Origin of the sequence: Bradyrhizobium sp. CSA112, from assembly GCF_029051645.1 — a bacterium.
In the GTDB taxonomy this organism is placed as follows: Bacteria; Pseudomonadota; Alphaproteobacteria; order Rhizobiales; family Xanthobacteraceae; genus Bradyrhizobium.
Map to the genome: position 1 here is coordinate 1 of NZ_JAACFS010000007.1, position 57,342 is coordinate 57,342.

The following is a 57,342-nucleotide window of genomic DNA, read 5'->3' on the forward strand; positions in this document are numbered from 1 at the left end:
CAGTATTTTTCCTGCTCAGGTGTTAGCTGCAACGCAGCCTTTACCAGGTCAATGCGCAAGTCCATCAGTGAATTCCGGTCCGCTACATTTAACCGTTCCGGAGTTGCGGTAGAAGGCGTTTGCGCGTGGGCAATCGGCGATGCAGTAAGGAAGAGTGCAGTTACTCCGACCACTACTATTTTCATCATCTGCGATCTCCTAGGTAAAGTTATCCCCCAGGCACACCGCAAAAATGGTCACGCACGGCAGGTCGGGTTGATTCAAATCAAAGGAACCTGAGAAGAATGCATGGCGGATCGTACAACGGTACGGCAGAAACCGGGCGCCCCGGCGCTGATCACTCGACGGCTTGAGATAGATCAAGGTCTTTAGGATGGTCGGGCCGGATCGTCACCAATCTCAGGGCCAATAAGTTTCGGCAGCTGCGGGCTGGGAGTGCTGTTTGTTTGGTTTCTATCCATGACACGGGTGGATCAGTTCGTGGCCGCTCAACTGCTCGCCGAGCCGCCCGCTTCGTTATCGTCGCCAAATGGCGCAAATGGCTGTGGTAGGCTAATTAAGGATAGGCATATGGGGCGTTATGTCGACGAAATCCTGCAGCCGGGTGAAAGGGTGCTGTATTCGACCAACGAGCACTGGATGTTCTTTCTGCCGGCGATCGCGGCGTGGATCGTGGCGGTCGCATTTCTGGTGCTGTGGCGCTTAGTCACTGCCGATGCCCTGATGTTGATTTGCTTGGCATTGGCGGCGGTCGCTGGGCTTGCGGCCTTGTACTGGACGGCGACGGCTTGGTTCCACCGCTGGACCACCGAGACCGACGTCACCAACATGCGGGTCGTTCATAAGACCGGTTTCATCAAGCGGCGGACCTTTGAGATGAGCCTCGACAAAGTCGAGAGCGTCGATGTCAACCAGAGCATTTTTGGCCGCGTTATGAACTACGGCGACCTGACCATTCAGGGTGTTGGCGAGGGCACGCAAACCATTTCCACTATTGCCTCGCCACTCGCGTTTCGCAACGCCATCACGACAAGGCCGGTCGGCACGTAAATCACGGTACGATGTGCAGGCGTTGCCCTCTCACAAAAAAGCACGTCGAATTTTTCCCCTACGGGGTGGCAGTAACGTCTACCTGCTTCTTGATCCTTGGGCGGCAACTACTTGGCCAACTCAGCGTCGCCTGACGTGCAGCGCCATCTCGGTACGGGTCAGCCAAAACGATACGATTTTGCGCTGGCACTCCCGCTCCAGTCGCCGGCTCGTCCGCACGCCATTGAGGTACCTGTAGACGTAAATTCAACAACGTCGCCAGATGATAGGTCGGCCTTCCTGTCGCCTCAGGCTCAACACCGTCAAAACCGAGCCCGGCCAGATCAAGCTCATCGACAAAAACATCGATCGCCCGGACCGGATTATGCTAGGACAAATAGTCTTCCAGCCGCTGGAAACAAACTGCTCTGACTGCGGTCATCACCAACGACAAAGCGCGTCATCGAACCCTCCGGCCGAATCCTGGAGAATCATGTCATTGAGGCTGTTTTCACACAGTCTTGGTCAAAAGCGTCGCTTCATCTAACCGCTGACCGCTTCTGATCTTCCTGCAACTGCGGACATCACACGTCGGGACCACCACTTCCGAAAAGTGCCAAAAGCGGGCTACCCAACCTCATAGTTCACTCTAGCTTCTGCAAAGCAACGCCCGGGGACATCAATGGGCGGCTTACAATCGGTTTTGAACTTCAGATTTGGCGCGATTTGTGCTGGCACCTTTATGGGTGCTTTGTCATTAAAGTGAGGCTTTGCTTGCTTGAGTGGCAGCCTGTCACTTTTGATCGAGCGGTTGGCTATCTGCTGAGTAAATATCGCAGTGGTCTCTGTACCGGACTGGAAACGTGCCGCTGCGTCCGAAGGAATGACCTGGTGCACCGCCATTGCACTGGTAATGCCCACGAGATAGCTGAATGAATGCGACGTGAGTGGCTTGATAAGCATGATGCTGCCAGTTCTCACTGCCAAGCAGTGCTGTGAGGTTTCAGCGCATGCGAAAACGCGGGGAATGCATGCGCCACAAAGATGAGAGCGCTCAAGCCCGTCACGACCTCGATCATCGTACCGCTCGCTTTTGCGCGCCCACCCGAGGGATGATTTATCCCGGCACCGAGTTTATGATAGGTGAGTTGTCGTTAATATTGATCTGATGGGCATTGTCCCAATGGACTCCGCGCGGTCGCAAGGACCTGACCTGCCTGTACTTGGCGAAGGCGCAGTTTTTTCGATGCGTCGTTACGACAGGCCTAGCGGAATGGGTTAGACGTCGCCAGTTGCAGAATGATACTAGAGCGACAGAACGGGCAGATTTCGATCGCGCCAGTTCACCTCACGGCTTGGCGTTTCGCGTGATGCTGCCTGCTTCTCCCGACTATGCCCACACACGGGACCGATGTCGGCTAATGGGTCATTCCCGTCGTTTCGACCCCTGCGCTGACTACTTCCGGTTTCCATCCAACACCGGACATATCGTTGCACTTGAGTTCGTTCACGCCGAGACCGGCCTGCGCCGTCGCTTGCCTGCTGCTTGATCGATCACAGCCGGTAGGCTTCGTCCTCAAGGGATCATCGGCGGTTGGCGGCGGGATCAGCCTCGCGCCCTCTTGGCGGAAGTGGTCGAGGCCCCGGCCCATCGCCTGCCGCGTTGCGTGTGCTGATCGAAGGCGTAGTCCGGTATCTCCGGGGCGAAGTCCTCAAGCAAAGATCGAAGCCCGATGGCGGCAGCGAAGTGGATCCCGGCTTTGGATTTCGGTGACCTGCACATCGGCCTGATGCAGTTGCCGATCATCAGCCGGTACTTGCGGGCCTGATCGTGCAATGAACCGCCGTTAGCTTATGTTAGCGCCAGCCGTAGGGTCACTTGGCGGCCCGGAAAGGAACCGTCATCGGTATGTGCTCATTTCGGCTATCGATCCTTCACGTTCGCCGATGAGGTGCGCTTAGAAGGGACAGCAAGGCGATGCACCTACGGCATGCCGTGTCATTTCGATCTTTTTGCGCGCGGACCTTTTTCGGTGCGCTGAGTGTCGCATTATTGCTGGCAACGCTGTGTCAAAGTCAGGCGGCTGATCCAGAGCCAAAGCGCGTTCTGATGCTGCAATCATTCGGCCTCCGCTTCAAGCCATGGACCGATTTCGCAGAGTTTCTTCGGCCTGAAATGACCAAGCAATCGAAAGTCCCGATAGACTTTCAGGACCACTCGCTGTTGACCGCTCGATTGGACGACGACAGGGCGCATGCGCCGTTTGTCGATTACCTACAAGCATTGTACGGGGCAAAGCCTCCCGACCTCGTTGTCGCTCTCGGTGCGCCAGCCGCCGAGTTCGTGCAACGATATCGCAATCGTCTTTTCCCCCAGACACCGATGCTCTTTACTTCCGTCGAGGCCCGTCGTGTCCAGTACGACAAGCTAACCGGGTACGATACGGTGGCCGCTGCGGCCCATAATTTTCCCGCCGCTATCGAAACTATCCTGCAAGTGCTGCCCGACACAAAATTGATAGCGGTGGTAAATGGGGCTTCACCCAATGAAGCGTTTTGGCAAACGGTATTCGAACGAGAACTCGCGCCATTCAGCGGGCGTATTGAACTGCGCTGGTACAATAAGCTGTCATTTGAAGACATTCTGAAGGACGCGGCACATCTTCCACCCCACAGCGCCATCTTCTGGCATCTAATGAGCGTTGATGCCGCAGGTGTGACGCAGGAAGGCACTACCGCGTTGCACAGGCTCTCCACTGCCGCTAACGCCCCAATTTTTTCTTATCTTGACGGATTTTTCGATGGCTCGATTGTCGGCGGCTCTATGCATTCGGTTGAGAAGGGGATGGCCATCGCAGCCGCAGCGGCAATTCGCATTTTGAACGGTGAAAAGGCTGGTGACGTCAAGGTTCCACCCTCTAGATTTGAACCGCCAAGGTTCGACTGGCGCCAAATGCAGCGCTTTGATATCAGCGATAGCAACTTGCCTCCCGGCAGCACCGTCTACTTCCGAGAGCCAACGGTGTGGGAGCGGTATTCGTGGCAGATCGCATCCATCGTCGCGGTTCTTCTGATACAGGCGGGACTTATCGTGGTCCTGCTGCAGGAACACCGTCGGCGTCAACTTGCCGAAGTGCTCTCGCGGCAGCGCATGGCAGAGCTTGCTCACGTGAACCGCTTCTCGACGGCTGGCGAACTGACCGCCTCAATTGCCCACGAAATCAACCAGCCGCTCGGCTCTATTCTAACAAACGCCGAAACCGCACAGGCAATTCTAAGATCTCCTAGCCCTAACATTGCGGAACTGGACGAGATAGTAACTGATATTGTGCAGGATGATCGACGTGCCACCGAAGTCATCCGCAGGATGCGCAGTCTGCTGAAAAAGGCCCCCTTCGAGCAGAAGCAATTCGACCTCAATGAAGTTGTGCAAGAGACGATAAGATTTTTTGCTTCTCTTGCCGTTGGGCGGAAGTTCGAGCTGGTTAGTGTGATCACGCCGGAAACGCTTCCGATACTCGGCGACCGCATCCAACTTCAACAAGTCATTCTGAACCTTGTCATGAACGGGATCGAAGCGATGCGGGACACGCCGAGTGAAGATCGGATCATCAGCATCCGGACTTCCCGCGTCGAGAACTTTGCCCAGCTATCCGTGTCTGATCGCGGCTCGGGCATTCCCGACGAGAAACTAAAAGAGGTCTTCGAACCGTTTTTCACCAGCAAGGCGGAAGGCATGGGCATGGGGCTGTCCATCGCGCGCACCATTATCGAGGCGCACAACGGGGTCATATCGGCCAAAAATCGGGATCACGGCGGCGCGACGTTCCGGATCAGGGTTCCTCTATGTACCGACGGCGCTGGACCGTCATAGGAAGCTTGGCACCCTGACGTGTGCTTCGTCGTCATGCCGCCCAAATGGAATACAGGACGCTGGCGATCACAATCACACTCAAGATGACAGTGGCGATCCCGGCCACTTCGATGGTGAAAGCCCGTTTGGGATCAAATGGCATGCGTCATTCTTGGCGGCTGTCGAGCGACGGCAGCATTGATCTACGTCAAGAAAATCGGGTGGCGCTACCTTCACTGGCGCGGTTGTCAAATCTTCCCCATCATGATCGAGCGGCGTCCCTCCGGCTTCATCGAACCGTGTCAGCCGTCGAAGGTGGCGCGGCCTCCGTCCGGGCCATCGTGGGTTCACGAGATCAAGCACGACGGCTACCGGCTGATGGTGCGCCGGGATGGTGCGCGCCATCCGGATCGGTTCTCGCGATGAAGCGGGTGATGGAGCAGTCCCGTTCACGTAGATGAACGTGAGGTTTGATCCAGGTCAAGGGCGCGCAGCTCCCGCGCGCGAAGCTTCGGGCAGACCCGCGGTTCGGCGCGATGCGCAGGTGTCCGCGGCTTCCTCTCCAGAACAAGGAGTACGCCTAATGTTGCGTCGAATTCTCATCGCTTCGGCAGCCGCGGCCATGCTGCTAGTCACCTTCACTCCCGATGACGCCGATGCTCGCGGTCGCGGAGGTGGCGGCTATCGGGGCGGTGGCGGAGGCTACGACGGCGGCGCTGTAGCAGTTCGAGGGGCTCGGGGCGGCGCTGTCGCAGTGCGCGGCGGGCGCTACGGCTATCGTGGTGGGGCCTATCGCGGCTACGGTGTCGGTGCGGCAGCGGTGGGCGCCGCTGCGGTCGGCGCCGCTGCGGCCGGGGCCTACCGCGGCAGCTGCTACGACGCCTACGGCAACTACGTCTGCGCCGGCGGGTACCGTCCGTACTGAGCGGCGCGACGCGGTTGGCCTATGGTGCTCGAAGCCGATGACGAAGTCATTTGCATAAGCGAACCATTTATAATGCCGGATCGGGCGGCACACCTTGCGCCAGCGAGGCGCGCCGCCCTGACACGTCGACACGGGTTGAGGTGATGAGGACGCCGGTGTCGGCGCGGTTTCGTGATATTAGGTGGCGCTGGAGATGGTCGCCCAAGGTCCAGCGCCCGTGATTGCCGGAGAGGTCGTCTTGGCAGGCAGCAGCCCCGACAGCACGATCGTGTTCAGCGCCAAGCTCCCCGAATGCCCAGGCATGATGGGGGCTTGTTCCCGGCGACGGGTTCGCGCCCGGAACGGTTCGGAGCCCAATGCCGAGCACCTGCCGCTGGTTCAACGCCGCTTTGTCGTCGGCGACCTCATCGAGCCCGGCGTTGACCTTCGCTAATAGCTGCTCCTTTAAGAGCCAGCAGAAAAACCTCGGGTCCGCGATTTCCGCAATTGCAAGCGCGGGCGCTCGCGCGGCGTCATTCTGATCTCCTATCCGTGAGGCTCGGACATTGCCTTACCGCGGTATTCTCAATCCGGACGACCGCAACCAATCGAAAGCCAGGCTTTGCGTTACCGTCTCCTCTGGATCTTGCCCGCAATGACACGCACATATCGCCTGCCCGATTTACCCGGCGCGTTTTCGCACTTACGTGACGCTAATCAGCAAAGTTGCTGACCCCGAAGTCTTTTGATCGGGAGCCATCGTCGGCGGATTCAAAACCTTCCGCTAGCAAGCCACGTTTGAGCAATTCTCGTACTGCCGATGCACGGCTCGGCATACGCTTCTTGAACCGCCAGTTATCGACCAGCTTTAGGAACGACGTGGTCCCTCACGTCGCCACGTGCAACACGCGTCAGCGTCTCTGATAATTTTCGTTCCTCACCCCAAAAAGACTTTTGCAACAAGATCTGCCAACTGCAGACTCATCACCGCAGCAATATAGCGCTGGTTGTTTGCAAACAGACTTTCGTCGACATCGTATATCTGTTTCGCGGCACAATGCGTCGTGTGATCGGTCTTGTCGCGCATGAACGGATTGATATCTCGGAGCGCACTTTGACTCTTTCAGACGTTTAGTAGTGGACAATGAGCATTCTCATTGAGGGTGAGGTGCGAGCTGTTTGTGACGGCTGACGCGCGACAGATCAGCGGCGCTGACGCCGACACCTCGTACCGGCGGTCTGTCAGGGAACGGACCGGGGCGGGTCGGATGTCGGCGTGCGTGCAAGTTTGCGCGCCGCCGCCCATGCGGAAAGCGGCGTGATCACGGCAAAGAGCAGCCAAACTGGAGCGACGATGAAAATTGCAACGGCTCCTTGGCCGCAGTTTGACCAGTCACACCCCCACCAAAACATGGCCGGGAAAAGGAGGACAAGTACGGAAACGGCCGCGCAACAGACTAGCCAGGCTCCGCACGGCCTTTTGGCGAACCACGGCGCCAGCGGAAAGAGGAACGGTGCGAAGAAGAGGAGGTACATGACGCCTCCGAATACATCGAGCGGGGTCATCGGCGTGCTCCTAATGTGACGCGAAAATGGGCTGCGGCAGCCGGCACGACCCACGCCACACCCTTCTGCGTTAGCAGGATACCCTGGCCGGGCAGCCACTCGTACCCCCAGCGCTCGCCGCGCGCATGGGGGGCCTTCTGCGGCCCGCTACCATGGGGCGCGCGACGATACCAGTCACACTTACTGGTGCCGACCCCGCCCTGCTTCGGCAGGGTCGATGTCCGCCGGCAGCGGCGCAAGGCCTTCGTCTCTCTCCTGGAACCAGGCGCTCAACTGTCAACGCCCCCCATCTTTCGCCCAAACTCAGAGCTGAGCTTTTGGAAGCGATGATCAAGGCGGGACTGCCCGAATAGAATCTCCCCCGATGTCCGCCCAAGAAGAGTGGTGGCCGGCGGCCGCTGTCCAGCGCGTTCGATTTTCGCTTCTGGCACCTTTGAGACATGTCCGCCTATACTGAGAATGGCCGTTCACCGGGGTCGACCCGAAGTCGCTGTGGTCGGTCAAACCGAGGCGGATGATCCGTAGCAGACATCCTGCGCACGCGAACGAATGTCAGCCAAGCGTTAGGGATGAGGCGTTCACACTAGTACTCACTTCCCTTGGCCTCTCAAGGCTTCCAGAAGTTCTTCGGCCAAGAAGGGCTTGATCAGGAGAGAGACATCTTGGGCAGAAATTGAGAGTGTTGTTTGCGATCTGGTATCCCCGGTCATCACGACGGCCGGTACGTTCCGACGGAGTGCCACACGCAGGTGCCGAATGGTCTCTACACCATCCGGCGAGCCACGAAGGTTATAGTCACACAGCAGCACATCCGGGCGCAGGTCGTGCTCTCTGACCAGAGTCAAGGCTTCCCCCGCCGTTGCAACAATGGTGGCGTCAATCCCTTTCGTCTTAAACAGCCTCCCGAGCGCTGAGCGCACGGACGCCTCGTCCTCGATCGCGAGCACGCTGCCGAGGAAGAAGGCATCATTATGCACTGGCGGGGTTGCTTCCGGCACGTTGATACCGGATCGACCGCGCGGAACTTCAATGAAAAACCGTGTACCCTTTCCCGGGATTGAGCGTACCCCGACGCTGTGATCCAGGATTTTTCCGAGCCGCTTCACAATCGCAAGACCCAACCCAAAGCCGCCCCGCTCCGCGCCGCCGGTCCCCTGATAGTACTCATGGAAAATGTGCGGGAGCTGGTCTTCGGCAATACCGATGCCATTGTCCCAGACTTCAATGCGAACATTGTCGCCGGCTCGCCGGCATCCAAGCAGAATTCGTCCCCTGTCAGTGTATCGGACCGCATTCGACAACAGGTTGCGGATCATCTCCGCGAGCATGCGCCTATCGCTGCGGATGATGAGCTCGGAACGGACGATGCACAGTCGCATCCCTCCTTCCTGCACAAGCGCGACGAAGTCTCCAGCGAGCGGCTCAAATATATCGTTCAGCGAAAACTCGCTCACGGATGGATGGAGGTTACCGGATTCCAGCCTGTTCACATCGAGCAGGCTGGATAGGATGCTGGTCATGGTGTCCAGCGAATGCCCGATTCCAGCGACAAGATTGCGGGCCTCACCGCCTGGATGGTGTGGCTCAAGCGCTGCCTGCAGGAGTTTCAGCGTCTGCAACGGTTGTCGCAAGTCATGGCTTGCGGCGGCCAGAAAGCCCGATTTGGCGCGATCGGCCGTTTCTGCTGATCTCCACGCGAGCGACAGCTCCTCGTCAAAACGCCTGCGTGCAGTAACATCCGTCGTGAGTCCGCTGATGTGCGTAGGCGTTGCGCCTAAACCGAACTGGACGATCGCAATCTGTTCCAGCCAGACTTCACCACGATCCGGCCGCAGGTAGCGGAATGCGATCGAAATCGAGGGCTGCTCCGGACGGGCATCTTCGAGGCAGGAGGCCACCCGCGGCTGGTCTTCAGGATGTATATGTTTCAGCCATTCGGTCCCGCTGAGAACCCGTTGCGCGTCGAGAGCGAGGATCTCAGTTGCATTCTGGCTCAACCGTATTTCATCGGCAGATACGTCCCAATCGAAAGCCATAACGCTGCCGGCCCGCAGCGCCTGCTGAAATCGAGCCTCCCTCTGCAGAATAGCTGTTTCATGAAGCCTCCGCTCGCTAAACAGGGCTGCGAGGACCAGCGAGCCCAATGAGATCGCAAGGATGGTAGCTTGGGCTCCCAGCACACGCTCTTCGATCGATAGGCGCAAGTCTCCAAAAATGCCGATTCCGAAGATTGTCGTCCAGACGATCGTGATCGCACAGACAAATGAGGCAATCGCGGTGAACGCTGGACGATGGCGAGATGCGGTCCACAGTAGAAGTGGACAGAGCGCGGCAATCGCGAGTTCCGCGGTCCAGGGCGCATTGGGCAAGAAAACCAGCAACGCGCATACGAAGGACACCACGGCAAGCGCTAAGACGCCCTCGGCGATCTCGCTGCTCGGCGGGAAGTCGCGCGCCAATGACATCAGCCCAATCGCGAGGGGCGCCACCGCAAAGATCCCGATCGCGTCAGACGAGAGCCAGTGAAGCCAGATCACCAGCGGGGATGCTGCCGACCCGTGAAACAGTACGAAGCCTGCCGTACCCACGATGCCGGAGAGGCTCGTTCCAACAACGGTCGCGGCAAACAGTGCCAATACCCTTCGCAGTTCGTTCAACTCGAACGGGGAGCCACAAAAGCGGTGGATCAGGCCTGCGACGATGACGGCCTCACCCGCGTTCGCGACAGCAGAGAATACCGAGTTCCCAATGTTGCGATCGCCCAGCAAATTGGCTGCGAGCGTTGCAGCTAGCACCCCGACGACGACGGGCAACCGGGCCGCAGAACCAAATGCGATCAAAATCCCCGAAGCTACTCCTGCGGCGGGCCAGAATACGGCAACACCATCGACCGGCTCCAGCAATGCAAGGCTCAGCCGCGCGGTGCCAAAATAGGCCACTGCCACTACGAGGGTCAAAACGAGGCCTGCCTCGCCTGCGAACGGCTGGCGAGCCGAAATGACGGTCTGTTTTGCCACAGTGCCCAATGGCCCCTCCACTCGTCTGGGCCGAAACCCTGACTTGCAAAGCCTTGCGCTGTCGCCGCGATATCGCCGATGCGGAGGCTCTAGCGACTATAAGCCCGCATTTCCGCTCAACTGTTGCAGTGCATTGGTCTCCTGGTAACACCTTTGAGACATGCCGTCGGTCCACGATTATGTCTGCTTGTGGGGCTAGACCGAAACTGAGTTGCACGCGGTCAAGGCGACGCGATGACCCAAACCGAAATTGAAGTCTTACCAACAGGGTTGGAGGTCATGGCCGCCCCAGATGAAAATCCGCTTTACCGACACCCTGCACCAAGATGAGCCGACACTTTTTCCGTCCAGCGGTGTCACACAATGCGGGACACCCGGCAAAACGTCATATCTGTCACCGACGTTCACGTACACGGCATTACCCGGATTGTGAGTTTCGATAACGGCCGTGCCTTCAAGGATAAAGAAAATATCGCTTATATGAGTATGCCAGTGCCAGGCGACACATTCGTCACCCACGAGGCTCATAGCCGAAACCCGCACGTCCGAACCAACTGCTACATGTTCCAAGCCATAAGTGCGCTCGCTAGGCGGCCGAAGATTATTCTTGGGGTCCATTGCCGTTCTCCCTGTCGCTGTGGTTTAGCTCATTTACCGGCCCACGGTTATCAGATGCATAAACTCGGTAGCGTCAACCGTGATGCGCCTTGGACCAGATGCTCGGCCGGTCGCGTCACGTTGCCTGCGCATCAGGCTGTATGTCGATGAGAACTTCCCTTGAAGAAGGGATCAAGCCGCACCGGTTCGCCGGTATCTCTCCAGAACACCTTTTTTCCAAGACTAGCAGCCACCGCGAGCCGGTGGTGGCCGCCGATCAGCGTATGGTCATCCGTCACTTTCGCGATGATCTCGCCGTCTTCGTCCACGATGTTCTTCATGTGCCGCCTCCAATCCAACGCGCTCTGTCCCGGCCTTCATGCCGTCGCTAGAATGAAAATCAGTACATAGGCGAGATAACCGATCAGAGCGACACAAGTGCCAGTCGCAATCCTGGCTAGGTCGATGATGGAAGCCAGTCTTGGATCAAGTGCCATGCGCCATCCTTGGTGGCAGTCGAGCGATGGCATTGATCTACGTCAAGCAAGGTGGCGGCCTAGGCCGTCTGTCCGGCAGCCGATGTAATCCCGACCCGCTCGGCAAGGGACACAAGTTCTGGCAAGGTCCGAACCTGCATTTTCTCCATCACCCTATGGCGATGGGCCTTGATGGTACGTTCGGTACAGCCTAACGCGCGGGCGACCTGCTTGTTGGTGTTACCGCGAATGACTAAGTCGAAAACTTGCCGCTCGCGCGGTGTCAATGCTGCGACGTGAGCGCGCACGCTATCCATCTTGTCCTTCACGCCACGCGTCACTTCATGATGCGCAATCGCCCGCTCGATTGCTTGAAGCAGATCTTGCGATGATACGGGCTTGATCAGAAAGTCATCCGCACCCGCCTTGATGGCCCGTACCGTGGTCGGAATATGGGGATGCCCAGTGAGGAATATGATAGGCAGCGTTGAACCGAGTTCGCTCAGGCGCTCTTGCAGCTCCGTACCGCTCAGTTCCGGTATCCGCACGTCGAGGAGAAGGCAGCTTCGGACACTTTCGCTCGGCAAGTTATCCAGCAAGTGCTGAGCCGAAGCATAGGTGGCGACCTCGTAACCGGCGTGCTTCAAACGACGTTCCATCGCTGTCCGGAAGGACGCATCGTCATCGACAATATGCACGCACGCTTGCACAGATCAATCTCCCCGCAGAAGGATGTCAGGAAGAACAGGCAATTGCAACCTTGGCGCCGCATCTGACTTGTCTCACCCATATGGGTGAGCCATTTGATCTCATTCCGAACGCCGCTGCGCCGCCTGCGCATTAAACTAGTGACCCCAATGTCTCAGTTGGGTCAATCGCGTCATCTTGGTCGTCGGGCGACTACTTCCGGTCTTCCCCTGGAAACGGACATCGTCAGGGTCGGTCGCCATGTCTCGATGGGGCAGGAAGGCGACATCGACGGCCAATAGGCGGAATCTGCTTTACCCTTAAGAACGGATCTGCTCAGGATGTCCCGTCATGTCTTAAGCGCATCGGTCCTCGCATTCCCGTCGTTCCCGGCCGGCACGTCATACAAAGGCAACGCGGCTCAGACTGATCGGCGGCGCCGTTCTCTTATCGCGTGCTCTCGCGATCCTGCAGAAAAAGCCGCCTACTCCCAAGTTCGAATGCGTGCAGCGGCTTGAGGGAGAATGCATCAAGTTCATTCCCCTCGCCTCGTCGCGTCAGAATCCAAGTTAGCGCAAACCACACCCCAGCTACGATCTGAAGCCCTACGTTGAAAGCAAACGCAGTCTGGTAAGCTATCTCAGGATAATGCCCATTTGCGGGAGCCCAGAGCTGAACCAATAACCCTGTCATATATTGCACGACAAACGCGCCGCCGATGTGGAAGACGTTCAGCGCCGCATTGGCCCTGCCCGCCAACTCCTTTGGGAAATACTCGGCCAGGATCGCGTAACTGAGGACAGTTCCAGCACCGACTGCCGCCACGACGATCCACGGGACATACGAGGGGAGCGGCCATCGCAGGATCAATGCCAACTGAGCCGCGATGAACATCACGGCGACAAGACCCAACAGCGGCCGCGGTCCAATCCCACGTCGGCGCGCCCGATCGACCGCAATGCCCCACAGAAGCCCGCCCAAACTTAATGCGATAGCCATGATGAGCAAATGCCAGAGTAGTCCCGACCGGTCGAGACCCTCGACATCGCTAAGCCATGGTGCCGCCCACAGTCCCTGCAACGCCCATGCCGTCCCGATACAGGTGGCCGAAAGTGGAGCCAAGCGCCAGAAGCGTGGGTCGGCATAGACTGCCTTCAGGCTAATAGGTGTTGGTCCGCCCGCCAACGATATAGGCGTCGGCACCTCTGGGACAGCAAGATAGATGACAAGAGCGCATCCGGCCGAGACAATCGCGAGTAGCACAAACAATGCTCGCCAGCCCGCCGAGACCAGCAGAAATTCCGCAGGCAAAGTTGCCGTCAGCGCGCCCAGGGCTCCCAGCATAATCATCAGGCCGTTGAGCAGTGGGATACGTTCGCTGGGAAACCAGAGCACGAGGGCCTTCAAGCCGGCCGTCAATGATGCGGCGACACCAAGGCCGATCAGTGCTCGGCCGCCGAGGAGCAGCCAAAAATTGTCCGAGACGGCAAACAGCGCCGCGCCGAGAGCTGCGGCAATCATCACGGCACTTTGGATCCGCCCCGGACCATATCGATCCAACAGGACGCCGATCGGAATCTGGGCAGCCGCGAAAGTCAGGTAGTAAACAGACGTCAATAGGCCAAGGTCGCCAGCGCCGAGGCCAAATTCCGAGGTCAAGGAGCCGGCGACCGTCGCATTGATCGTCCGAAACAGAAATGAGAGGTATGGCTCGTCATAACCGGATCGGCTGACGTTCTCCCAGACTTGATCCTGGCGGGCGTGATCGGCCGTCACCGAGAATGCCATGAGTTGCTCGAGGGTCATGCCGTCTTCGGCATAGACCTCGTGCAGCTTCGGCGAGACCGACGCCAGACGCAGCCGCTGCTTGACGATCGTTGGATTCACGAAATGCCGTGCAGCAATGTCTTCCTCGGTCATGCCGAGATCGCGGAGCGTCTGGAAGGCCCGAAATTGATCAAGCGGATGCAGGCCGACCCGCTCATCGTTCTCCGCCACCGAATCGTCCTCGGCAATGCCGCCTTCACGAACGACGCACGGCACCGCCTGCGTCTTCGACATGCGCTTCTGTTTCACCAGAAGCTCGAGAGCCCGATAGCGCCTGCCGCCCGCCGGCACCTCGAATATGCCGGTCTCGTTACCTTCTGCATCGACGACAGCCCGGACACTCAGGCTCTGCAGCAGAGTACGCTGCGCAATGCTTTCGGCTGGCTGCTCGATCGAGACACCGGCTTTCACGCGGCGGACGTTCGACTGGCTGAGCACGAGCTTGTTGAAGGGAATGTCCCGGGAAGGCGACAGCGTGATCCTCTGTACGGCTTTCGTCATTTTTGCTCTCCACGACGGGTAGCCGCGAGACTCTCTCTCGGCTTCCAACCCGTCGCGAACAGCGTCCCCTCCTCTCACTCTCGCGCGGCCGCAGGAGGCGAAGCATCACGCCGCCTGGTGATCGGCGACAACCAAGTCCAGCGAACCGGAGACGATGGGTTCAGGAACGAAGCCGAGCAAATAGTCCGCGGCCTTGCTCGCCTGCGAGGCGGCGCGCACGATGGCGCGATTGTCTTCGCGCAGGACTTCAAGCCAGGAGCCGATGTAGTCGGCATGGCGCACGGTCGGCACGATCCCGAGCGACGCGCAGCTGAACGCGGCACTGAGTTCAGCTACCAGCTCCTCGAAGGCGTATTTTCTCGTACCGTGGGCTCCGCCCTGGTCACGGTTGAGACGCGAGCGATGTCCGGTCGCATGACCCAATTCATGCAGCGCCGTGCGGTGCCAGTTGATCGGTTCGAAATAGGCCTGCGGCGGCGGGACCTGTACATAATCTTCGGCTGTTGCATAGAATGCGCGATCTCCACCAATCCGAAATGGAATTCCGCTGGCCTTGATCAGGGCTTCGACTGTGGGTTCGATCAAGCCCGGCGGCGGTGGCGGCGCAGCGGTGGCAATCTCGTCGGGCAGTTCTTCACACTGGTCGGTGTTGAAAACGGTAAATCGCTTGAGGAATGGAATCGCCTGTGCTTCTTCGCCGGTCTCTGCGGCGCGTCGTCTTTCGTCGGTGGGCACGAACCGGTCGGCGTAAACGACGGTGGTACCGCGTTCACCTTTGCGGACGTGACCTCCAAGGGAGAGCGCCTGGCGAAAAGTGAGCCAACTTTGGCCGGTAAATCCCCGTTCGATCGCGGCTCCCCAAAGGATCAGGATGTTTACGCCACTGTATTGCCGGTCAGTCGACCCGTTTTTCGGCATGGCCAGCGGCGCTTTGGCCGCGGCCGTACCCCAGGGCTGGACCCAGGGCACCCGGCCAGCCTCAAGCTCGGCAATAATCCTGTCGGTAATTTCGTCATATAAGGTCGCTCGGTCCTGACCGGCGCGCGCGCGAGCAGTATGGTTTGACATCGCGGATCTCCGCGACGGGCGCCGCGAGCCTCTCTCGCAGCCTTCAACCCGTCACGGCAAACCCGCGCGGCACTCTTACTCTCAGCCTCTTGCGCGAGGGTTGACGCCGGTGTGACCGAGACGCCACGTGGGTCGGCTTACAAGAGCTCGGTTGGCCCTGCTTGATGTGCCTAGGGCCGAAGGCCCCGACCAAGCGTGGGCCAGGGGCGCATCGCCTCAACGGAAAATGGCACCCGCAGGAGCGTGAGCATAGCGACGCCGAGGGCGGCACGCGGGACCGAGTGCAGCGACGAGACCGGTTAAGAGGGCACCCGGGAACGGGGCAGTGATAGCGACGCCGGCATCCTTCATGACGGCGGGCCCCTTTCCCGAGTGCCCCCGGCGAGGAGCTCCGCAGCTCTTGCGCGAGGGATCGAAGCCGCACGGCCGAGACGCTACGCGGCTCGGTTCACGAGAGCCCGGTCCGGCACTTGCCGGACGCGCACAAACGGAAATGAAGCGCTAGCTGGGGGCTTTGGATTTCCTCGCAGGTTCGCGGGCGGTAGCACTCCAAACCTTGAGCTCCCGCCGTTGCGAATCCCAGCCATGTGTTATCGGCCGGAACGAATGACGGACAAAACGATTCGCCGTTCAGGAGCCATTTCTATGCTGATGACACGTGAACGAAGGCCGGCGATACGGACAATGCCGCGGATGGGCGATTGACGTGCTCCAGGAAGCCGGCGCCATCCGCGAGTGCGAGGAGCACGGTTGGATGCAGGACCGCGCCGATCCGCATGCCTGGGAGCGAGCGATCGATATCGCCCGTGAAGACCCGCCAGCAGGGGTCACCCCTGATGCAGCGGCGGCCGAGGTTCGCGACGTGCTGAACTCGATCGGTGATACCTGCCCAGAATGCCCTGCTGATCAGAAGGACCGGCGCCGCGCATGACAGAAACTAACCCCGCGCGCGGCGCAGCGCGGCTTCCAATCGCTCCTTCTCCTTATCCCAGCGGGCTTTTTCGGCCTGCGAGCTCTTCTCGAGAGCCTCGACCTCCGCCTGGATGGCGGCGGCGCGCTTCGCGTGCTCCTGCTCGGCCTTGTCCAACGCAGCCTGCGCCTTGTCGACCGCCTGACGGCGTTCACGCTCCTTCTGCCTGGCGGCCTCTTCCTTCGCCCGTTCAACATCGCGGCGCTTCTGTTCCCGTTCGTAGGCGAGAGCGGCCTTTCGCTCCGCAGCCTCGTCGACAGGGCGAGAGGAAGGCTTCTTCGCCTTTGGGCCTTTCGACTTGCGGGCGGCTTTCGTTGATCCGCCGCCACCAAGATTGGTGGGCAGTTCAGCATGCTCGCTGAAAGGTCGGTCGGATCCGACCGGGCGCCTGAGAACGACGCCGGGCTTTGCCATGGTCGCGGCGATGATTTCCGGATCGTGGCTCTCCTTCGCAGCGCCTTGGTGGAAGAGATTGCTGTCTGCGCCCCACGCTTCCAGAGCCGCTTTCATGGAGGGAGTGGCGATCGCCAGATCGAAGAAACCTAGCGAAGTCTGGTAGGTCTTGAGTTTTCTGGCCATCGGTCTGATCAGCCCTTCCCGTTCGATAGTCAACGTCGCGCACTCTGGGATTGGTCGCGGCGTCTGACGGAACATGCCATGGCTTTGAGCGTTCCCTCATTCTTGAAGGACGTCCATGCATTACGCAACGCGCTCTGAAGGATTGGCCTTTGAATGAGCCGGACGTCGACCCTGCCCAAGCGCTTACAGCCGATGCTCGCTACGCTCACCGACGCGCCCTTCGACGACCCCGGCTGGGTTTTCGAGGACAAGTACGATGGCTTCCGGATGATCGCGGAAATCCGGCGGGGCAAGGTTGCGCTCTACAGCCGCACTGGCAAGATCATCAGCCGCAGCTATATCGAGGTCGCCAAAGCGCTGGAGGGCGTGAAGGGCGACGCGGTGATCGACGGCGAGCTCGTCGCGATCGGAAAGGACGGCGTCTCGCATTTCCAGCTGCTTCAAAACGCGCTGCGCCATGAAGCGAAGCTGCTGTATTGTGCCTTCGATCTCATGTTCGAGAACGCAGCGGACTTACGCAAACTGCCTCTTCTCGAGCGCAAGGAGCGGCTGAAAGCGATCCTGCCGCGCCACCGGCTGATCGCCTTCAGCCGCCACCGCAAAGCGAACGGCACGAAATTTTTCGCCGAAGCCGAGCGGAAGGGTCTGGAAGGCGTCATGGCGAAGCGCGCCGACAGCGCGTATGTGTCCGGAAGCCGGACGCCGGATTGGCTGAAGATCAAGACGGCAAAGCGGCAGGAAGTGGTGATCGCCGGCTTCTCGGCGCCCAGGCGTAGTAGGCCGTTCTTCGGCGCCCTGGTCCTCGCCGTGCGGGAAGACGATGCATGGCGCTACATCGGACATGTCGGCACTGGCTTCAGCCACAAGGTCCTGGAAGACCTCCATGCCAAGCTCGTGAAGCTGACGACCCCTAAATCACCCTTCCCTGCCAAAGTGAAGGACGAGGCCGCCACGACCTGGGTCAGGCCCTCGTTGGTGGCCGAGGTCAAATTCGCGGAGTGGACGAGTAAGGGCGAACTGCGCCAGCCCGTCTACCTCGGGCTCAGGTCCGACAAGCGGGCGAAGGATGTCGTGCGCGAGCGAGAACGTCCGCGCAAATAGCGCTTCCCTTCGGGCGTAACCGGCAAACGGAACGCATTAACGCATTCGTCTCCTTCGCTGTGAATCTCTGCGCGGTGGTGCGCTCAGTCGCCTCCAAGGTCGTGGATTTCCGCTCGCATGCCCTCACGCGTGACTTCGAGCGTCGCAAGCGTGATCGGCAGCTTGAAGCGCCGGCGTCCCGCGCTGCCGGGATTCAGGTAGAGAACGCCACCGACCGTGTCGATCTTCGGCACGTGGGAATGCCCGGAGACGATGACGTCGATGCCGGCGCCGGGATAGGCCTTCAGCGTCTTCAGGTCGTGCAGAACGTAGATTGACTGTCCCGCCAAGCGCACGAGCTTCGTGTCGGGGTATTCGCGGGCCCACTCGCCACTGTCCACGTTTCCACGGATGGCGGTGACAGGGGCGATCCGGCGAAGCGCGTCGACGATCTCGGGACGCCCGATGTCGCCGGCATGGATGATGTGATCGACGCCCGTGAGGCCTCGTTCCGCCTCGGGCCTCAACAGGCCGTGCGTGTCCGAAATGATTCCAATCCTGAACATCATTTCCCGGCGCTCTCAACCGCGATCGCCAAAAGACGATCGAGAAGCTCTACCTGCCCGGACAGCATCTTCGTCCGCGCGAACTCGATATTGAACCATTCCGCGCGGTCGACTTCGGGAAATCTCTGCCGTCGACCGCTTCGGGGCGGCCATTCGATATCGAACGTATTGCTGGTCAGTGCCGCCGGGTCAAAATGGCCCTCGCCGGCGAATGCGATAACGCGCTTCCCTCCTCGCTGTCGGACCTCCCCCAGGGCCTGCAGTGGACCAATCGAAGCGCTCGGGCCGAGTTCTTCGGCAAACTCGCGCCGCGCGACGTGCTCTGGAGCATCCGCGGCATCGATTTCGCCCTTCGGAATGGACCATGCGCCATTGTCCTTCTTGCGCCAGAACGGACCGCCGGGATGAACGAGCAGAACCTCGAGCCCGCGAGCGCGCTTGCGGTAGGCGAGAATGCCCGCGCTCAAGGTTGATCTCCTGGAAGTTTTTTTCAGCGCAGCCATATCGCTCCCTGCCGCTGACGGCGAAGTAACGGCCGTCTGGCGTCACTGGACTTAACGACACGCTAGGCCGACTTCCGCTGCGGTCTGGCCGCCGGCTTCTTCGCGGCCTCCTTCGCAGGTTTCTTGCCGGCGATCGGCATCAACATTTCCTTCTGCCCGGCCGCCGCCTTACGCGCCTTCTTGGCTGGCTTCTTCGGCGCCTCTGTCGCTGCCGACGCGTCTCTTCCGATGCTCTTGCGCAACGCGTCCATCAGGTCGACCACGTTCTCACCGCGCGGGCGCTCTTTGGCGGTGATGGGTTTGCCGGCGCGCTTCTGGTTGATGAGATCAATGAGGGCGGTTTCGTACTGGTCTTCGAACTTGTCCGGCTCGAAGTGGCCCGCCTTCTGATTGACGATGTGCTTGGCGAGATCAAGCATGTCCTTGGTGACTTTGACGTCCTGGATCTCGTCGAAATACTCATCCGCGGAACGGACTTCGTAGGGATAGCGCAGCAGCGTCCCCATCAGCCCCTTGTCGAGCGGCTCCAGCGCGATGATGTGCTCGCGATTGGTCAGCACCACACGACCGATTGCGACCTTGTTCATCTCGCGGATGGTTTCGCGGATGACGGCGAAGGCGTCGTGGCCGACTTTCCCGTCCGGCACCAAGTAGTAGGGACGGATCAGATACCTCGGGTCGATCTCGCTGCGGTCGACAAACTCGTCGATCTCAATGGTTCGGGTCGATTCCAGCGCGACGTTCTCGAGCTCCTCCTTCGTCACTTCGATGAAGGTGTCGGTGTCGACTTTGTAGCCCTTGACGATGTCCTCGTTGGCGACCTCCTCGCCGGTGTCGGCGTCCACCTTGGCGTACTTGATCCGGTGGCCGGTCTTTCGGTTGAGCTGGTTGAACGAGATCTTTTCGGATTCCGACGTGGCCGGATAGAGCGCTACCGGACAGGTGACGAGGGAAAGACGCAGGAAGCCTTTCCAGTTAGCGCGGGGGGCCATGGCGGGGAACTCCAATACTGATGCCGGATTCAAGACGATCCACCCAGCTTGGTTCCGACATCGCGACCTTCCCAACAGGACGATTTTTTCTCAACGACCACTTAGGCGGACTCGACTTTTGTTCACTTTATGTTCTAATTCGGAGTGACCGACCGACCCGCGAGCTGGCGCATGCCGACCCCAAAGCAGATGGAAAAGCTGGCCGCTGAAGCCGTCCGCAGGCGGCCCCCTCCGCTGCGGCTCCGGATGCGCCCCTCCCGGCCGAATACTGGGAATCGGTTCTCAAAGACCCTCGCGCCGGCGCGACCGGGGCTGAGATGCGGCAGCGACGTCTTTGCGAGATTCAGCGTCACGTGCTGCGCATTTCCTGCCGTCGCTGCGAGCGGACCGTCGAAATCCAGACCGCCAATGCAGTCCGATTGTATGGCGGCAACGCGGTCTGGAACGACGTCGCACAGCGACTGCTCGACAACACGTGCCAGCAGCGCACCGGAAGACACGAAGAAGACGGGTGCTGGCCGGGATTTGACATAACCTAGCCTGCACCCCGAGTTTGGTCTGCGCTTGGATGTGCGGATGGCGCCAAAACACCACCCCACGCCGCTGTCAGGCGGAGACCGAAAGGCACTGACGAAGGAATTGGGGAAAGCACGCGCGATGACCGGCATTCTGGCTGCGCAATCAGCAGAGATGCGAGCCAAGGGCGCTGCGCTGATTCAGCAGGCCGATAGGTTGCTCTGTGAAAGCTGGAACGAGCGGATGTGGAGCGATGGCGAGCCGATCGACCCCTCGCCAACAATTGACCAGGCTATCAACGGCGGCTTTCCGTGGCTGGAAATCCAGTGTTCGCGGTGCAAGACCCCGAACGATGTCGATCTGGCAACCCTCAAGCATCCGCCGACCACCTTCGTGCACGATCTTGCAAGTCGTCTGCGCTGCCGCAAATGCGCCAAGGCCGGGCGGCGCCCCTCCGCGACCTTGCTCCAACTTGGTTGGCAGCCGCGTCACCCTCGAGCGGAGGTCTAGGTTGCGATCGAAGCAGGAATCATTGACCGTCGTTGATTCCAACCATGAACGGACGCCAAAGGTGCAGACGGCAACCGCCTACCTCGAAACCCTCAATCCCGAGCAACGGCGGGCCGTGGAGCACGGCGCCGAGGGAGGATTGGCGGCACCGCCCCTGCTCGTCATCGCCGGCGCAGGTTCCGGAAAGACCAACACCCTCGCCCATCGGGTGGCCCACCTGATCGTTCAGGGCGCCGACCCGCGCCGGATCCTGCTGATGACGTTTTCCCGTCGCGCCGCCTCCGAGATGACCAAACGGGTCGAACGCATCGCACGCAAGGTGTTGGGCGACGCCAGTGTCATGACCGACGCGCTGACCTGGGCCGGAACTTACCACGGCATCGGCGCCCGGCTGCTGCGCGAATACGCCGAACAGATCGGCCTCGACCCCGCCTTTACGATTCACGACCGCGAAGACTCCGCGGACCTCATGAACCTGGTCAGACACGAGAAGGGCTTCTCGAAAACCGAAAGCCGCTTTCCGACCAAGGGCCCGTGCCTCTCCATCTATTCGCGCTGCGTCAACGCCGAGCTACCGATCGAGCAGGTCCTTGGAGCGTCGTATCCATGGTGCGCCGGGTGGGCGGCCGAGCTGAAGGAACTGTTCGCGGCCTATGTCGAAGCCAAGCAGAAGCAGAACGTTCTCGATTACGACGACCTCCTGCTCTATTGGGCGCTGATGGTCGGCGACGCCACCTTGGCGGACGACATCGGCGGCCGTTTCGATCACGTCCTCGTCGACGAGTATCAGGACACGAACCGGCTGCAGTCCTCGATCCTGCTGGCGCTGAAGCCCGGAGGCCGGGGCCTGACCGTCGTCGGCGACGACGCCCAATCGATCTACTCGTTCCGCGCCGCGACCGTGCGCAACATCCTGGATTTTCCAGACCAATTCTCGCCGCCTGCGAGCATCATTACGCTCGACCGCAACTATCGCTCGACGCAACCGGTTCTCGCCGCCGCCAACGGCGTCATCGGTCTCGCCAAGGAGCGTTTTACCAAGAACCTCTGGACCGAGCGAACGTCCGGAGCCAAGCCGCAACTCGTCACCGTCCGCGACGAGGCCGACCAGGCGCGCTTCATCGTCGAACACATCCTGGAGAACCGCGAGTCCGGCACGCTCCTCAAGGAGCAGGCCGTTCTGTTCCGGACATCCAGCCACAGCGGGCCGCTTGAGATCGAACTCACGCGCCGGAACATCCCGTTCGTGAAGTTCGGCGGACTGAAGTTTCTCGACGCCGCCCACATCAAGGACATGCTGGCCTTGCTGCGGTTCGTCGAGAATCCGCGCGACCGCGTCGCTGGCTTCCGTCTGCTGCATCTGCTGCCCGGCGTCGGTTCCGCAACCGCGCAACGCGTGCTCGACCGCATGACGGAGGCCGCCGACCCCATCGCGGCGCTCGCAAGCATACCGACGCCTCCGCGTGCCGGCGACGACTGGAGGGCCTTCGTCGAGACCTTGGGCAATCTCCGATATTCGGAATGGCCCGTCGATCTGGAGCGTGCACGCCTCTGGTACGAACCGCATCTCGACCGCATCCATGAAGACGCCGAGACCCGGCGGGCTGACTTGATCCAGCTCGAGCAGATCGCCTCGGGATATCCTTCGCGCGAACGCTTCCTGACCGGGCTCACCCTGGATCCGCCCGACGCGACCAGCGACCAGGCCGGCGTGCCGCTGCTCGACGAGGACTATCTGATCCTGTCGACGATTCACTCCGCCAAGGGCCAGGAGTGGAAGTCGGTCTATTTGCTCAACGTCGTCGATGGCTGCAAGCCTTCTGACCTCGGTGCCGGCACGTCGGCCGAGATCGAGGAGGAACGTCGACTGCTCTACGTTGCCATGACCCGCGCGAAGGACGACCTTCATCTGGTCGTGCCGCAGCGGTTCTTCGTCCACGGCCAACATGCGCAGGGCGATCGCCACCTCTATGCCTCCAGGACGCGCTTCATTCCCGAAAAGCTGCTGGGTCTGTTCGAGCGGACTTCCTGGCCGATTGTGCCTGCCGGTACTGCGGCGCGCACCCCCGGCCAAGGACCCAAGGTGGATATTGGCGCCCGCATGCGGGGAATGTGGCGGTAACGGTAGATAGCGAAATGAGATTACTCGCCGCAATGGTCGCCGCATTTGTTTGTTCGCCAGCGATAGCGGCGGACTACCTGGGAAAGGTTCTAGTCGTGTCGGACGGAGACACCTTCACCATGGAAGGCGATGGCGCCAAGGTACGCGTGAGGATCTGCGGAATCGACGCACCCGAACGCGGGCAAGCTGGTTACGGACAGGCCGCCGGCGCGTTGTCGAACATGATCGAGGGCAAGACGGTCCATTGCCTGCAAGTGGGTGATGGCACCGTCTGCGACGGGCGGTCCCGACCTACCAGTCGGGACCGCATTGTGGCACAGTGCTTCCTCGACAAGTTCGACATCGCGGAACAGATGACCAGGTCCGGCACCGCGTGCGACTGGCCCAGATTCTCCGGCGGCAGGTACAAGATCAGCGACACCACCTGCTCGCGCAAATAGGTTTCGACGCCGTTCAAAGGCCGTTCGTGCGGCCGCCAAAGCAGACGAGACACCCCGTGTGCAATCTCTACTCGATCACCACCAACCAGGCCGCCATCATCGCGCTGTTTCGGGTGATCAACCGGTATGTCGGCAATCTGGCGCCGATGCCCGGCGTGTTCCCCGATTACAAGGCACCAATCGTGCGCAACGGACCCGGGGGCCGCGAACTCGCCACGGCGCGGTGGGGCATGCCATCGTCATCAAAAGCGTTGATGGACGCCACCAAAAAACGAACCGAAAAGCTGCAAGCCAAGGGCAAGCCGGTCGACTTCAAGGAATTGCTTCGAATGGAGCCTGACGGCGGCACGACCAACATCCGCAATGTAAAGAGCAACCACTGGACGCGTTGGCTCGGCGTCGAGAACCGTTGCGTGGTGCCGTTTAACTCCTTCAGCGAATTCAACAAGGTCGAAGGCGGCGACATCTGGTTCGCGCTCGATGAGACCCGTCACCTCGCCTGCTTCGCCCGCATCTGGACTAACTGGACCTCCGTTCGGAAGGTCAAGGAAGGCGAGACCACCAACGATCTCTACGCGTTCCTTACGACGGAGCCCAACGCCGAGGTCGGCACCATCCACCCCAAGGCAATGCCTGTGATCTTGACGACGCCGGACGAATTCGAAACCTGGATGACGGCTCCTCCGGACGAGGTCTTGAAGCTGCAACGGCCGCTTTCGGACGGGTCGCTCAAAATCGTCGCCCGCGGCGTCAAGGAAGACCCAGCCGGGCAGACAATGTGACCGTCCAGGACGATGACGACCATTCAGTTCCCCCGGGCCACCAGCGCAAGATCATCCACGTCGACATGGACGCCTTCTACGCGTCCGTTGAGCAGCGTGACAATCCAGATCTCCGCGGCAAGCCGGTCGCCGTCGGCGGATCCCGCGAGCGCGGCGTCGTAGCGGCAGCCAGCTATGAAGCCAGGAAGTTTGGGGTGCGCTCGGCCATGCCGTCCGTCACGGCAAAACGGCAATGCCCCGATTTGATCTTCGTGAAGCCGCGCTTCGAGGTCTACAAAGCGGTCTCCGAGCAGATTCGTGAGATCTTCGCAGAGCACACACCGATCATCGAGCCGCTATCGCTGGACGAGGCCTACCTCGACGTGACCGAAAATCTGCAAGGCATTCCGCTAGCGCGGGACGTGGCGTTCGCGATCCGTGCGAAGATCAAGGAAGCAACCAACCTCAACGCTTCGGCCGGCATCTCCTACAACAAGTTTCTGGCCAAGCTCGCCTCCGACTACCGCAAGCCGAACGGCCAGTACGTCATCACGCCGGAGATGGGGCCGGCGTTCGTCGAAGCCCTCCCCGTCGGCAAGTTTCACGGCATCGGGCCGGCGACCAGCACCAAGATGAACGCCCTCAGCCTCTACACCGGCCTCGACATGCGCAGGCAGTCGCTCGAATTCATGCAGGCAAACTTCGGCAAGGCCGGAAGCTATTACTACTGGATCTCGCGGGGCGTCGACAACCGTGAGGTCCGCGCCGACCGGATCCGAAAATCCGTCGGCGCCGAAAACACGTTCTCCACCGACCTCACCGACTTCGACGCCATGGTCGTTGAACTCAAGCCGCTCATCGACAAGGTCTGGCGATACTGCGAAGGCGCCGGCAACCGGGGACGCACGGTGACGCTGAAGGTGAAGTTCAACGACTTCGAGATTATCACGCGCAGCAAATCCGTCCCCGTCGCGATTTCGAGCCGCAGCGATCTCGAACGCCTATCGGTCGCTCTGCTGCAGAACGAGATGCCGGTCCCCAAGCCGGTCCGGCTTTTAGGTGTCTCGGTTTCTTCGCTACAGGGCGAAGTACAGGCGGAGCCTCAATTCAACCTGCCGCTCTGATGAGACCATGGTTCGGCTTGGTCGAAAGCTATTAGGTCGGTAGATTCAAACCGACGTCGCCAGCTCTAGGTATCTGCAAAATGCATTAGCCAGCTGCATCTGGCGAGGCGTCCGACATTCCGCTTCGAATAATCTAGGCGATGCAACGACAAGGCAGACACACTTCGCACGCGACGTCGCAACGTTCAGGCGATTAGCGCTGTAGAGAAACTCCATACCACGCGGGGCGTCGGAGTGACTTGACGTCGCCATCGAATAGATCACTATGGGCGCTTCCTGTCCTTGGAACTTGTCCACGGTCCCGATACGCGCACCTGGCAGTCGCTCTTGGAGCTCGAAAACCTGTGCGTTGTACGGAGCGATGATTAAGAAGTCCTCGAGTGCAATCGGGGACTCGGCGCCGAGTCGATCGACCCACGTCGTGCCAGTTCCCAATATTGCAGAGACAAGATCGTGGATGGCAGCGGCCTCTTCCGGCGAGGAGCTCTGATTGCCCGTGTGCTCGATCGGAAGGTATCGAAGGCCAGCACCTTTCAGTCTACCGATTGACTTTATCTCTTGGCGCTCCAGGCCCGTCCGAGATTTCAAGCGGCCGTCGTAGAATAACTCCGAATTGAAAGCGCAGATGAGGGGATGCAGTCGCCAAGTCTCGGCAAGAAAAAGACCACGATCGGGCGGAACGGTAGCATGAGGTCCCAGGATATGATCCAAGGCCGAGACGCCTATGCCGTCGGGGTGGCTTCCCTGGATCGGTTGCTCTAGTTGCCGAGGATCTCCAAGAAGCACGATGCTTTTTGCCGCCTGAGAAACCGCTAACACATCTGCTAGTGACATCTGCGCGGCTTCGTCGATAAACAGCACGTCGACGCAAAGACGCGCGTCGGCCCGAGCCCAGAAGAAGGAGGTACCTCCACCAACCGCACAGCTGCCACCCAACGCATCGAGAGCAACTTCATTTTTCGTCGCGAATTGCAGAGTCGGAAGATCATCCTCCTTGTCGGTCACCTTCTGAACGCATTGGATCTGCAAGCCCTCGCTGGCCGCCGCGACAATCACTTCGCCGAGAAGGTTGCGGATTACTTTATGACTGTTCGCCGTAACACCGATCCGCTTACCGTCACGGGCGAGTGCGCAGATCATGCGAGCGCCAGTGTATGTTTTCCCCGCGCCCGGCGGGCCCTGGACCGGAAAAACGCTATGATCTAAATCGAGAGCGATCCGCACAGCGGCAATCAGCGTCGGCTCGCCATCGAGTTGGGGCATTTGTCCCCGAAGTCGCGGCGCGTTTGCCATCAAAAGATCGCGCGCGGCGCGATGATCCCCTTCGCCTTCCATCCCATTGGCGGCCACGTATTCTCCGAGCCGAAAGAGGGACTCAGCCTGCTCATCGTGGTCAAACGATTTATGGGTAAAGACCGCCTCAGCATGGAAGCCGGCCGTGTCGCCGCGCTTCTTGATATCGATCGTCCGATCATCGTGTGAAATGGCGACGACAGTTCCGTAGTGATCTCCTCCGATGCTCCGAAGTTTGCCGTCCGGTCGGATATCGGTATCCTGCAGCTCGAATTTGTAGCGATGGATGGGCGCCTTGGCGGTGCCACCAGCCTGCTCAAGCAGAATTAGTCCGGCGAGACCCGCCCGTTCGTGGAGAAGGTCCTCGGCGGAAAGATCGCGAAGCCGATAATATTCCCACCAAACGGCTTTCTTTTCACGACCGTGCCAATCCAGCATGTACGCTAGAAGCCAGCGCGCATGCTCTTCAACCGTCCGATCGGCGACGTCGTCGGGTAAGGGACTTACAGCGTTTCCTGCCTCTTCGGAGCCAGTTCGTCCTTTCTGGCAATACGCGAGACCTCCAGATCCATGAACCGGTCCCCGGAACCATCACAGCGGTTCCGCTCGCAAGGGCGCTCCCGGACGCGTTGAAAGACGCCGGATATCAGCGGATCGCCAGCTTCGACCTGCTTAACGGCTTCCGCGCTCTCGAGCCGGGCGACGACAGTTTTTTGGGTCAGCTTGGCCTGACGCCGGCGAATGGCGCGGCCGCAGGCGGGCTTGACCTCTTGTCCGCAACGCTCGAACGGCTCGTGGGTGCTGACGGCCCGCCTGCAGTGCTCATTATCGACTTCGCTTCACGGCTGATCACGCGCAACGAGGCACTTTCGCCGGCAGAGCATCAGTTGTTCTCCCGCGCATTGATCCTCTCGCATTCCGCGCGGGCCCGCCCTGCCGGCGAGCGCCGCCAGCCGTTCTTCAATTCCGTCATCTGGATTGTCGACAAGGAAGGCGACCTGCCTGACTGGTTTCTCATCGGCAATCCGCGCGTTCGACACATTCCTATCGGCAAACCCGACCACACGGCACGAAGGAGCTTGGTCCGTTCCCTGATTCGAAGTCTTCCAGGCGCTCAAAATGCAGCAGAGGCCGAAGTCGGAAAGTCAATCGAAGGCTTCGTCGATGAAACCGAAGGACTTCTGCTTGTCGATTTGAGCGCCGTCGTGCAGCTCGCGCGGAGCGAGAATGTCGCATTCGACCGGATCTCTGACGCGGTGCGGCGCTTCAAGGTTGGCGTCACGGAAGATCCCTGGCGCAAGATCAGCCGAGACAAGATCAGTTCGGCGGAGGACTTCGTGAGGCGACGGGTAAAGGGCCAAGCGCATGCCGTCACCCACATGCTCGATATAGTCAAGCGCGCCGTCACTGGAATCGGACAATCTCCGCGGGGCGGACGGCCTAGGGGCGTCGCGTTCCTCGCCGGCCCGACCGGTGTCGGAAAAACGGAACTCGCAAAGACGATCACCAGTTTGCTGTTCGGAGACGATAGCGCTTACATCCGCTTCGATATGTCGGAATTCAGCGCGGAGCATTCCGATCAGCGCTTGATCGGCGCTCCCCCCGGCTACGTGGGATACGACGTCGGGGGCGAACTCACCAACGCCGTCCGGGAGAAGCCGTTCAGCGTTCTTCTGTTCGACGAAATCGAAAAGGCGCACCCACGGATTCTCGACAAATTTCTGCAAGTGCTGGACGACGGCGTCCTGACCTCCGGCCGCGGCGACCGTGTCTACTTCTCCGAGACTTTCATCGTATTCACGTCCAACCTGGGGATTTATACACCCGGTCCGTCCGGCGAACGTATCGCCAACGTCACGCCCGACGAGACGTTTGATACCGTGAAGCGAAAAGTGCGAAGCGAAATCGAAAAGCACTTTAAATCCGTGCTTAACCGACCCGAGATACTGAACCGCATCGGAGAGAACGTAATCGTCTTTGATTTCATCCGTCCCGAAGTCGCGGACGCAATCTTCGATCAGATGGTCGACGCCCTGCTCAACGATGTCGGATCGCTGGGTTACGATGTTTCGCTTTCCAAGGCAGCGAGAGCGACGCTCCGCGGCTTGTGCCTGGCCGATCTTTCGAACGGCGGCCGGGGCATCCGGAACCAGGTCGAATCGCATCTCATCAATCCACTTTCCCGTGCTCTCTTCGACGGCGGAGCGGAAACTGAGCGCAGCTACGAAATCAAGGAGATTACCACGGGCGCATCGACGACTGTTACGCTTACGGGCGGGCCGGTCTCATGACCGCGAACATCGCCTTGTCGCGCATTCATTTTCCCGTCACGACCTTGGGGCCGGGCCGGCGCATCGGCATCTGGTTTCAAGGATGCTCGATCCGCTGTCCCGGCTGCATCTCGATGGACACATGGGCGCCGGGCCGCGGAATCACGACCATCGACGAGGTCGTCAACGCCGTTACGCAGTGGCTTCCCTCTGCCGACGGCATCACCATATCCGGCGGCGAGCCGTTCGATCAGCCCGTCGCCCTGCTCGATCTTCTGAGAAGGCTACGATCGCTAACCGAAGCGGACGTGCTCGTATTTACGGGTCATCCGTGGACCAAAGTCAGGGAAACGGTGGATGCGTCGTCCGGGTTGATCGACGCTCTCGTTACGGGCCCGTTCGATGTCAACCAAAGCCAAACGCTGGCCCTTCGCGGCAGCGACAACCAGGAGCTCCGCTTCCTTACCGCAATGGGCCACGAGCGCTTTGCACCTTTCCAGCGGCCGATCACCGAGGTGGAAAGGACCCTGGACGTCATGTTCGATGACCGCGGCGACGTCTGGTTCGCGGGCATACCTGGCCGGGACGATTTTCGGCGTTTGCGGGAAATGCTCGAGAAGGCTGGCGCGAGACTGAGCACTTCGGACGACAAGCGGCCGTCGAGCGGCGGGATGTCCGTCCGATGATCAGGCTCTGCCCGAACTGCAACACAGAACGGCCTCTCACGGAAATCTTCTGCGAAGGTACCGTCGACGCCCATAACTGCGGGTGGGACCTTTCGGCGGTCGACATCGCGCTGCCCGGCATGCCGGCTCCGAAGCCTCAACCGATGCCGACACCGGTAGGCGGGCCCGCCTGCAGAAACGGGCACGAGAACTCACCCGGAGATCTCGTTTGCAGCGTTTGCGGCGAGCCAGTCGAGGAGCGGCCAGCCGAAGACCCGACGCCGGCACTGGAGCCCGCGCCGACGCCCGAAACGGATCCCGAATCTGTCGAGACCGTTATAGAAGGTTGGCGGCTGCAGGAGAGGATGATTTCATCGAGCACCGTCCGCGAGCGGTTCGCGGCCGTTCGTGAGTCAGACGGCCTAAGGGGCGTGCTTACTCTTTATGCGACGGGATCCGAGCCGGATGGCGCAATCTACGACCTCTTACGCAAACTTCCAGGCGATCACGTGCCCGCGATCTTCGCGACCGGGCGATGGTGCGACCGCGCATACGAAGTGGTCGAGGAATTTACCGGGGGGACGCTTGCCGATCTGCCGCCCGATTCGGAGGGACCGGAGGCAATCCGGATCCTCGTCACCGAGCTTGGTCAGGCGCTTCACTCCCTGTCCGAGGCGGGCCTGAGACACCGCGATCTACGTCCTTCGACGATTCTTTTGCGCTCTCGGATCCCTTAGATCTCGTTATCACCGGCTTCGGTTCAGCGCGCCTTTCGGAGTTCGACCTTGATATCGCCTCTCCGCTCGAGACGACGCGCTACATGGCACCCGAGGCAATTGCCGGCGGTGTCGCACCAGCCTCCGACTGGTGGAGTATGGGCATGATCCTTCTGGAGCGCGTCACACGCGGCGCGTGCTTCCAGGGTATTAACGAGCAAGCCTTCCTGATCGACGTCCTGACCAACGGCGTTCCGCTTCCGGAGAATCTGAATGCCGCCAACGAGCTGCTGCTTCGCGGCCTGCTTGCCCGCGACCGTCGGCAGCGGTGGCAATGGAAGGAAGTTCAGGCTTGGCTTGCCGGTGCGCCCGTCGCGGCGCCTAAAGCTGCCGCTCGCCTTGAGGATGTCGATGGCCGCACGGCAATTTCGTTGGGAGGCAAGCAATACCGCTCGCCGGGATCCTTTGCGCTGGCGGCGGCCGAAGCCGCCAACTGGGACGCGGCAAAAGATCTCCTACTGCGTGGCGCGGTGGCGACATGGGCGTCCGAGGCCGGTTTCGAGCCGAGAATTCCCTCCGCGCTTCGTCAATTCGCCAGAGCAGAGGGCCTGACCGACGACTTGCGGTTGTCGATCGCCCTGAAGACCTTGAACCCGTCCATGCCCTTGATCGTCAGGGGCAACATCGTCACGCCCGGATGGCTCCTCGACCATCCGGACGACGGATATAATCTGATAACCGGTCCGGCCCCGGATCTCATCCGGAAGGTCGATCCGGACGATTGGCTCTGGCGTCTCAAGCTGCGGGCCGAAACGGTCCGGAATCGCCTCCAGCAACTCGAAATCGGGGTCGACGAGGAAACGCTTCGCGTCCACCTCCTTTCGACATCCATGGCCCGCTTGGCCGCACTCTGGGAGGAAAAGAGAAAACTGCTTCCCGACACGGACCATGCCGGCGTGGTTTCCCTGATCGAGCGGCGCCAGTCAGCCGAGGAGGATCTCGTTATCCTTCTCAGCGCATCGCCAGGCCAGTTCCGATCCGTCATCGAGGTCGTTGACGAAGCCGCCAAGGAAGCTTCCACGGCAGGATTGACCGGATTTTCGCGCGATCCAGCCGCCACACTATTGGCGCGGCCTCGACGCGAGATCTACCGCATGATCGACGACCGCATAGAGAACTTCGCAAGATGCGGCGTGTCCTCCGTCGACGAGTGGGCGAACCAGTTTCGCCTGGACCGCAGGATGCCGATCGCGCGCGCACTGGCGCTGCTTTCGGTCGCTTCGGAATCCTGGAAGCCCCTGCCGAAGCAGGGATATGTGTCCACGATATTGGACTTCTTCGCAAAGCGAATCTCAGGTGGCGTACTACGCGGGCCGCTTACCCGCATGCTTATAGGAAAAACGGCGCGGGTTGATCTGACCGAGCTCGATACGTCGAGGGTGCCGGCGGCGGAGATCCTCGAGCATCTCCTTTCGCGCGGGACCCGGACGGTCAACATTGATCCAGCGGCGTTCTCCGAAAACGATGGATTGGAACGGAGGCTCCGTTCGCTGCATTCCCATGCGTTGCTGTACAGGCGCGATACCGGCATCGACGGCCTCTATATGGCCTTCCCGTTTCTATTGATGCGCGACGGCAGGCCAAACGCAAAGCCCCGCATCGCTCCCGTGCTCCTGTGGCCGGCGCGCGTGCTTCCCGAGGTCGGCAATCGGGGACACGTGACGCTGGGATATGGGCGCGAGAAGAGCGCCGACGTCGAAGCCGAATACGTCGTTGTCAATCCTGCCCTTGAAGGAATGGTCGGCATTCAGGAGGCCAAGAGATGGCAGGAAGCCGCACAAGAACTTCTTGCTCGTGCGACCTTCTCTGCGTTGGACGTGATGGACGCATTCGGACAACTCGCAACGGCCGTGGGCAATACGCTATCTGCCCTGCCCGGTAAGGACGTTAAAGTCGGCGCCCAAGAGCGACAGATCATTCCGTCCGCCGTTCTGTTTCATCTTGCCTTCATGGGTCAAGCGGTGATGAAGGACCTCGAATTTTTGCGGGGTCTACCTCCAAGTTCGACCGCACTCGAAGCCGCACTTCGGCTTTCCGATCACAAGCCTGAAAGCGATGGTCCGGTCTCCGCACGAGAGATCGAACGGTTTTTCACAGCGGACAGCGACCCATCGCAGGAGGCGGCCGTCATGGAGGCTCGCCAGGCGCCGGGCCTTGTCGTCGAAGGCCCGCCCGGAACCGGCAAGAGCCAGACGATCGTCAACATGGTCGCCGACGCGATTGGCATGGGCAAGTCACTGTTGGTTGTCTGCCAGAAGCAAGCTGCGCTCGAGGTCGTCAGGAAGCGTCTGGAGAAGGAACGACTGGGAAACCGCTTCGTGATGATCACCGACGTCAATCGCGATCGGGGGGCCATCATAGGATCGGTACGCGAGCAGGTTGAGCATTTGCACAGCCAGCCCCGCGGAGGCGCTCCGGCCTGGAAGCGGGATCGTGAAAGGTTGGCGGCGCGCATCGAATCGCTGGAAGCGGATCTCGATCGGCAACAGACGGCTCTACATGCGGTGGACCCAAAGACAGGACTGACCTATCGCACGCTGCTCGGCGAACTCCTGGCCATCGAAGCAGCCCAACCCAAGCCGATAGACCTTCCGTTGAACCGCCCGTTGCTCACGGACCTTCACCCCGCAGATGTCGTCACGCTCGAAGAAAATTGCGGACCGTTGGCAAGATTCTGGTTACCGGCCAAATTCGAAGGCAGCGCCCTCTCGGTGCTCAAGCTTTTCAATCCTGATCGAGGCACGGCGGACACTCTGGTAGAGTCTCTACGTACATTCGCGGAGATCGATGCAAGACGCGAGGAGGTCGATGCCGAGACATCGGATTCGCTGGACGTCGCCGACGCCGAGCGCCTGCGCGCGTGGATAGCAGGCGCCGGCAATTTGCGCTCCATCGGAGACGCTCTATGCTCCAACCTTGGTCGTTGGCTTCCGTTGTTCAGAAGTCTCGAGGGCAACAGTTCTCGGGGCACCAACATGCTTGCCGGACTCATCCAGATCGAAGCGGGATTAGCCGCCTCGCTCTTTTTCGCGAAGTCTGCTTGTAACACGTCCCGCTTCTTAAATGTATCATCGGTGGCCAGAGCGGTCAGTTTGGTAAGCTGCGCGCGGATGTTCTGCAGTTTGGTCCGTTGGGCCGTCAGCCGGGTCACGACTTTCTTGGGGTCTTGCGCGAGATCGGCTTCCAATTCAGTGAGGCGCTTCGCCTCTTCGCTCGAAACGGTCGATAGCAATTCAAGCTGCGTCAGGTTCGACTTCGCGGAAAGCCGATGAAGGAAGGCGCCCGCGGCGGTATCAGCCGAAAGCGCTGGCGACCGAATGACGTGGGGCGTCTGGGCTTGCAACTTGCTGATTTGAGCGTCGATTCGCAGCTTGACCGCATCACAGGCGGCAGCCAGGGCTTCCATGACCTGCATCGGCGCCGGGATGTAGGCCACAGCGTTGGTTTTCTCGACATGGATATTGGCGCTGCGCGTATCGAAGATACTGACGGAAGGAAGTTCGGCGTGCGTGGTTGCTTGCGGTGTCCAGGCAAACGTGTCCTGCACAGCCCCGCGCATGAAGCCGATCGTGGCCGACTGCGGGATGTTGGTGGTGTCTTCCACGTTACGGCGAATGTTTGTGTGTCCGTCACGGGTACGGCAGGCATTCTTCAGGATGCGCACGTAACCTGATTTGCCGGAGCCATTGTCGCCATAGATGATCGTCAATCCCTTCGGCGCAAATTCAAGCTCCTGGTCGTCAGGCAAGGCATTGATGCCCTTAGCCTGTGTCACACGGTGCAAGGAGATCGGTTCGCCGAGCACCGCTGGCTGCTTCAGATGGCTCTTTGTGAGCGGATTACCTTTTGCAGCAGGGTCGCAGCAAATCGCCGTGAGTTCGTCGAGGTCCTTTTCTGACAGTGCGCCGTTGACAATAATGCGCCATAGGGCGTCACGTTGCCACGCCGGCCGGTCTTCCGACCATTGCCGGATTGCTTCAAAAGCCTGGCCCTCGGTCAGCTCGGCACCTTGATCGACGGTCGACATTGATCCTCCACATCCTCACTCCCCATAGCGCAATCCCGCAACTGAGGGTAGACCGACCACAATAGGGCAATGGTTATCCCGGATTGGTTGGCGATCGTCCTTGCACGATGCCATCCTCGGGGTCATCGGGATCGGGCATCAGGCCGAGGATGTGGGCGCGGGCACGGTAGCGCCCTGCCCCACTGCACTTGATACAGAACAGCGCGGGTTCGAGGTTAGGTACGGGCGTGTCCGGCGGCCGTACCAACTCGCGCAAATCGATCTTCGGTTCGGCATTGCAGCGATGGCACTTCGTCCACAAGAAGGGACGTCGGCCTGCCCGATGGTCGGCGACACGCTTGGCTTCTGATTCCAGAACATGAAGTTCGACCACGCATCGCACAGCAAGGCGTCGGCCTCGGCCAGCTTGGCATTTCCCACAGACCGCGCGGCTTCCGACTACTCAAGCCAGCGATGGGCGAGGTCCAGCGCGTCATGCATGGCCTTGACCTGGGCTTTTCGTCGCCGCCCGAAGAGCGGCATGTGAACGATGCGGGCCACGCACCATATGAGCGGCGATTCGGCGCGGTCACAATCACTACATCTGGCGTTGGCTGGCGATGCAAGCGCCAGATTATCTTTTATCCCCGAGGCGCCTATACTGCCCGCATGAAGCACGCCAGCAAGCAATTCAAATCGCTCAAGATCGCGCTGAAGGAGCTTGAACCGTTCATTCGCAACGGCAAGCATCTGGAAACCGGCCGCCCGTTCAAAGCCATGCACGGGCTGCTGTCGCGCGAAGGCCTGGCCAACTGGCTCATTTGCGCAGTGTTCAATTCGATCGCGGGCAAGGAACAGCTCACGTTCGCCACCGTCGCCGAGGAAATCGGCGGCGATGGTGTACTGTTGGATGCCATCACCGGGGAAAGCTGGCCGACCGAACACGTGATGGTGCCCAAGAACGACAACGACGAGCGGGATATTGAAACCCGAGTGCTACAAGCCATTCGCGACAAGCAACAAAAGGGCGGCGAAGAATATGCGCGCGGTAAGACGCTGATCGTCTTCCTGAATGCGGGCAACTCGTCAGAGTGGTGGCCAAACCGCGTGGCCAAGGCCCTCCCGCAGCCTATTCTGTTTGGGGCAATCTGGATCGTGGGCCTGCACTTCGTCGAAAATGGCGAGTATCACTATAACGTCGTCGAGATCGACGTAGAGAGTGGCGTCGGCCACGTCTGGCGGGTTTGCATCCCGGCCGGCTTTGACCAGTGGTCGGTCAGCCATATTCAGTGATCGCCAGACTGGCGGCGGTCACACACCTGCCCGCGAAACTAGATGCAGCGCGATACGCTTCAGTGCTTTAGGCTGATAGTCACGTGGTGCGCGTTATGTTATCCGCTGCTTTACTGGCCCTGATGGCCAGCGCCGCCGTGGCGCAGGATCAGGGCAAAGGGCGCCAAAGATCGAACCTGCAATTTCCCGATCTCGCTTGAGGGAGATGGATTCGAAATGAGTCGGCCAAACCCGGTTTGGTTTCTGGCAAATCGGGGATTGGACTGTTGGACCTAGTACGAAGGTTGCGGAGAAAAATGCCTTCTCCAACCCCTTTCGAGAGCAACGAAAGCGGTCCGCCATATTCTCCCGAACAAAAACATCGGCAAAATCGGCGGGATTTTGGGACCTTCGCGCCCGGGAAGTACGGCGACTGGAAATCGGCTGGCGGAGGGAGAGGAACTAGAATCGAACCTTCTCCGCATGGCCCGTAGCAGCTAGGGTAACCCGGCGGAACACAGGCCATTAGCCGGGCGGTCAGAAAGCAACAGCGGCTGGCCCTTCTCGGCCTACCACCGAGCAGGCAGGAGAAGAACAGCCTGGAGGCAATGACTAGGGTGACCCAATGAGGGCCCAAGGGACTGCCAGCCGCGCATCCGTTCAGACCTGCTGTGGCTGTGACCCAAAGAGGTCGCGGTGGGCAGCCGCCGCCGTGGGGTTTGTTCAAGAAGTAATCGCGATGGCCGAGCGGTCCTCTCAGCGTACTGATCAATCGCGATCGTGATCGCCTGGACATGCAATAATGCCGGCCTTCGCGCGTCGCTCGGCGACGCACTTCGGCAAGCGCCTGGATCCAAGGCGAATTGTCCGCCGCCTCATCGTACCAATTGAGCGGGCTCTGCCATCACCAACTCCGGCCACCAAGCACGCGCCCTTTCGTCGGACCGCCCTGTTCCTTCTTAAACCTATCCCGCTCGTCACAAAGGCCCTCGATCCTCGCCAGCATCCGCTGAAGCAAAAGCTCAACCGACGCAGCCGGTATGCCGGCTCGCTGAAGCTGCAGAAGTTGTCCACGCGCTGGATCGCATGAAACGGCGCCGGACCATGCGGCTCGTGGAATGAAGCGGCCCCGGCAATGCGCAACGCACCGGGGCCGCCGCACCAGGAGATACCCCCGCTAGGGGCTTTGGGGGCATGCAGCCGGGGGACTTACAGAATAGCCGCCACCGGGGCGCGGTCTGTACGGCCGCTGACAAAGGACAGGCCCGCCATCGTGAAGCGGCGGCCCCAGTGAATCCCGCGGAATTTGGACGACATGGAGCTTGCGTTCGCCCTTCGGTTGCGGGCAGAATCTCCAAGGGCGGTGGGGGTACGGCAAAATGCGTATTTTGGGGACTGTGGCGCTGGGCGTTTGGCTGGCTGGTTGCGCCGCGTCTCGGCAGGAGGTAGCGACCCGGCTTGGCGACCAATATGTGGGCAAGAACGTGGATGCGCTTGTGCTTCAGTTTGGTCCGCCAGCATCCTCATTTCGAATGAATAGCGGCGATACGTCCTACATTTGGCAACTGACCGCCGAGACAAACATCGACGTCAGTTCAGATCGATACGGTAGCAGCGGAACCGCAAAGACAAACTTCTGCAGAGTTAGCGTGATTGCGTCGCCCACCGGCATCGTGACGAGACTTTCGACAGAAGACGCAAGTGGCACTGGCGGACTTCTCGGCCTCGCGGGCGTCGATATTCATGGAAGCGTTTGCGCTCGGCATCTGGGGATGAGACGAGAAAGCTGACCGCAGAAGCTCGGCGGCCGGGTCGCACCCTTCGGGAGGTGGACAATGGGCAACGCGCTTGTAGTTCGAAGATCCCTCCTGCCATCCGAGCAGCACAGTATGTCCGCATGTCGACGGACCACCAACGCTACTCGACAGCAAACCAAAGGGACGTGATTGCTGCCTATGCGGCAGAGCGTAACATCGATATCGTTCGTACCTATAGCGACGATGGCCGCAGCGGACTTACCATCTCTGGACGGGACTGATCGCTGACGTGCAATTCCCACGAGCCGATTTCGACTGCATCTTGCTATTTCGGCTTGCGGCGACAAAGGCGGTCCAGGTTATCGCAATAGTTCTGGCAAATGCGTGGGCTGGGAAGCGTTGGCGCGAGAGTGCGGAAACCCTCCAACAACGAAGTGTAAGGCGGAGCGCGTGGCGTCTGGCTCTGAAGACGCTGCAGCAAACGGAGCCACAATTCGATCGCTAAATGGAGCGGATGCACGAAATCAAAAAACAGCCCTCAACGTCCGCAGAACCATAATGCGCCGGTCGCAACTAGAGTTCATCTAGCCGCCCAGACGCGCCACCGCATTTCTGAAAATCCGAATTTTTAACTTGCGCCCAAGGGCAAATCAGTGGCTTATAAGGCACCTGGACGTTCCCAGGAGTTCGTGTCCATGTCTGACCAATCTTCCGCGCTTGTCGAGATTTCGAAGCTCAATGGCGATTTCAAAAAGAACTATGGCAAGATATTGGGCGCTTATCTCTATCTGAGATCCGTCAGTGCCGCACGCGGCCGTTCTTGGTTTTGGGCCGGCCTAGCTTCCTTCGTTTGTTCTTTAGCGTTGGCTTGGTTGGCGCGGCATAGTCATATTCTAACAGTCTGGTTTTGATCTGTCGGATCACTTCGTCGAGGCTGTCGACGCGCACGGCGTTTTCACGAGCCAAAACCGAATCCGAAAGCGTTACCCAGGCCCCGGTTCCGGTTCCCCATGAAGCAGGTATCACCAGATAATTCTTAACGGCCGTGTTGAGTTCGTTTAGTCGAAGTACGACCAGAACCCCGGCGGATGTTTTCCCGCGGAAGGCTCTCCAGTGCGGGGATTCGTTTGGGCCTCTCTTTGGCAGTCGTCGCGCAACCAGAAAGGTAATCTTGAGCTTCCCATTCACCATCAAGCCGGCGCCGCTCTGCTCGACCACCGCCTTAATGCTCTGCTCGATCCTTAGTGTCTCGGCCACTTGGTTGGCATGTTTTGCCAAAACGTCGGACCAAAAAACTCGACTATCTATCCAGTCGCAGTAGCGCCCTGGTTCATACCCGAGCAGCGCGTAGATTTTTCGCAACGGTCCGAAATGCTCGGCGTATGTCCCGGCTGAGGGAAGTCCGGGCGTGTTGTTGATGATGGTCCAACTCAGCTTCCCCTTTCGATGGAGAGCCGTTCGCAGCCTCAGCAACATCTGATCTTCTGGGATCTGGATGCGCCGCTCGGCCATGATTTTTTGTGCGCGTGCAAAAAGATTGGGATCGACGATTGGATCGATAACTGCCAGTCCTCGAATCCACCGATCTTGAGGATTGTTGACCAACTTCTGTCCAATAGGACGGGTGGTTCGGTTGTAAACGATATTGCCGATGTAGTTTTCGTTCATGAGAATGATGCGGATCATGGCGCCGGACCAGGGGCGCCCTTGATTGGTGACCTTCGCTCGATTGAGCTCCCGAGTGATTTGGCTGTACGATTTTCGCTCGATCACAAACTGATGGAATATTCGCCTGACCACGGCGGTTTCCTTATCGGGTCCACGCTGAAGCCGCACGCGATCCGTATGCAAGGCCTTGCGCTCTCCTTTCGTAAGCCTGCCTTTCGAACGCGCGCTCTCATCTACTAGCTCCCTGCGGAGCCCGAACGTAAGAGGGCCACCAACGCGATATCCGAGGCCTGCGACTCGACTCTGACCAGTGTGCACTTTCACACCAAGCTCTCGGCTATACTCAGCCGCCATCACACGCTTGATGTTCTTAAAGATGCTTGACAGGAGGCTTCCGTCGTTGTCGAACTGCTCAGCGCAATAGGCGACCTTGATGCCGTTTCGCTTGCAGACAAACTCGTAATGCGCACTCTCGTCGACATCCTGGAAGCGTCCCCAACGGCTAACGTCGTAGACCAGGATGTGGTCAAATTCCGCGTTCCCTGATTGAACATCTTCGATCAATTCCATCAGGCCCGGCCGCCCCTTGATCCTCAGGCCGCTGCGTCCTTCGTCGACGTAAGTCCGGACGATAGTAAGGTTGCGTTGCTGAGCGTATGCCGCGATGGCGGCGGCCTGGTTCTGGATCGAGTATCGCTGAAAATCGGTCGACATTCGAACATACTGTGCCGCGCGAAGTGCCTTCTGGGCTTTTGCCAGTTGCGTACCGCGGCGGATGACGAGCGCATTGACCATGGATCAACGCTCCGGAATTCTAGGCAGCGAAGAGCAACTTCGCTGCTAGGCGACCAGCATACATGAAAAACCTGGAGTAGAGGGAATGCAAGACACGAAGCGCGGACCTGGCGGGTCGCGAGGCCGCGCAATCCGTGCTCTGACCTATTTGAGTGGATTGAAGGAATAGGCGAAACCGATCCGTCCAGACTGCATCGACTGATCGAATTGGGTCGACCGCGAATAGGTCTGTGAATTCGGACCAGATACAAAAGCGAATCTGTCCTGGGTATGCGCAGTATCGAACCTGGTGTAACGGTACTCGGCTCTTACGCGCCAGTTCGAGTCCAGCTTACGTTCGATCCCAACGCCCGCGGTGGGCCCGCTCGCCCAAAAGGACTCATTGGGCTGGTAAAAAGGATTGTCGGTGAGATTTCGGGCCTCGAACTGCGCGACGGTCCACCCACCAATTCCGTAGAGGAGGGTAAGATCATCCACAAGAATGCCTGCGCGCAGCAATGCCGAGGCCATCCATCGTGATGTAACTTGGGGCCGATAATCTCCTGTGGCGGTTACGCCGGTCGGGCCCGCGGAACTAAAGTATGCATAAGACCGAATTCCCGACGAGTTAAAATTCAGATCTGAGGCGGTCGCTTCGATCTGTCCACCAAAAACGAGCCGAGCTAGTTGAAAGTCGCCGCCGGCAAACACATCAACGAATCCGCCTACATTACTAGTCGGTCCAGACAGCGAAGACGTATTGAAGCCGTTTAAGTCAAACGGCGGAGGATTGCCCGGGAAAATCTGTGCAGCTCGTTCGCTGGAGGTTGTGCTCGACTTGGTCGCAGCTCCACCCGCCGCCGCTCCCCAAAAGAAACCCGTCCAGCCAGTTTCATTGCCTGTCTGAGTTAATTGATTGGGTGTCAGATCTCTTGCCGGCATAGCCGCGTTTGCAAGGCCAACATTCTTCAGTGCCTCGGTGCGCCGTTGCGTCCGCGCTTGCTCCAGCTCGCGCTTGTACTCCCGGTTTTTGGTTTCCAGCGCAGCAACGCGCGCCTCCAAGGCTGCCAGCTTTCCGAGGAGGCGTTCGGCATTAAGCGAGTTGGCCCGTGCATTGTCGGTCGAAAGAAACACCGTCGCTAAAGCGACGACGAAAAGAATCCGTATCATTGTTGCATCCCCCAGTTGTGCGTGGATTCTTATCCACGCAGGTGGCGCGATACAAGCGCCGACAAGATTGTCGACCTCTTCTTCCAAAGATTTTCAGGCAGGAAGGACTTCGATCGGCGACATTCCAATGAATAAACTCCCGGACATCGTCAGTTGCGGCCTTCAATTCCGGGCATCGATCCACTGTTCCTTTCCATCCTGTGGAGCGGGATTGATCAAAACTACGGACCTACGTATGTTTGCCTCAAAGACGCTCGTCACCGTCTTCGCCATACTCCGGTAATCACCACTTCGGGGAAAATGCGTTGCGCCCAAATCCATTGAAACCCCGCCTTGCGGCCGGCGGTTGCGCGTTCGGAACGATGACGTTCGAATTCTTCACGCCCGGCTACCCGACGATCTGCCGGGAAGCGGGCGCTGAGTTCATCCTCTACGACATGGAGCACTCAGGCGTCGGCTTCGAGACGATGAAGGCCCAGTTCGCATTCTGCCGCGGACTTGATCTGGTGCCTCTCGTGCGCGTTCCGTCGGACCACTATCATCACATCGCGCGTGCGCTCGACATTGGTGCAATGGGCATCATGGTGCCGATGGTCGAAACACCCGAGCAGGCAAAGGCGATCGTTGACTGCACCAGGTATCCGCCGGCAGGGCGGCGTGGCGCGGCTTTCAACGTGGCGGCGCACGATGACTATTCAAGTGGGCCCGAGACCGACAAAATCACTCAAGCGAACGCGCGCACGATGGTCATCGCGCTGGTGGAGACCGCAAAAGGCATTGCCAATGTCGATGCGATCGCAGCGGTCGACGGCGTCGACGTGGTCTGGCTTGGTCACTGCGATCTGACGAACTTCATCGGTATCCCCGGGGAGTTCGACAATCCGAAATTCCATGCAGCTATCGATGACCTGGTCGAGGCGTGCAAGAAGCACGGCAAGACGCCAGGCTTTCTCGCCGGAAACGAGCAGTGGGCGCGCGATTTCCGCGCCAAGGGTTTTCGCATGATCGCCTACAGCGCCGACACGCTATTGATGCAAAACGCGCTCGCGCATGGCATCAAGCTATTGCGGGGGACAGTGACGAAATAGCGCGACGCGACGGGAGGCGCGATGAGCCGGCGGATTCGCAAAATACGCGTTATGACATAAGTCGGTCGGTGGCCGACCCAAGACGCTGCCAATGAGCGCTTCTGCAATCACTTCAATGCGTCATTAAGCAGGTTTGCCAACCGAGCCGCCGCCAACGCGGCCTGGCGTCGCGCAACGTTTCGGGCGTCGGTCTCGTACTCGCGCGTCAATTGCACGGCATCCTTCCCGGCACTGACGGGCGGGGCATAAGCAAACTTCTTCGCAAGCTCGAAACTCTCCGTGACCCACGCATCGGGGTCCAGTATCTGAGCTGCATCGGCGTCGGGATGAACGCTCATCAGACCGCCATGGTCCTTCGCATCAAAGATCGCGCCAAAGACCGAGGAATACCCACCAAAGATTCTGTCCCAATACGAATGCAGGGGAAGCGTTTCACCGGTCGCTGGAATAACCCGTTCAGAGTTTCCGCCACGATCCCCCTCTGGGATTTGGGCCGTGTGGCGCTGAACCGTGTGAAGCGGCTGATGAAGATCTCCGACAACATGCAGCATCCAAACAAGATCGTAGGAGCGCACATCGTCGGACGCTCCGGATGATGCAGGCAAGGCTGCGATCATCAGCTTCAGCTGGGTGACGGCATCAACCGGGTCCGGCGTTGCCAGCGGTGTTTCATCCGGCGAGAACATCGTATCCTTAAAGTGCCAATACGGATGCCGGTTCTTGTCCGCGTAGCCAATATTCTTGCCTGCGTCGGGGCCATTGGCGTTATCTGTGACGTAACCACCCTTCGTCTTAATATCGTCAGCCCAGGTCGCGGCATGCACAAAGGCGTATAGCCTCGCGGTTGGCTCATCAGGTGCACCGGCCGTCCATAAAGCGTAGTCGCCGTTCAACTTTAGCAGGGCATCGACCTTGTCTTTGACCGGGGCATTGAGGCGTTGATAGGCCACGTAAGCGATCTGCATATGGCCTTCATCCCACCAAGCAAGAGCCTGATTGAACGGAAACGCCAACAACTGAGTGAGCAGGAATGCCGCCGCACGCATGATCCGCTTTCCTTCGATGTGAATGCATATCACGGCCTAGGCACCCAAGCCGCCAGATCGCTGAAAACTAGTGGATATTAGAGTACTCTACCTGTGATCCAAAATTGTGACATGAGGCCGCTAAGGCGTTCGCGCGTCAGATGTCATAGAAGTCGACGTCCGCTCTACCCGCGACAGGCGAGATACTCACCGTGGTCCGGCACGTCCGCCTTGTGCCAATAGCCGACGTGATAAAGAGGACACCAAACGAGGCGGTCTATCGCAGGGCGACGGCGATTGCTACGGCGAGGACGATCAGCCAAGAAAGCGCGCCTATCCATCCGGCCGAATCTGCGTCGCACAGCAATGCGCCGTTGGGTAAGCGTTTGAAGCCCAACCAGTTGAAGCCGACTTCGTCTGAAGAAAGAACGTCAACTTTGACTTTCTGAAAGGTCAAGGTTGGAAGCAATAATCGCGCTGTCGTGTACCCTACGACGTCAAGAATGAAATCTAAGAAAATCACCTACGCTCCAGCCAAACCGCAACCGCATATCGGGTGACCGATCACCCCCATCATCGCGGAACTAGTGCCGAGGCTAACACATCGATGTGTGGCAAACTAGAAAGCCCAAACTCCCAGCGTAAACGTCAGCTTAACACCGTCATTTTTGCTATGGGTCAATCGCGTCGGTTTGACTGCGTACCGCCGACTTCCGCTCTGCCCCCTTCAACGGACATCGTCAGGTCGGCCCGGCAGGTCCGTTTCGTGCCAGGACCGGACATTGTTGCTGCTGCTTACTTCGTTGCAGTGGGTTGCGGGGCCTGCCAGCTTCCGACCCGCCAGTGTCTGTCAGGGCCGAGTACAATTATTTGGATCTTGGAACCGAGCGCACTTTCTTCACGCCCACCGGCGCGCTGCCGGGACAGCCTCCATTCGGCGAGGACATCAGGCAAAAGATTCAAGTTGCCAAAGTTGGCTTGAACTACAAGTTCGACTGGGGCGGACCCCTCGCCGGAAGATACTGATCGCATCACGGCCTCGACTTAAGGGAGCGGATGTCCGCTTCTGCATCTTTATGAGTTCACGGCCTAAACTTGCTCACTCCTCGGGTTATTACTGCCCGTGGCCTTTACCGGACGAGCACAAGCAGACGACTCCGTGGCCCTCACCGGATGCATACCGTCCAACTCGGCAATGCGGCGGTCAATCTCACCGATCACGCGCTTCGAGAACGGCCCGAGGTGCAGGTACAGCGCCATCAGCATCACGATGTAACGCAACGCACCTGGATTGGTCTTAGCGATCTCGACGAAGGTCTTCCAGAACGGCTCGCGAACCTCCGGTAGGATCCGCATGATCTTGTGTACGCTGTCGATGCCGCCAAGCCTCTTGCGCATGTCGCCATCTGGCAGGTCGCGGCGACGGTCGGAGCGGTCAAGCATGACGGCGAGCCGTGACAGCCGTCCCGCGTATGCCGTCGGGCAGAAAACGTGCCCGAGCACGGCCTTGTAATCCACAAGGATGTCACGAAGCGGACGCTTGGTGTCGAAATTGCATCCGAGCGTGCATTGGTCGCCCGCCTGCTCGACCTTCATGAGGTCATGGCCGTTGTGCAGGCGGCCTTCCTTGGCTAGCCGCCGCGTCAGCTGTGTGCCAGGCAGCGCATAGAGTAGTCCAATCATGCAGACTGGAATGTTCGTCTCCTCGATGAAGTCGATCATCGCCTGTCCCATCGAAACTTTCTCGGTATCGAACCCGACGATGAAGCCGGCGGTGATGAACATGCCGTAGCCGTAAATCTTATGGACGCACTCCGCGATGTTGCGCCTGGTGTTCTGCTTCTTCTTCATCTGCACGAGCGCCTCTGGATCCGGGCTCTCGATGCCGACGAAAATCGCGAAGAAATTTGTGTCCTTCATCGCCTGCAACAGATTATCGTCGTCCGCGATATTGATCGAGGCTTCGGTCGAGAACTCGAACGGATAGTCGCGCTCTTCCAGCCAGGCTTTGAGCTGCGGCAGTAGCGTGCGAAGGTTTTTCTTGTTGCCGATGAAATTGTCGTCGACGAAATCGACATGCCCGCGATAACCGTGATCGTAGAGCGCTTGCAGCTCGGCGAGAATCTGATCGTTGGTCTTGGTGCGCGGCACGCGACCATACAGCTCGATAATATCGCAGAACTCGCAGGTGAATGGGCAGCCACGCGAATATTGCACGCCGATGAAGAGATAGTGATCGAACTTGATCAGATCGTAGCGGGGCATCGGGCTTAGCGTGACGTCGATCTTGAATTTCTCGGCGATGAACACGCCCTTGCGCTCGCCGCTTTCCCAGGCGGCGATGAAGTGCTGGATGACTTGCTCGGCCTCGCCGATCACCTGGAAGTCCGCGTCCGCGTAAAGATGCGGGCTGGAGGACACGTCAGGTCCACCGACGCATACCGGCTTGCCGTGCAGGTGGGCGAGATCGATCAGGTAGATGAAATCAGGCTGCTGGTTGAGCATGCCGCCGATCATCACGAGATCGGCCCAGTCGAGGTCCGCGTCCGTCAAAGGCTCGGTGTTACGGTTGACGAGACGGATGTCCCAATGCTTCGGCAGCATGGCGGCGACGGTGATCAGGCCGAGTGGCGCGGCCGGATACTTCGCGCCGACCAGTTCGCAGGCTTCCGTATAGTTCCAGAACGAGTTCGGGACGAACTTCGGATAGATCATTAGGACACGGCAGAGAATCGTCATGTGCCTCCCCGTAGGTTTGGGGGAGGGTGTCACGCAGTTTGTCGGGACTCAAGGGGTCGATTCCAGCAAAGAAGGTGAGGCCGATTGCCACAAACTCGACGGGCGACCCAGGTTGCAAATCGCAGACTTTATCAACATCGGTCAATCGCGTCGTCTTGGTCACGGATCAATCACTTCCGGTCTACCCCAATAAACAGACATTCTCAGCGTCTGTCGGCCTGCCTCAAACGTGCCAGGAGCGGAAATTGTACTCATTCGCGAACAGGCTATGTCGCTGTCGCAGAAATAGTCTTGTGCGACGTAACGGGAATGGCTTTGTTAAACCATCCTCTCATCTTCTGACATTTGGGCAACTGATGTAAGCTCACGCGCGATGCCAGTCGCTCGCATCTGGGAGCGCAAGATGAAACTTCCCCGTAGACAATTTCTGTATCTGATCACGGGCACTGCCGTGCTTCCGACCATCTCGCGCATCGCGAGGGCGCAAGCTTATCCGTCGCGACCGATCCGGCTCGTTATTCCTTTTCCACCGGGTAATAGCAACGCGGGAGCCCCCTTTCTCAGGCGCGTGACATCGCGTAGTGTGTGATGAGCTGCCCTTTAAGACGGGACGAGCCGACGTCGCCGCTTGATGGAATGGGCAGCGATCAGGCCGTCGGCGGGCATCGCAGTCTGAAAGCAGCGCCTACCTTTGTGGCGCTCTCGCAACTTCAACATAGAGCAAGTTGGCCTGCCGCGCGAGCGGCAAGCAATGGGCTTGTGTAATCCATGGAGGACGACATGCCGACATTCATATTAACGATCAACTGGACCGACCAGGGAATTCGCGCGGTCAGTGACGCTCCCAAGCGCAGCGAAGCGGCGAAAGAACTCGCCAAGAAAGTCGGGGTCGATATCAAGCAAGTCTATCTCACCTCTGGCGAGCATGACATCCTTGTCATCGCCGAAGCACCTCTCGGGGACCATGTCACCAAATTCGCGCTTGCGCTCGGTTCGCTGGGAAACGTGCGCACCTGCACCTCCCGAGCTTGGACCGAGGCCGAATGGACTAAGCTGATATCCGAGCTTCCGTAGCGGCTTCGGATTTCCGACGGGCCGCCTTTGCGCGGTCTACGTGGTAGGCGGTGCCTGGGATTTCGACGCTCGGCGATCGGTCGTCAATGAGGCACTGTCGCCGAGCGCCTGCAACCGGATGCACTGTCACTGTATAATTCCTTCTGTCGGCGGTTCGAAGGGCGTGTGTGTTCGATCGCTGGTCGCCCTGCATCCGTTCGATGTCGTATATGGGTCAATCGCGTCATCTTGGTCGTCGGCCGACTACTTCCGGTCTTCCCCGAACTGCGGACATCACGCATCGGGACCACCACTTCCGAAAAGTGCCAGGAGCTGCCGTGAGGCGCGAAAAAGATCAGTCTCAACCTGCGCTCTGCAAGGCCCGATTGATGGGCTCTGCGCTTGCGGCCGAGGCGTACGGAAACCATCCGCAAACTCCTCGGCGGAAAGTCCGGGGTAATCGCGCCTCAGCTCGTCGACTGCCTTAGCCGCGGACCCGTGGTCACCGTCCCCAGCAAACGGACTACCTCGCTGACAGGTCACGCGATCTCTTCGGCTTGTGCTCCACCGGCAATCTCAGGATAGTGGACGCCTTGCGACACAAGCCAGGCAACGTTGTGCATGACTAGGCGGCCCGCCCGCATTCTCCCAGTCATCGTGTTGACCCAGCTTGCCGGGATCTCCCTCTGGTTTGCCGGCAACGCGGTGCTTCCCGACTTGCAGAACCGCTTGGGGCTGCCGGACCAGGCCTTGGGCCACATCACCGCTGCCGTTCAGCTTGGCTTCATCGCAGGTACGCTTGCGTTTGCTGCTCTGGCCGTTTCCGACAGATACTCGCCGCGCGCGACCTTCCTTGCCTGCTCCCTCCTTGGCGCGTCGTGCAATGCGGGCCTCTATTTGTGGAGTGGGGAGATCCCCCTGCTGTTGACCCGATTCGCGACTGGGTTTTTCCTCGCTGGCATATACCCGATCGGCATGAAGATCGCTTCCGGATGGTATCGGAGCGATCTCGGAAAGGCTTTGGGCTTTCTGGTCGGCGCGGGCGTGCTCGGCACGGCCCTCCCGCACCTCATCAAGGGGCTCGGGCAGACTTTGCCTTGGGAGATAGTCATCTTGAGCGTTTCACTCATTGCCGCCCTTGGTGGCGTGATCATGTACGTATTTGTGCCGGACGGACCGTTCCTGGTTGCCGGATCCCGTTTCCATCCAAGTGCGATGCTCGCAGTTTTTCGATCTGCGCGGTTCCGCGCCTCAGCCTTCGGGTATTTCGGCCACATGTGGGAGTTGTATGCGTTCTGGGCGTTCCTACCGCCGGCGCTTGCTGCCTACGCCTCCCGCCCGGAACCAGTCGACCTCAACTTGTCCCTGCTGTCATTCGCCGTTATCGCCGCAGGGGCGATCGGCTGCGTCGGCGGCGGCTATTTGTCGGTTTCTCTGGGCAGCGCCCGCGTAGCGTTTGCACAACTCGCTGCGTCGGGACTTTGCTGTCTCGCATCACCCCTGTTGTTCAACGCAACGCCAGCGCTATTCATCGGGTTCCTGCTGTTCTGGGGAATCGTCGTCGCTGGAGACTCGCCGCAATTCTCCGCGCTGAACGCGTCCTCCGCCCCACCCGAGCAAGTGGGGTCGGCCTTGACCATTGCCAACTGTATCGGATTCGGGATCTCGATCGTTAGCATACAGCTTCTCAACCTCACAGCCAGCCTCGTTCCAACGCCGTATCTGTTCTTGATGCTGGTGCCTGGTCCCGTTGTTGGCATCCTGGCCCTGCGTCCGCTCCTCGCCAGAAACCTTGAGTAGGTTCACGCGCGACCACGGCAGCTCTGGGTCAAACTGAGAAGTCCTGAGGTGCAGCCGGCTTTGCTTTCAAGAACGGACATCGTCAGTCTGGTGGTCCGAAAAGTGCCAAGAAGAGAGGTGCGATCTAGCCGCTCGTCGCAGCGCGATAGAAGGCTTCTACCTTCCCCAGGTTTTTTGAGTGAGTGCCCTCTTGATCGGTTCTTGTTTTCGAATCAACACCGGCAGGTCGCACCGACCGAATAGCTTCTTTGACATTGTCTGGTCCGAGGCCACCAGCAAGTATTACTGGGGTACGAACACTCTCCACTATCTTTCGACTGATGCTCCAGTCATGCGTCACGCCCTGCGCGCCGATTTGCAAATCACCTGCATGATGACTGTCAAGCAGGATCCAATCGACAACTCCATCATATGCTTGCGCCACACCTACCGCCTCAGGTCCCGTGACAGGTACGCTGCGCATGAATTTGATCTTCGGCAGGGACTTGCGCAGCGCCACGACAAGATCAGGCGTGAGCAATTCGCTTGATGCGCCAAGATGAACGATGGGCGGATCAAGCTCCCCTGCCATCCGCTCGATAAGAGCGACATCCGCCGAGAGGAACAGCGCGGAAAGTACGGACGGCGCCCGGATAATCTTCATAACGGCTGACGCCTTCTGAACCGGAAGTTCCCGAGGGAACGCACCATCGCCGACGAGCACGCCGACATGATCCACGCCGATTGCCGATATCGCCTCGGCTTCCGCAGGTGTCGCAACCTCGTAAATTTGCGTCAGCATTGTCTTACACTCGCGCTGCTGCCAGCCACGCAGTTGAGTAGACAGGATGGGCTGGTCTTGGGTCAATGTCCGCGTTGGGTCATTCACGTCGGTTTGGCCGCGCACCGACTACTTCCGCTCTATCCCTATAACCAGACATCGTTACTGTGCATCGGCGGGTCTCAAATGTGCCAAAAGCCGACATCGACGGCGTGGGGGCTGACGCTACGCGAACAGATCAGCACCGGCCGGTGTGAAACGCACATAAGTGCCGCTCTCATGCGTCGTCAGCCAGCCGCGCTCGATGGCGAGCGACATGCCCGCGCCGTATTCGGCCGGGCTGCCCTTGTCCTTGAACAAAAACGGGCCGTAGATCAGCTCGACGTGGAGGCGCCCGTCCTGCACCGGCGCGACGGTGCTGGCGATCTCAACGATGCGGCGCGCGGCCCTCTCGGGATCAGCGTAGGGTCGAGCTTCGGAGTATTTCATCAACGTTCTTTCGATCAGCTACGGGCACGACGCAATGCCTTTTCTAGCTCGCTCTTCTGCTTGTGCCAGCGTGCATCTTCGGCCTGTGCCCGTGCTTCGATGTCCGCGCGCTCGGTCTCGATGACATCAACCCTACGGGTATGCTCCCGCTCGGCCTTATCAAGCGCGGCCTGAACTTTCTCAATGGCCCGCTCGCGACGCTGGTGGGCATTTTCCCTCGCCGCCTCTTCCTTTCGGCTCTCGGCGTCGCGCCTCCATTTCTCATAGGCAAGTGCCGCCTTGCGAGCTACCTCCTGGTCGATCTCGCGAGGTGACCGTTCCTTTCGCTCCCTCGCTGGCGATCCGGTCAGAACGTCCGCGAAGTATTCCTGCTCGGGATCGCCGCTCAGGTTGGTGAAGGGGAGAACGGCGACCGAAGGTTTATCCGGAAGCGGCAGAGTGGCCTTCGGTGGTTCTATAGGGCTATCGTATCCTGCTACGCCCGAGGGCTCTTGCGCTGCCCGCACTTGTCCAATGAAACGGAAGCCTCTGCGCGGCAGGGTCTTGATGAGGCGCTGTTCGCCACCCGAATCGCCAATCGCGTTCCGGGCGACATTCAGGCGGGTCGTCAGCGCTGCATCGGACACGCTGCGCCCGTTCCAAACAGCGCTGATCAGATCGTCTTTACTGACGACGTGCTCCCTGTGCCGGATCAAATAGTCGAGGAGATCGAAGACCTGCGGCGTCACGGGTACAGGGCTCGTCCCGCGATGTAGCTCGCGACGGTCAGTGTCGAATGCGTACTCCTCGAAGAAATAGCGCAACTGACGATCCTCAGGCGGCCTTCGATCTTCGGGCTGCAGCGCCGCTCCGGCGCAAAGAATAAGCCGCCGGTAAGGAAAATGTAAGCCGGATGTCAAGCGGACTGGCGCATCCCGAGGCAAGTTCATCTCGTGAAAAAGTCCAGACAGGACACACCGCAATGAGCACGGTCCGCGAGATTACCAAGTTGCAGCACCCAGCAACTACTAACCGTCAGGTCTATAGTCCTCTCGAAGCATATTGGAAGGCTTTTCAAGAGTGGCGCAAACGCCGGAGGCTGCAAACCGAATTGTGCCGCCTGACGGACAGCGAGCTTATGGACATCGGTATAACGCGCAGTGAGATCGATTACGTCACCTCTAACCACCCGATAGCACGAGATCCCGTCCGTTGGATGTCTGATATTGGCACCCTAAGATGACCGCCACTGGCCCGTGTGCGACGTGGCGGACGGGCTGCCAAACAGTCCGCTTGCCTGGGTAGACCGGAAGCGGCAAGCTTACCGTCCAAACGGTGCTCTTGACCCATACCGGAAGTCGAGCTCCGCTCGGATGGGAGCACCTGGTCATCTCCAATTCCCGCCGCCCGGTCGGCGCCGGATTAGACAATTGTCCCGCTCCGGATACCTCGCGGGTCGATACCTCGGTTCGAGGCGACATAATCGACCTCACCGCGCGAGATGCCGATGTCTTGGAGCTCCCTGTCACTCAAGTCGAGAAGGCCAGTTTGTATACGGTGGCGATGACGTCGCTCTTGGTATGCATCCCAGCATATCCAGAAGAAGCTAGAGACGTATCGCGTCGATCTAAATGTTCGCTCCAGCCAAATTATGTCGTTGATCGTGCTCATTCGGGCCTCCCGAGGGTGCTGCACCATTCAAGGTGGCAGGAGATCGGCAGGCGTGCTTGATCAGCAGCTTACATTTTCCTCACCAGAAGCTTATTCTTGGACTACCCGGCCGACGGCCGGGCCGTGAAATCGCCCCTCATCCAAGGGATCACGCGCCTTGCGCTATTTCTTCGAGGAGTACGCATTCGACACTGACCGTCGCGAGCTACGGCGAGGGGCTGACGTGGTCCCGACAACGCCGCAGGTCTTCGATCTACTCGACTATTTGATCCGCAATAGGGAGCGCGTCGTCAGCAAGGACGATCTCATTAGCGCTGTTTGGAACGGGCGCAGCGTGTCCGATGCAGCGCTGACGACCCGCCTGAATGTCGCCCGGAACGCGATTGGTGACGATGGTGACAAGCAGCGCCTAATCAAAACATTGCCGCGTAAAGGCTTTCGCTTCGTTGGCGCAGTGCACGAAGGGCAGAGGCCCGCAACTTCGTCGAGTAGTTCGGCTGCGCAGAACGACGACAAGGCACAAAGGCCGCTTTCACCCCCTCATCTTTCCATCGTTGTGCTGCCTTTCGCTAACCTCAGCGGTGATCCCGAGCAAGACTACTTCGTCGATGGGGTGACCGAGAGCCTGACCACGGACCTTTCGCGCATCAGGCGCTCGTTCGTCATCGCCCGTAACAGCGCCTTCTCATACAAGGGGAAGTCAGCAGATGTTCGGCAGGTAGGGCGGGAGTTGAACGTCCGTTACGTGCTCGAAGGCTCCGTGCAGCGCAGCGGCAACCGGCTTCGGGTGAACGTGCAGCTTGTTGATGCCAGAACCGAAAATCACCTTTGGGCCGAACGCTTCGATAAGCCCGTCGCCGATCTGTTTGAAATGCAGGACGAAATCGTATCGCGGCTCGCGAACACACTGGAGACGCAACTGATTGAGGCTGAGGCACGGCGGGCGCAGCGTTCGCTGCATCCCAATTCAATGGACCTTTATTTCCAAGGCATGGCTTGGTTCAACAAGGGGCCTACCCCTGACCACATGGCGCAAGCGCGCGGCTTTTTCGAAAGGGCCTTAGCACTTGATCCCGAAGGCGTTGAAGCGTTGGTGGGCTTGGCGTACGTTGACGGAATGACCGGCGCTTATCTCATCGACGATGGGGCTGCGCGATTCGCCGCTTCAGAAACAGCCTCAACTAAAGCGGTAACCCTTGCACCAGACAATGCTTTGGCCCACATGCTTTTGGGTTGTGCACAAATGTGTACGAACCGCACGGCGCAAGGTATCGCCGAATGCGAACGAGCGCTGCAATTGAATCGGAATCTGGCGGACGCGCATGCTACGATCGGTGCGGCCAAAATCCTCATCGGGCGCGCTGCTGAGACAGAAACCCACGTTCTGGAGGCGCTGCGTTTATCTCCTCGCGATTCAGGTGTTTACAGATGGCTGCATTGGGTCGGCGTTGCCAAGTTGATGCTCGCCGCAGATGCCGAAGCGGTTACGTGGCTACGTCGAAGCCTTGAGACCAATCGAAATAATCCCCTTGCTCACCTTCATCTGGGCGCGGCGCTTGTGCTTGTTGAGAAGCCCGATGAGGCTCGTGCCGCCATTCAAGAGGGTCTAACGCTCGACCCTACGTTTACGATCCGCCGCATGCGAAGAATGAGTGACCATCCAGCCTTCCGAGCCGGAGGAAAACGTCTTCGGGATGCTATGCGCATGGCCGGGGTGCCAGAGGGCTGATGTCCGTTAGGGGTCAAATTCGGAAGTCCGAGCGTGCAACTCGGCAGTCCGCTTACCCTCAAGAACAGACATCATCAGCCGGGCCTGCCAGGTCCGAAAAGTGCCACCAACGGACATGAATTGCTATTCGATCACCTCGTCGGCGCGAGCGAGTAACCGGTGAGCCGCTGGGATGACCCGTGCCGTTGCCGTCGTTGAGAACGCTGTTCAGTGGCCCGCAAATGAGGTCAGGCGCGTTTCCGTTGCCAGCCTTGTGCCATTCGCCAAGAATGCGCGGACGCACTCAGCAACGCAGATTGCGCAGATAGCGGCCAGCATTCAGGAGTGGGGCTGGACCACGCCCGTCCTGGTCGATGGGGAAGGCGTGATCATCGCCGGCCATGGTCGCCTGCTGCTGCGAAGAAGCTGGGCATCCGTGGAATCCCGGTCATGACGGCCCGGGGTTGGACCGACGCGCAGAAGAAGGCCTATCTGCTCGCGGACAACCAACTGCCCACGAACGCGGGGTGGGACCCGACCTGCTCAGGATGGAAATCCGTGAGCTTGAGGCGCTGAACTTCGACATCGGGAAGATCGGTTTCGATACCGGTGCGCTGGCTAAGCTGTTCGATGTTGGTGAGCCCGTCGAGCGCGAGGAGCGGCAGCGGGACAGCCTCGGTGAGGCTGTGATCCAATTCAACATCGTGTTCGATGATGCCGGCCAGCAGGACGCTTGGTTCAAGCTGGTCCGCAATCTGAAGCAGATGTATTCCAACAACGATACGCTCGGCGAGCGCATCAAGCTGTATGTCGTTGAGAGCTTCCCTGACGCTTGAAGAAGGAATCAAGCTTCACAGGTTCGCCGGTATCTTTCCAGAACTGTTTTTGACCGAGGCGGAGGCTGCCCGCCACCGCGAGGCGGTGGTGGCCGCCGATCAGCGTATGGTCATCCGTTGCTTTGGCGATGATCTCGCCGGCTTCGTCCACGATTTCTCATGTGCCGCCTCCAATCCAACGCGCCGGCCTTGTTGACGCTCCTATAGACCGGGGCATTGGTTCAAGCGATGTACCCGAACAACGGTACGCTGGGCGGACGGCTCAAGCTGTATGGCTCAAGCTGTATGTTGAGGAGAATTTTCCCGACTAAAGCCGTCCACCGCCAGCGTGGTCTTGTGCGCGACATGGTCAATGGTGATGCAGTGTATCCTTACCAGCGCGCCGCCGGTACTGAAGAACAGTTTGCGGCGGTGCTTTAGCTCAACGTCGATGCGTTTGTGCCCCTTGATAAGCATGCCGTCGAGATTAGTCTGGCCGACCTCATCGCCGGCTTCGTTCACGATCCGGATCATTTCGCCTCTGTGATGTGTCAACGCCGCCGCGATGGTGCGCAGTCTATCTAACCTCGCGCCGGCCCCGGCGTTCCAATCGTGGGCGTGACCGCGGCATTATGGTCGTCGCCGCCGCGGTGCCGGCGCGCTTCAAGGCCTTAGTGACCACCTCGCATCCGACCAATCGAGTTCACCGCGCCCGTCCTGTCCAGCGGCCGCCACCGTGACGCGGCCGAGATTTTCGCGGGCCCCTTCATGGTTGCCACTGACCAGGTATTTCAGTTTAGGCATGGAGGACGGCCACCGCGATCACCACGATCGCAAGCCGCAGCGGGACGATGACGGGCGGTACGATCCACTCGGCTAGGCAAAATTGCCGCAAGGGATTGCTCCTGCGCGACACAAGGATGGTGGTCCTGTTCTCGATGCTCGACGGCAACAAGGAGATTCCTTGCGCGGTCTCGACCTCCGCCATGGATGACATGGAAGGTGTGGTGCGAGCGAAAGCGAGCCCGCGCGAGGCTCAGTTCATGCGGCTGCGCGAGCGCATCGAAGCCTGCGCCAACGGCAAATATCAGGCGACCGAGTTCGAGGGCACGCCGCCCGGAATTGTCCTGTGCAGCATTGAGTTCCGAAAGCTGCGATAAAACCGCGCGGCTCGCGGCGGCACATGGGGAAGTGCTGCCGTCGGGGTTAGCGACCGCTCCATGTGCTCGGCAGCACGCAAACGAACGCCCGCTGGCAGATCCGCTTGAGGCGGTTCATCTACATCGTTTCCCACAGCGGACGCGAAAGTTTCTAAGAGCTTCGGACTAGCCATAGGGTGGCTCAAGCCCTATATTGTTAGTATCATTGATCGTAAAACGGCTTCAGTGACCGAGAGACCGTACCGTGCTCCCGCCGCCCAACAGGAGGGAGCCCATGAGTTCGATCATCTATCCATTGCATTTTCAGCGAAGGTTCGAGAGCCGCTGGGCTTCCAGAATGGCCAGCGAGCCGCGCCGCTCTCCATCACGAGGGACCAATACCTGCAGCTGCGGACAACTTGTTACTGCCCCGGTCAGTTCAACCTATTTGCCCACGGGGGTTGTCAACGAATGGCGGTGTTCGGCTTGCGGCAACAACTGGGAGACGATTGCTGATCCCGGCGTGGGCTCAACGAGCCAGCTCAATGAGCCATTGGCCAGCCTTGTGCTCGGCAGAGGCAGCGCGGCGGTGACAGAAGCCGCCCCATAAAGGCGGCTCTGACACATCGGCGAAAGAGCAGCGATTCGCACGGCTCGACCTGAAGCAAGGAGGCTCTTGTGAAAGGCAATATATTCAACAGCAAGGGTATTCACGTCGGCGCTATAGTGGGTCGAGAAATTTTCGACCGTAATGGTACGAAGCTGTATGACCTCAAAGGGATCAACATCTACCGGCTGTCCGGAGAGTTGGTTGGTCATCTAAATGACGCGAGCGGTTCGGAAAGACGGCTCGATAAAGCGACCGACCGCTTGTTCACGTAGTCTCCCCCAGGCGCGGACTGTGGACGCACGAGAGCATCACGCCGAATGTCCGATAGGGGTCATTCGCGTCGGTTTGGCCGGACTACGGCGACTTCCGGTCTACCCCGGTGAACGGACATTCTCAGGATAGGCGGGCATGTCTCAAAGGGGCACCACCATCAGACATCCTAGTCGGCCTGAGATACTCGCACACGTGGGCTAAATGCTGGAATGTGAGCGACCAGAATGGCTGTCCGCTCTACTGTCGCCGTTACGCAGATGGACATATGAGTAAGGAGCGCATGAGTAAGGAGCGCAGAGTAACATCAGGAAGAGCGCTCTGTTAGCTTTGTATCTGGCAGAGGCTCGGCGACTTTTCGCCACCTAGCATAACGACTCGCCCTTCGGCCGTACAAACGCTCCATCTCCATACACGACCACGCTTTTGCAACAGAGTTCCAAAGATAGGCAATTGATGCGGTGGCATTCCGCCCTTCATTTGCTCATCTTCGGTAAGCGGCAGAAACCTTACGAAAAAACAATTTGAACCTTAAAGTAATAGGGCATAACTTGCTGCTCAGTTCTGGTAGAATGCCGCCCCACAATCTAAATTTTATTGTTCAATTCAAGCCAACCAGAGCTTGAGGCGAGAACGCGCTTCGCCGCTGTTTGCAAATAATGCGCTGGTCAACCTCGATGTCGTCCAAATCAAATCGCATCGCGCTTTTTATCGATGGCGCCAACCTGCACGCGACCGCGAGGACGCTCGGCTTCGACATCGACTTCAAGCGCCTTCTCAAAGAATTTGAAGGACGTGATTGTTTGCTGCGCGCGTTCTACTACACGGCAGTCATCGAAGATCAGGAATATTCCTCG

The 57,342-nt window shown here is 59.4% G+C and carries 52 protein-coding genes and 6 pseudogenes (1 of these 58 only partly in view); 30 read left to right on the top strand and 28 right to left on the bottom strand.

The features are described 5' to 3' along the window. Nucleotides 1-188, bottom strand: a pseudogene (locus GWE18_RS15555) (hypothetical protein); the annotation flags it as partial. Nucleotides 189-570: 382 nt separating this feature from the next. Here GWE18_RS15555 and GWE18_RS15560 point away from each other — a divergent pair. Continuing rightward, nucleotides 571-1,050, top strand: coding sequence for a PH domain-containing protein (locus GWE18_RS15560; protein ID WP_275186789.1), 480 nt, complete (start codon nt 571-573; stop codon nt 1,048-1,050). 156 nt (nt 1,051-1,206) lie between these two features. On the opposite strand, the pseudogene GWE18_RS15565 reads toward GWE18_RS15560, so the two are convergent. Together GWE18_RS15565 and GWE18_RS15570 are read right to left on the bottom strand one after the other, a co-directional pair. Further along, a pseudogene (locus GWE18_RS15565) lies at nt 1,207-1,493 on the bottom strand (transposase); the annotation flags it as partial. A 163-nt stretch (nt 1,494-1,656) separates the two neighbouring features. Next, nucleotides 1,657-1,992, bottom strand: coding sequence for a hypothetical protein (locus GWE18_RS15570; RefSeq protein ID WP_275186591.1), 336 nt, complete (start codon nt 1,990-1,992; stop codon nt 1,657-1,659). Nucleotides 1,993-3,139: 1,147 nt separating this feature from the next. On the opposite strand from GWE18_RS15570, the gene GWE18_RS15575 reads away from it, so the two are divergent. From GWE18_RS15575 to GWE18_RS15590, 4 genes are all read left to right on the top strand, one after another. Further along, the gene (locus GWE18_RS15575; RefSeq protein WP_342804265.1) at nt 3,140-4,903 is read left to right on the top strand and encodes a HAMP domain-containing sensor histidine kinase; all 1,764 of its coding nucleotides are present in this window, start codon (nt 3,140-3,142) and stop codon (nt 4,901-4,903) included. 177 nt (nt 4,904-5,080) lie between these two features. Further along, nucleotides 5,081-5,308: a hypothetical protein gene (locus GWE18_RS15580; protein WP_275186593.1), complete on the top strand. Its 228-nt coding sequence runs from the start codon at nt 5,081-5,083 to the stop codon at nt 5,306-5,308. 157 nt (nt 5,309-5,465) lie between these two features. After that, a complete protein-coding gene (locus tag GWE18_RS15585; RefSeq protein WP_275186594.1) occupies nt 5,466-5,807 on the top strand; it encodes a hypothetical protein in 342 nt (113 codons plus the stop codon). 238 nt (nt 5,808-6,045) lie between these two features. Further along, the gene (locus GWE18_RS15590) at nt 6,046-6,240 is read left to right on the top strand and encodes a hypothetical protein (RefSeq protein ID WP_275186595.1); all 195 of its coding nucleotides are present in this window, start codon (nt 6,046-6,048) and stop codon (nt 6,238-6,240) included. 483 nt (nt 6,241-6,723) lie between these two features. Here the strand turns inward: GWE18_RS15590 and GWE18_RS15595 are convergent, their stop codons facing one another. The 8 genes from GWE18_RS15595 to GWE18_RS15630 all read right to left on the bottom strand — a co-directional run bounded on the left by GWE18_RS15595 (nt 6,724) and on the right by GWE18_RS15630 (nt 15,525). Further along, nucleotides 6,724-6,873 (bottom strand): hypothetical protein, encoded by a 150-nt coding sequence (locus tag GWE18_RS15595; protein WP_275186596.1) that lies wholly within the window; start codon nt 6,871-6,873, stop codon nt 6,724-6,726. A 155-nt stretch (nt 6,874-7,028) separates the two neighbouring features. Next, nucleotides 7,029-7,352 carry a hypothetical protein gene (locus tag GWE18_RS15600; RefSeq protein WP_275186597.1) on the bottom strand — a complete coding sequence of 108 codons (324 nt, stop codon included), beginning with the start codon at nt 7,350-7,352 and terminating at the stop codon, nt 7,029-7,031. A gap of 590 nt (nt 7,353-7,942) precedes the next feature. Then, a complete protein-coding gene (locus GWE18_RS15605; RefSeq protein ID WP_275186790.1) occupies nt 7,943-10,369 on the bottom strand; it encodes an ATP-binding protein in 2,427 nt (808 codons plus the stop codon). A gap of 258 nt (nt 10,370-10,627) precedes the next feature. Further along, nucleotides 10,628-10,987, bottom strand: a complete 360-nt coding sequence (locus tag GWE18_RS15610) for a hypothetical protein (RefSeq protein ID WP_275186598.1) — start codon at nt 10,985-10,987, stop codon at nt 10,628-10,630. Between the two features lie 131 nt (nt 10,988-11,118). Beyond that, on the bottom strand, nt 11,119-11,307 hold the full coding sequence (locus tag GWE18_RS15615) for a hypothetical protein (protein ID WP_275186599.1): 189 nt from the start codon (nt 11,305-11,307) through the stop codon (nt 11,119-11,121). A gap of 215 nt (nt 11,308-11,522) precedes the next feature. Beyond that, nucleotides 11,523-12,152: a response regulator gene (locus GWE18_RS15620; protein WP_275186600.1), complete on the bottom strand. Its 630-nt coding sequence runs from the start codon at nt 12,150-12,152 to the stop codon at nt 11,523-11,525. A 424-nt stretch (nt 12,153-12,576) separates the two neighbouring features. Then, complete coding sequence (locus GWE18_RS15625; protein WP_275186601.1) at nt 12,577-14,457, bottom strand: MFS transporter; 1,881 nt, start codon at nt 14,455-14,457, stop codon at nt 12,577-12,579. A 105-nt stretch (nt 14,458-14,562) separates the two neighbouring features. After that, complete coding sequence (locus GWE18_RS15630; RefSeq protein ID WP_275186602.1) at nt 14,563-15,525, bottom strand: zincin-like metallopeptidase domain-containing protein; 963 nt, start codon at nt 15,523-15,525, stop codon at nt 14,563-14,565. A gap of 645 nt (nt 15,526-16,170) precedes the next feature. Here GWE18_RS15630 and GWE18_RS15635 point away from each other — a divergent pair. Next, a pseudogene (locus GWE18_RS15635) lies at nt 16,171-16,456 on the top strand (hypothetical protein). Between the two features lie 6 nt (nt 16,457-16,462). On the opposite strand, the gene GWE18_RS15640 reads toward GWE18_RS15635, so the two are convergent. Continuing rightward, entirely contained in the window at nt 16,463-17,074 is a 612-nt protein-coding gene (locus GWE18_RS15640) for a cell envelope biogenesis protein TolA (RefSeq protein ID WP_275186603.1), read from the bottom strand. Between the two features lie 153 nt (nt 17,075-17,227). Here GWE18_RS15640 and ligD point away from each other — a divergent pair, with 153 nt between their 5' ends. Next, entirely contained in the window at nt 17,228-18,175 is a 948-nt protein-coding gene (ligD, locus tag GWE18_RS15645; RefSeq protein WP_275186604.1) for a non-homologous end-joining DNA ligase, read from the top strand. Between the two features lie 83 nt (nt 18,176-18,258). Here the strand turns inward: ligD and GWE18_RS15650 are convergent, their stop codons facing one another. The 3 genes from GWE18_RS15650 to GWE18_RS15660 all read right to left on the bottom strand — a co-directional run bounded on the left by GWE18_RS15650 (nt 18,259) and on the right by GWE18_RS15660 (nt 20,215). Next, entirely contained in the window at nt 18,259-18,723 is a 465-nt protein-coding gene (locus tag GWE18_RS15650) for a metallophosphoesterase family protein (protein ID WP_275186605.1), read from the bottom strand. Continuing rightward, the gene (locus GWE18_RS15655) at nt 18,720-19,223 is read right to left on the bottom strand and encodes an NUDIX domain-containing protein (protein ID WP_275186606.1); all 504 of its coding nucleotides are present in this window, start codon (nt 19,221-19,223) and stop codon (nt 18,720-18,722) included. Before GWE18_RS15655 ends, GWE18_RS15650 begins: the two co-directional genes overlap by 4 nt. A 62-nt stretch (nt 19,224-19,285) precedes the next feature. Then, nucleotides 19,286-20,215: a Ku protein gene (locus GWE18_RS15660; RefSeq protein ID WP_275186607.1), complete on the bottom strand. Its 930-nt coding sequence runs from the start codon at nt 20,213-20,215 to the stop codon at nt 19,286-19,288. 171 nt (nt 20,216-20,386) lie between these two features. Between GWE18_RS15660 and GWE18_RS15665 the strand changes: the two are divergent. The 6 genes and pseudogenes from GWE18_RS15665 (at nt 20,387) to dinB (ending at nt 25,688) form a co-directional block, all read left to right on the top strand. Next, nucleotides 20,387-20,754 (top strand): annotated as a pseudogene (locus GWE18_RS15665) (hypothetical protein). 37 nt (nt 20,755-20,791) lie between these two features. After that, entirely contained in the window at nt 20,792-21,241 is a 450-nt protein-coding gene (locus GWE18_RS15670; RefSeq protein WP_275186608.1) for a hypothetical protein, read from the top strand. A gap of 61 nt (nt 21,242-21,302) precedes the next feature. Further along, nucleotides 21,303-23,363: an ATP-dependent helicase gene (locus tag GWE18_RS15675; protein ID WP_275186791.1), complete on the top strand. Its 2,061-nt coding sequence runs from the start codon at nt 21,303-21,305 to the stop codon at nt 23,361-23,363. Between the two features lie 14 nt (nt 23,364-23,377). After that, nucleotides 23,378-23,803 (top strand): thermonuclease family protein, encoded by a 426-nt coding sequence (locus GWE18_RS15680; protein ID WP_275186609.1) that lies wholly within the window; start codon nt 23,378-23,380, stop codon nt 23,801-23,803. A gap of 56 nt (nt 23,804-23,859) precedes the next feature. Next, nucleotides 23,860-24,585 carry an SOS response-associated peptidase family protein gene (locus GWE18_RS15685; protein WP_275186610.1) on the top strand — a complete coding sequence of 242 codons (726 nt, stop codon included), beginning with the start codon at nt 23,860-23,862 and terminating at the stop codon, nt 24,583-24,585. Further along, the gene (gene dinB / locus GWE18_RS15690; protein WP_275186611.1) at nt 24,582-25,688 is read left to right on the top strand and encodes a DNA polymerase IV; all 1,107 of its coding nucleotides are present in this window, start codon (nt 24,582-24,584) and stop codon (nt 25,686-25,688) included. The genes GWE18_RS15685 and dinB overlap by 4 nt, the downstream gene beginning before the upstream one ends. A 45-nt stretch (nt 25,689-25,733) precedes the next feature. Here the strand turns inward: dinB and GWE18_RS15695 are convergent, their stop codons facing one another. Then, nucleotides 25,734-26,951 carry an ATP-binding protein gene (locus tag GWE18_RS15695; protein ID WP_275186612.1) on the bottom strand — a complete coding sequence of 406 codons (1,218 nt, stop codon included), beginning with the start codon at nt 26,949-26,951 and terminating at the stop codon, nt 25,734-25,736. 51 nt (nt 26,952-27,002) lie between these two features. On the opposite strand from GWE18_RS15695, the gene GWE18_RS15700 reads away from it, so the two are divergent. The 9 genes from GWE18_RS15700 to GWE18_RS15740 all read left to right on the top strand — a co-directional run bounded on the left by GWE18_RS15700 (nt 27,003) and on the right by GWE18_RS15740 (nt 38,008). Beyond that, nucleotides 27,003-27,170 (top strand): hypothetical protein, encoded by a 168-nt coding sequence (locus GWE18_RS15700; protein WP_275186613.1) that lies wholly within the window; start codon nt 27,003-27,005, stop codon nt 27,168-27,170. Continuing rightward, nucleotides 27,167-29,272 (top strand): AAA family ATPase, encoded by a 2,106-nt coding sequence (locus tag GWE18_RS15705; protein WP_275186614.1) that lies wholly within the window; start codon nt 27,167-27,169, stop codon nt 29,270-29,272. Before GWE18_RS15700 ends, GWE18_RS15705 begins: the two co-directional genes overlap by 4 nt. Continuing rightward, complete coding sequence (locus tag GWE18_RS15710; RefSeq protein ID WP_275186615.1) at nt 29,269-29,937, top strand: 4Fe-4S cluster-binding domain-containing protein; 669 nt, start codon at nt 29,269-29,271, stop codon at nt 29,935-29,937. The genes GWE18_RS15705 and GWE18_RS15710 overlap by 4 nt, the downstream gene beginning before the upstream one ends. Before the next feature lie 514 nt (nt 29,938-30,451). Next, a complete protein-coding gene (locus GWE18_RS15715; RefSeq protein ID WP_275186616.1) occupies nt 30,452-33,964 on the top strand; it encodes a DUF4011 domain-containing protein in 3,513 nt (1,170 codons plus the stop codon). After that, nucleotides 33,961-34,365, top strand: a complete 405-nt coding sequence (locus tag GWE18_RS15720) for a hypothetical protein (RefSeq protein ID WP_275186617.1) — start codon at nt 33,961-33,963, stop codon at nt 34,363-34,365. Before GWE18_RS15715 ends, GWE18_RS15720 begins: the two co-directional genes overlap by 4 nt. A 454-nt stretch (nt 34,366-34,819) precedes the next feature. Next, the gene (locus GWE18_RS15725) at nt 34,820-35,068 is read left to right on the top strand and encodes a hypothetical protein (RefSeq protein WP_275186618.1); all 249 of its coding nucleotides are present in this window, start codon (nt 34,820-34,822) and stop codon (nt 35,066-35,068) included. 104 nt (nt 35,069-35,172) lie between these two features. Then, the gene (locus tag GWE18_RS15730; protein ID WP_275186619.1) at nt 35,173-35,991 is read left to right on the top strand and encodes a hypothetical protein; all 819 of its coding nucleotides are present in this window, start codon (nt 35,173-35,175) and stop codon (nt 35,989-35,991) included. A 781-nt stretch (nt 35,992-36,772) separates the two neighbouring features. Continuing rightward, a complete protein-coding gene (locus GWE18_RS15735; protein ID WP_275186620.1) occupies nt 36,773-37,060 on the top strand; it encodes a hypothetical protein in 288 nt (95 codons plus the stop codon). An 807-nt stretch (nt 37,061-37,867) separates the two neighbouring features. Beyond that, nucleotides 37,868-38,008, top strand: a complete 141-nt coding sequence (locus GWE18_RS15740; RefSeq protein WP_275186621.1) for a recombinase family protein — start codon at nt 37,868-37,870, stop codon at nt 38,006-38,008. Nucleotides 38,009-38,525: 517 nt separating this feature from the next. Here GWE18_RS15740 and GWE18_RS15745 read toward each other — a convergent pair. Both GWE18_RS15745 and GWE18_RS15750 read right to left on the bottom strand, forming a co-directional pair. Then, nucleotides 38,526-40,190: a recombinase family protein gene (locus tag GWE18_RS15745; RefSeq protein WP_275186622.1), complete on the bottom strand. Its 1,665-nt coding sequence runs from the start codon at nt 40,188-40,190 to the stop codon at nt 38,526-38,528. A 144-nt stretch (nt 40,191-40,334) separates the two neighbouring features. Further along, the gene (locus GWE18_RS15750) at nt 40,335-41,426 is read right to left on the bottom strand and encodes an outer membrane beta-barrel protein (protein ID WP_275186623.1); all 1,092 of its coding nucleotides are present in this window, start codon (nt 41,424-41,426) and stop codon (nt 40,335-40,337) included. A gap of 275 nt (nt 41,427-41,701) precedes the next feature. On the opposite strand from GWE18_RS15750, the gene GWE18_RS15755 reads away from it, so the two are divergent. Further along, nucleotides 41,702-42,427, top strand: coding sequence for an aldolase/citrate lyase family protein (locus GWE18_RS15755; protein WP_275186624.1), 726 nt, complete (start codon nt 41,702-41,704; stop codon nt 42,425-42,427). Between the two features lie 107 nt (nt 42,428-42,534). Here GWE18_RS15755 and GWE18_RS15760 read toward each other — a convergent pair whose 3' ends face one another. From GWE18_RS15760 to GWE18_RS15770, 3 genes are all read right to left on the bottom strand, one after another. Beyond that, nucleotides 42,535-43,473, bottom strand: a complete 939-nt coding sequence (locus GWE18_RS15760; protein ID WP_275186625.1) for a S1/P1 nuclease — start codon at nt 43,471-43,473, stop codon at nt 42,535-42,537. A gap of 256 nt (nt 43,474-43,729) precedes the next feature. After that, entirely contained in the window at nt 43,730-43,975 is a 246-nt protein-coding gene (locus tag GWE18_RS15765; RefSeq protein WP_275186626.1) for a hypothetical protein, read from the bottom strand. 566 nt (nt 43,976-44,541) lie between these two features. Continuing rightward, nucleotides 44,542-46,191 carry a B12-binding domain-containing radical SAM protein gene (locus GWE18_RS15770; RefSeq protein ID WP_275186627.1) on the bottom strand — a complete coding sequence of 550 codons (1,650 nt, stop codon included), beginning with the start codon at nt 46,189-46,191 and terminating at the stop codon, nt 44,542-44,544. Nucleotides 46,192-46,959: 768 nt separating this feature from the next. Between GWE18_RS15770 and GWE18_RS15775 the strand changes: the two genes are divergently transcribed. Next, nucleotides 46,960-47,265 carry a GYD domain-containing protein gene (locus tag GWE18_RS15775; RefSeq protein ID WP_275186628.1) on the top strand — a complete coding sequence of 102 codons (306 nt, stop codon included), beginning with the start codon at nt 46,960-46,962 and terminating at the stop codon, nt 47,263-47,265. 639 nt (nt 47,266-47,904) lie between these two features. Beyond that, nucleotides 47,905-49,044, top strand: a complete 1,140-nt coding sequence (locus GWE18_RS15780; RefSeq protein ID WP_275186629.1) for an MFS transporter — start codon at nt 47,905-47,907, stop codon at nt 49,042-49,044. A gap of 124 nt (nt 49,045-49,168) precedes the next feature. Here the strand turns inward: GWE18_RS15780 and GWE18_RS15785 are convergent, their stop codons facing one another. From GWE18_RS15785 to GWE18_RS15795, 3 genes and pseudogenes are all read right to left on the bottom strand, one after another. After that, entirely contained in the window at nt 49,169-49,825 is a 657-nt protein-coding gene (locus GWE18_RS15785; protein ID WP_275186630.1) for a phosphoribosylanthranilate isomerase, read from the bottom strand. Between the two features lie 204 nt (nt 49,826-50,029). Further along, nucleotides 50,030-50,293 carry a hypothetical protein gene (locus GWE18_RS15790; protein ID WP_275186631.1) on the bottom strand — a complete coding sequence of 88 codons (264 nt, stop codon included), beginning with the start codon at nt 50,291-50,293 and terminating at the stop codon, nt 50,030-50,032. A gap of 341 nt (nt 50,294-50,634) precedes the next feature. Further along, nucleotides 50,635-51,096, bottom strand: a pseudogene (locus GWE18_RS15795) (transcriptional regulator); the annotation flags it as partial. A gap of 158 nt (nt 51,097-51,254) precedes the next feature. On the opposite strand from GWE18_RS15795, the gene GWE18_RS15800 reads away from it, so the two are divergent. Beyond that, on the top strand, nt 51,255-51,515 hold the full coding sequence (locus GWE18_RS15800) for a DUF1127 domain-containing protein (protein ID WP_275186792.1): 261 nt from the start codon (nt 51,255-51,257) through the stop codon (nt 51,513-51,515). A 179-nt stretch (nt 51,516-51,694) separates the two neighbouring features. On the opposite strand, the gene GWE18_RS15805 is transcribed toward GWE18_RS15800, so the two are convergent. Next, nucleotides 51,695-51,970: a DUF1127 domain-containing protein gene (locus tag GWE18_RS15805; protein ID WP_342804266.1), complete on the bottom strand. Its 276-nt coding sequence runs from the start codon at nt 51,968-51,970 to the stop codon at nt 51,695-51,697. Between the two features lie 130 nt (nt 51,971-52,100). Between GWE18_RS15805 and GWE18_RS15810 the strand changes: the two genes are divergently transcribed. Continuing rightward, the gene (locus GWE18_RS15810; protein WP_275186633.1) at nt 52,101-53,672 is read left to right on the top strand and encodes a winged helix-turn-helix domain-containing protein; all 1,572 of its coding nucleotides are present in this window, start codon (nt 52,101-52,103) and stop codon (nt 53,670-53,672) included. Between the two features lie 380 nt (nt 53,673-54,052). After that, nucleotides 54,053-54,487 (top strand): hypothetical protein, encoded by a 435-nt coding sequence (locus GWE18_RS15815; RefSeq protein WP_275186634.1) that lies wholly within the window; start codon nt 54,053-54,055, stop codon nt 54,485-54,487. On the opposite strand, the gene GWE18_RS15820 is transcribed toward GWE18_RS15815, so the two are convergent. After that, nucleotides 54,450-54,638: a hypothetical protein gene (locus GWE18_RS15820; protein ID WP_275186635.1), complete on the bottom strand. Its 189-nt coding sequence runs from the start codon at nt 54,636-54,638 to the stop codon at nt 54,450-54,452. The two genes, GWE18_RS15815 and GWE18_RS15820, sit on opposite strands and share 38 nt — an antisense overlap. 125 nt (nt 54,639-54,763) lie before the next feature. Continuing rightward, nucleotides 54,764-55,000, bottom strand: coding sequence for a hypothetical protein (locus GWE18_RS15825; protein WP_275186636.1), 237 nt, complete (start codon nt 54,998-55,000; stop codon nt 54,764-54,766). Between the two features lie 386 nt (nt 55,001-55,386). Between GWE18_RS15825 and GWE18_RS15830 the strand changes: the two genes are divergently transcribed. Next, nucleotides 55,387-55,626 carry a DUF1488 family protein gene (locus tag GWE18_RS15830; protein ID WP_275186793.1) on the top strand — a complete coding sequence of 80 codons (240 nt, stop codon included), beginning with the start codon at nt 55,387-55,389 and terminating at the stop codon, nt 55,624-55,626. A gap of 423 nt (nt 55,627-56,049) precedes the next feature. Here GWE18_RS15830 and GWE18_RS15835 read toward each other — a convergent pair whose 3' ends face one another. Then, nucleotides 56,050-56,424 (bottom strand): hypothetical protein, encoded by a 375-nt coding sequence (locus GWE18_RS15835; protein ID WP_275186637.1) that lies wholly within the window; start codon nt 56,422-56,424, stop codon nt 56,050-56,052. 738 nt (nt 56,425-57,162) lie between these two features. Between GWE18_RS15835 and GWE18_RS15840 the strand changes: the two are divergent. Next, a pseudogene (locus tag GWE18_RS15840) lies at nt 57,163-57,342 on the top strand (NYN domain-containing protein); its annotated part runs 391 nt beyond the window's last position; the annotation flags it as partial.

Coding starts and splice junctions, on each gene's coding strand:
- GWE18_RS15735 (WP_275186620.1), top strand. CDS start 36,773: ATGCCGGCCTTCGCGCGTCGCTCGGCGACGCACTTCGGCAAGCGCCTG.
- GWE18_RS15660 (WP_275186607.1), bottom strand. CDS start 20,215: ATGGCCCCCCGCGCTAACTGGAAAGGCTTCCTGCGTCTTTCCCTCGTC.
- GWE18_RS15650 (WP_275186605.1), bottom strand. CDS start 18,723: ATGATGTTCAGGATTGGAATCATTTCGGACACGCACGGCCTGTTGAGG.
- GWE18_RS15600 (WP_275186597.1), bottom strand. CDS start 7,352: ATGACCCCGCTCGATGTATTCGGAGGCGTCATGTACCTCCTCTTCTTC.
- GWE18_RS15570 (WP_275186591.1), bottom strand. CDS start 1,992: ATGCTTATCAAGCCACTCACGTCGCATTCATTCAGCTATCTCGTGGGC.
- GWE18_RS15710 (WP_275186615.1), top strand. CDS start 29,269: ATGACCGCGAACATCGCCTTGTCGCGCATTCATTTTCCCGTCACGACC.
- GWE18_RS15825 (WP_275186636.1), bottom strand. CDS start 55,000: ATGATCCGGATCGTGAACGAAGCCGGCGATGAGGTCGGCCAGACTAAT.
- GWE18_RS15830 (WP_275186793.1), top strand. CDS start 55,387: ATGGTGGTCCTGTTCTCGATGCTCGACGGCAACAAGGAGATTCCTTGC.
- GWE18_RS15805 (WP_342804266.1), bottom strand. CDS start 51,970: ATGGTGCAGCACCCTCGGGAGGCCCGAATGAGCACGATCAACGACATA.
- GWE18_RS15760 (WP_275186625.1), bottom strand. CDS start 43,473: ATGCGTGCGGCGGCATTCCTGCTCACTCAGTTGTTGGCGTTTCCGTTC.
- GWE18_RS15755 (WP_275186624.1), top strand. CDS start 41,702: ATGACGTTCGAATTCTTCACGCCCGGCTACCCGACGATCTGCCGGGAA.
- GWE18_RS15625 (WP_275186601.1), bottom strand. CDS start 14,457: ATGACGAAAGCCGTACAGAGGATCACGCTGTCGCCTTCCCGGGACATT.
- GWE18_RS15585 (WP_275186594.1), top strand. CDS start 5,466: ATGTTGCGTCGAATTCTCATCGCTTCGGCAGCCGCGGCCATGCTGCTA.
- GWE18_RS15720 (WP_275186617.1), top strand. CDS start 33,961: ATGAAGGAAGGCGCCCGCGGCGGTATCAGCCGAAAGCGCTGGCGACCG.
- GWE18_RS15715 (WP_275186616.1), top strand. CDS start 30,452: ATGGTGCGACCGCGCATACGAAGTGGTCGAGGAATTTACCGGGGGGAC.
- GWE18_RS15775 (WP_275186628.1), top strand. CDS start 46,960: ATGGAGGACGACATGCCGACATTCATATTAACGATCAACTGGACCGAC.
- GWE18_RS15595 (WP_275186596.1), bottom strand. CDS start 6,873: ATGCGCGACAAGACCGATCACACGACGCATTGTGCCGCGAAACAGATA.
- GWE18_RS15695 (WP_275186612.1), bottom strand. CDS start 26,951: ATGCCCCAACTCGATGGCGAGCCGACGCTGATTGCCGCTGTGCGGATC.
- GWE18_RS15815 (WP_275186634.1), top strand. CDS start 54,053: ATGGTCGCCTGCTGCTGCGAAGAAGCTGGGCATCCGTGGAATCCCGGT.
- GWE18_RS15800 (WP_275186792.1), top strand. CDS start 51,255: ATGAGCACGGTCCGCGAGATTACCAAGTTGCAGCACCCAGCAACTACT.
- ligD (WP_275186604.1), top strand. CDS start 17,228: ATGAGCCGGACGTCGACCCTGCCCAAGCGCTTACAGCCGATGCTCGCT.
- GWE18_RS15745 (WP_275186622.1), bottom strand. CDS start 40,190: ATGGTCAATGCGCTCGTCATCCGCCGCGGTACGCAACTGGCAAAAGCC.
- GWE18_RS15790 (WP_275186631.1), bottom strand. CDS start 50,293: ATGAAATACTCCGAAGCTCGACCCTACGCTGATCCCGAGAGGGCCGCG.
- GWE18_RS15785 (WP_275186630.1), bottom strand. CDS start 49,825: ATGCTGACGCAAATTTACGAGGTTGCGACACCTGCGGAAGCCGAGGCG.
- GWE18_RS15560 (WP_275186789.1), top strand. CDS start 571: ATGGGGCGTTATGTCGACGAAATCCTGCAGCCGGGTGAAAGGGTGCTG.
- GWE18_RS15615 (WP_275186599.1), bottom strand. CDS start 11,307: ATGAAGAACATCGTGGACGAAGACGGCGAGATCATCGCGAAAGTGACG.
- GWE18_RS15835 (WP_275186637.1), bottom strand. CDS start 56,424: ATGACCAACCAACTCTCCGGACAGCCGGTAGATGTTGATCCCTTTGAG.
- GWE18_RS15655 (WP_275186606.1), bottom strand. CDS start 19,223: ATGGCTGCGCTGAAAAAAACTTCCAGGAGATCAACCTTGAGCGCGGGC.
- GWE18_RS15680 (WP_275186609.1), top strand. CDS start 23,378: ATGAGATTACTCGCCGCAATGGTCGCCGCATTTGTTTGTTCGCCAGCG.
- GWE18_RS15640 (WP_275186603.1), bottom strand. CDS start 17,074: ATGGCCAGAAAACTCAAGACCTACCAGACTTCGCTAGGTTTCTTCGAT.
- GWE18_RS15700 (WP_275186613.1), top strand. CDS start 27,003: ATGATCCCCTTCGCCTTCCATCCCATTGGCGGCCACGTATTCTCCGAG.
- GWE18_RS15770 (WP_275186627.1), bottom strand. CDS start 46,191: ATGACGATTCTCTGCCGTGTCCTAATGATCTATCCGAAGTTCGTCCCG.
- GWE18_RS15730 (WP_275186619.1), top strand. CDS start 35,173: ATGGGCGAGGTCCAGCGCGTCATGCATGGCCTTGACCTGGGCTTTTCG.
- GWE18_RS15610 (WP_275186598.1), bottom strand. CDS start 10,987: ATGGACCCCAAGAATAATCTTCGGCCGCCTAGCGAGCGCACTTATGGC.
- GWE18_RS15670 (WP_275186608.1), top strand. CDS start 20,792: ATGGCGCCAAAACACCACCCCACGCCGCTGTCAGGCGGAGACCGAAAG.
- GWE18_RS15630 (WP_275186602.1), bottom strand. CDS start 15,525: ATGTCAAACCATACTGCTCGCGCGCGCGCCGGTCAGGACCGAGCGACC.
- GWE18_RS15575 (WP_342804265.1), top strand. CDS start 3,140: ATGCTGCAATCATTCGGCCTCCGCTTCAAGCCATGGACCGATTTCGCA.
- GWE18_RS15740 (WP_275186621.1), top strand. CDS start 37,868: ATGTCGACGGACCACCAACGCTACTCGACAGCAAACCAAAGGGACGTG.